A 57,671-nucleotide genomic window follows, 5' to 3' on the forward strand; every position below is an offset into this window, starting at 1 on the left:
GCGCGGCGAACACGCGGCAGTGCTCCGGGCCCAACGCCTCGATCATGTCGAGGTAGTCCTTGAGCGGGGCCGGTTTGAACCCGTCCCGCTCGCCGGTCTCGAGCATCACGTCGTAGTATTCGGAGAAATCGGACATGGCGGGCCCGGTCTCGTCGGCCACGGATGCGGGGCATTCGCGCAGCGCCTTGCGCACGTCGCGCCGGCCGCGGCGCTTCATGCGCGACAGGATGGCCTCGTCGCCGCCGGTGACGTCGATGACCACCGTCCAGTCGTAGGGGACCGTGGACAGCACGGGCAGGGCGCCGGCCGACGACCAGGTGTCGAGGCGCAGGAACACGATCCCCGGATCCTCATGACGCACGAAGGAGGCCAACGACCCGACCACGGAGCGTTCCAGGGCCGGGTTCGGCAGCACCGTCCACACCGGGCCGTGCATGGACCGCAGATACCGATAGCCATGTGTCCGATACTCAATCAACGACAACATCGCAACCGGAACATCACCATCCAGTACCATGAGCGGCCCCCATAGCCGCCTGCCTTCAATTGTGTTCTGATAATGGGCCCACCGTGCACTTTGCTCGATGGGAAGAACAATATCGCAGCCAGCCGCTTCTTCCTCGATCTCCTGGAATGATGTTCTGGCAACAGTAAGCATAAAACCCCAGCCTTTGTATGACGTTGTTCGTAATAACCGTCAAACAGTGTGCGGTCCGCTGGTGTGTAAACCTTGGCATCTGGCCGCTTATGGGCTGGGGTTTTTCTGGAAATACTCTGGTGGATAGCCTTGCAGGAGCTGAGAGCCTTAGCGGTTACCGCCTTTACGAAGCTTCTGAATGAAACGTAGCACGCCATAGAACCCGCGGTGGATCGGGATATCATGGCCTGCGGCCACCGGCGTGATTTCCGGAGCGAACTTGGTCTTGAACTGGTTCAGGCCCTTCAAAGACGGTGCGAAATCGGAGCCGATGCCCATCATATCCAAGCTCACAATGCCCTGCGCGCCCAGCGTGCAGAAGATGTGGTAGAACATCTTGTCCGGAACGCGCAGACGGCGTACCGCGGTGCTCATGCAACCGTAGTAATACACGGCACGCTTATCGTTGATAGTGACCAGACACCAGTTGACGACCTTGCCATCAATACGGCTGACGAACAGGCGGCAATGCTCCGGTCCCAGTTCGCGCAACATGTCTTCGTAATCGCCCTTGGGCGCAGGTGTAAAACCGTCGCGCTTGCCGGTGTCTACCATAACGCCGTAATACTCGTCGAACGACTTGGAGGCCTGCTCGGTTTCATCAGCACAGGTGGCGGGGCTTTCACGCAGAGCCTTGCGCACGTTCTGACGACCACGAGCGCGCATGCGAGCCAAGATCTCATCGTCGCCACCGGTCAGGTCAACAATCACGGTCTGGTCGTACGGCACGGTAGACAGCACACGGTAATAACCGTCTTCATACCAGGTATCCACGCGCAGGAAGACCACCTTGCGATCTTTGGCACGCACGGCCTTGACAAGAGCATCGGTGACCTCGCGCTCCTCCTCCTGAGTAGGTTTAGACACCCACACCGGTCCGTGGAGCGAACGCAGATAGTGGTAGCCGTGCGTCTCATAATCGATAAGCAGGAGAACGGCGACGAGATCATTGTCACGGCGGATGAGATATGCGCCCCAAGGGTGGCGACCGGGAACAGTGGCCTGATAGCGGGCCCAAGCCTCGGTCTGTTCGATGGGCAGTACGAGGCCGGCTTCCGCTGCCGCCTGTTCCATTGCCTCGGCTGTGGTGTGTTCAAGAGTAATCAATGCTGACTCCTTGGAAATGATGTGAATGGGTAAGTCTATTTGATGGGCTGAGATGACTGATGAATAAGTCGATTGAGGTCTTTTCCGTGAGGCGTTCGTCAGTCATTCGGTTGAGCTATGCCGAACAAGCGGCGAATCACATGACCATCGCCCTCATAAGGAGCGTGCTTGCCTTCCACCTTGATCCACTGTTCCTCGCCTTTGCCGATGATAAGCAACACGGTCATGCGGCCTTGCGCAGCGGTCTGCTCGGCCTCCTGTTCGGCCTGTTCGATGGCCTTCGCACGGTCAAGAATGATTTCACTGGAAACATTCGGATTAGTGATGTATCCACGCATCTCGTTCAAGATATCGATCATCGGCTCCTTGACCGTATCTTCCGAAGTCAGGATGATGCGGTCGGCCTTCTCCTGCGCACCATTGATAATGCCTTCGCGTCGGTCCACGGCTTTATCTCCCACGGAACCCGTGACCACAATAATGCGCGGGTTTTGCTCGGCATACTTGCGGGAGACGAAATCGATCAGCGTGCGCGTGCTCACAAAATTGTGCGCATAATCCACGTATGCCACAATCGATCCGTCGCCGTTCTCGAAATGCTCCATACGCCCGGAAATGCGGACATGCTCAAGCGCCGCGAAAGCGGGGGAGTCTTCAGGGACGCCGGCTTCCCTTGCCAGGGCAATGGCCGTAGCTGCATTGGCTGCATTGAACCCACCTTCGAGCTCCAATGAGAAATCGCCAATGGCCTTGCCGTGCTCCTGGAAAATATATTGAGATGCATTATCCGGGTCAGGCAATGCCACGAAATCACTATCGTTGTGTGCGGCATCGCCTCGCAGAGCGAACGTGACGACAGGTACATTCGCTCTACGTGCATCCTCGCGGATTAAATCGGCATGATCGCAATCCGTGCCCAATACCAATGTGCGGCAGTTATACGTAATCTGGCGCTTGCAATGGAGATAATCCTCAAACGTGGGATGTTCAATCGGGCTGATGTGATCCGGGGAAATGTTCAGGAATGCAGCCACATCAAAGGTAAGTCCATAGACTCGGTTCACTTTGTACGCCTGGGAGGAGACCTCCATGACCAGGTAACGCATGCCATTGCCGACCGCTTCATGCATCATGCGGAACGCGTCAAGGCTTTCCGGAGTAGTCAAGGCCGATTCCTTATAGGTGCGGCCATCCAGGCAGTTGTCAACAGACGAGAACAGTGCACACTTGCCGTCCGAATACGCGTTCAGTACAGCCTGCGTGAAATACGCGGTGGTGGTTTTGCCTTTAGTACCGGTAATGCCGATAACTGTGAGCTTGTCTTGCGGACGGTCGAAGAACTCGGCAGCCAGCAGACTCATCGCCTTGCGCACATCATTGACAATCAGACCCGGTGCCTTGGTCTCGGCGGAATAATCGTTCTGCGCAACATACGCGGCAAGACCGCGTTCATCAATATCATGCAGGAATGAGGCCTTGAAATTGCCCTTGCAGAACAGCAAAGTACCGTTGACCACTTCTCGAGTGTCATAGGTGATGCCGCTGAATGGTTGATCATGCTGGGCGATTTCCGAGGAATCAAGAGTCCAACGTTCGCCGATGATAATCTCTCTCAACAAATGATGCTGCTCAAGCAGCTGAGCTGCCGAGGCCAAAGTCAAAGCCATAAATCGTTTCTCCCTGTTTCTTACCGAAAGTTATTCTACAGGCCGTTGCCGCTGGCACGCGATTCATCTGGCATCGACCACGATATAGGCACACGAGTTGGCTAGAATGAGCAATCGTGACGACGAAACAAGGAACCGTGAATCTCGAACAGGGCGGAGACAGCAAGCCAGCGGGAGCTGCGCCAGATGCTGCACGGGCAGCGGAGAACATGCAAGCCAAGCGCGCTCGCTTCGAGAAACTGGCCATGCCTGCCGTCAACGCGTTATACCGGCAAGCCATGCGACTGACTAATAATCCCGATGATGCGCAGGATCTGGTGCAGGATACGTTCGAGCGAGGTTTCAAAGCATTCGATACATTCCAGCCCGGATCGAATTTCGAAGCGTGGATGACCACCATCGAGCGCAACGCCTACTTCAATCAGTATGCGAAAGCCAAACGCAGGCCACAGCGCGCCAACGATTCGACCGGTGAATACGATGATTGGGATATTTACGACGCAGCTGAGCATTCCTCGGATGGGCTGAAGTCCGCGGAGGAGGAATATCTGAACGCTTTTGCCCCTGAGGAGATTATGGCAGCGCTCGCCAAACTGTCTCCCGAACGTCGTCAGGTGTTTATTGACGCTGCCATCGATGGCAAGTCGTACCAGCAGGTGGCGGATGAGCAGGGTGTGAAAATCGGTACGGTGATGAGTCGCCTGAACCGTGCCCGTGCACAGTTGAAACGAGAACTGGCCGCATATGCGCGCGAACGTGGATATGTAGCAGATGACACGACGAAATCCACTGGTTCACCATCCGCGAAGTTAGACAAAAACATGAATGAGCGCACGCAAAGCGTTCATAATGGAAATGATGGAAAGGAGATTTGATGATGAATGATCGCGGTGTTGAACAGACTCGTCATATCTCCATTACCAGTGCAACCGCCGATGGTGTGGTAAGCAGAACGGAAGTGCACATCACCACTAGGCAGTGCTGCTCGGGCGATGGCCCTGCTCAATGTGGATGTGGCAGTGTTATGCAAGATGCGCAGGAGTATGCCCAGTATGAGCAGGAGGGGGAGTGTTTCGATCCTTCAACGTGCTGCGATGCCCGGGAACAAGCGTTGATTGCCGCACTGCGCGCTTATTTGCGTCCGGATGTGGCGCCTGAATGCTTGATGGCCAAGCTCAAAGCCACGCTGGATCATTGCTGTGGCGATGAGAAGTAGTGTGTGGTTGTGTGACATGTGATTGGCGCAGTCGGTGTAGTCGGCAGCTATAAGACATGGTCCAAGAAAAAACAATGAAGCCCGTCTGATTGCTCAGGCGGGCTTCATTCGTATTCGGTGGAATACGTGAAGAATCAGGCGTTAGGACGCTTGCCGTGGTTAGCGGCCTTCTTACGACGATCCTTACGCTTACGTCCGCGCATGCCCATGATGGACTCCTTTACTTAAAGAAAAAATAAGCCTTCGGAATTATGCCACATCGCTCAGACGACATGCAACATGCGTGTCATTGTTGCTGCGCTGCTGTGGCATCCGTTTCGAAGGCTATTGTGCAATGCCTATGCGACTTGTGCGCTGTGCGCGTTGTGCGCGTGAAGCTCAGTGCTGCTCAGCCTTGATGAACATCGTAGTGGTGCTGGACTCGCCGGGCTTGATCACAATGAGATCCTTGCCAGTGTTGAACGCGTTAGCGTACGCGGTCTGCGGTTCCACGGCGGTGCCAGCCGGATGCTGGAATGCCGGGAAGCCGGTGCCGGTGCACACCTGGAAGGAGGTGATGGTCTCATCGCCGCCAACCTTGATAACCAATCCGTCCGGACGAGTGAAGGTTGCGGTCACCGTGCCGTCAGCGTCATGCTTCAGATCGGTCCAGGCATCATCGAATGGCTGGTTGACCAGCAGCGGGTTGTCATTGAGATCGTACTTGGTGCCTTCCACCGGCTCGGTGCCGGTCGGAATAAGGTTCTCGTCCACGGTGACGTGCGTGGCGGCCGGTACAGTCAGGTGGCACTGAGCGTTATGGCCGTCGATTTCATCGCCGTAACCGTTGAAGCCGTTGTCCAGCCACGGGTGAATAGCCAGTGCCCACGGGGCATCCACATCGCCGTAGTTCTCAGCGGTGACGGTAATCTTCAGTCCGTCTTCAGTCAGCTCATGGGTGGCGTACACCTTGATGGCGAACGGGTAGCCAAGCAGGAACGGAGCGCGCCAGGACTGGGTCACCGAACTTTCAGTCAAGGATTCGAGCTTCCAGAAGGAACGGTAGCCGTAGCCGTGAATGGCGGTGTTGCGATCATGCTCATCAATAGGCAGCGTGTAGGTCTTGCCTTCGAACTCGTAAGTGCCTGCGGCGATACGGTTCGGGAACGGAACCAGCAGTTGGCCGTGGCAGCAGGTAATCGGGTCGTCTGCGCCAAGCGGAACGATGACGTTCTTGCCCTTATAGGTGACCTTACGCATGGTAGCGCCCAGCTCGGTGATTACGGCTTCGTAGTCGCCGTAGGAGATGCTGTATTGTTGGCCGGTGCGTGGCGTTGTATTCGTCATGAAATCACTCCCGTAGTGAGATATCGGAATCGATAACCATTGTTACCGCTAACAGCTAGTGTAGCGCGTTTCTTCATATACACGGCTTATCCACGCTCGCGCATCTCACTTTGCCGGGAACCTGCTTTAGACTAGACCACAGTGTGCGAACAAGGAGATGCAATGACCAAGTGTGTGGTGCTGGCCGATCCGCGAGGATTCTGCGCTGGAGTCGATCGTGCGATTCTTACGGTACAGACGATTCTGAAGGCGGCAGCCTCATCAAACAAACTGGTGCGTGAGGATGGTCTTCCTCCGGTATACGTGCGCAGGCAAATCGTGCACAATAAGCATGTTGTTGAAGACTTGGCGTCGCAAGGTGCGGTGTTTGTGCAGGAACTCAGTGAGATTCCAGATGCTGCTGCAGCCGCGGGAATTCCCGTGGTGTTTTCCGCGCATGGTGTTTCTCCAGAGGTCAAGGATGAAGCCAAGCGGCGGGGTATGCATGTAGTGGATGCCACATGCCCGTTGGTGGGCAAAGTGCATCGTGAGGTGCTGCGATTTGTGCGCGAAGGCTATGAGATTGTCTACATCGGGCACAAAGGTCATGATGAGGCAGTGGGCGTAGTAGGAGAGAGCCCGGAACATGTGCATCTGATTGAGCACGCCGATGACGTGGCTTCGTTGAATTTCACGCCTGAAACCAAGCTGGTACTGCTTTCGCAGACCACGCTAAGCGTGGATGAAACCGCTGGCACCATAGCCGCATTGAAAGCGCGGTTCCCCTGGATGGAAGAGCCGCCCAGCTCGGATATCTGCTACGCCACGTCAAATAGGCAGGCCGCAGTGAAACTGGTAGCTCAACAGTCTGACTGCGTGGTGATTGTCGGCTCTGCGAATTCCTCCAATTCCGTGCGACTGATGGAAGTGGCACAGGAAGGTCTGGGGGAGCGCGGCAAGGCATATCGCGTGGATGATGCCAGTGAGCTCGATCCCGAGTGGTTCACAGATGTCGAGGCTGTGGGCATCTCCTCTGGCGCATCCGTTCCTGATGAACTGGTATCTGGAGTGATTGACGCGCTGCAATCTCAAGGTTTCACTGGCATGAAGTCCGTGGAGACCATTAAGGAGAACATGCACTTTGTACTACCGGCTGAGCTTCGCCGCCGGTAGCTTCGCAGCGAAGCTGCTCACTTCGCCTATGAAGAGTCCACTGGACTCTTCACTTTACGGCTCAGTCCGCGGAACTCCGCAGGCAACCTTCGCGAGCCTAGTCAGGCTCGCTCACTTCGCCTACAGAGAGCCCGCAGGGCTCTCTGCTTTACGGCTCAGCTGGCTGAGCTTCGCCGCCGGTAGCTTCGCAGCGAAGCTGCTCACTTCGCCTATGAAGAGTCCACCAGACTCTTCATAGGATTACCATGTGCCAATTGGCGCGGCAATGCCGTTCAGCACCTTCAAAAGATCGTTCGGATTGACGCCCACGGACAATCCACGTTTGCCTCCGGAGACCAAAATTTTATCGAATTGTAATGCGCTCTCGTCCAGTACGGTTTTGTGATGGGTCTTCTGGCCCAGCGGGGAAATACCTCCCACCACGTATCCGGATTCGCACATGGCCACCTTCGGATCGGCCATTGCCGCTTTTTTCGCGCCGACCGCAGCGGCCAATGCTTTCAAATCCATATGTCCACTCACCGGCACTACGCCTACCACGCGTTCGGTGCCGGTATCTGCCATCAAGGTCTTGAAAACCTGATGCTCATCAAATCCAAGCTTGGTGGCCGCCTCGACGCCATAGCCATCGTCCATGTGGTCATTGGAATGCTCATACTCGTAGAGCTGAAACTCCACGCCTGCCTTCTCCAATTGCACTGTGGCAGGGGTGGAGCCGGTGCCTTTACCATGTTTGTTCTTCTTTGCCATGATTTCTGTTGTACTACAAAGAAACCCCCGCGCATGGCGGGGGTTTCATGAGCTTAGTTCTCAAACGAACCTATGCGGGCAGACCCGCATGGATTCACTCGGAGATCTCAGCGAAGTACAGCAGGGTACGGATCATGTTGGAGGTGAAGCCGTACTCGTTGTCGTAGAAGGAGACGGTGCGAGCCAGGGTCACGCCGTCAACGGTGTTGACGTCGGTCTGGGTCGGGTCGAACACGCCACCGTGGGTGTCGCCGAGGATATCGGAGGAAACGATGCCCTCATCGTTGTAGCCGTAGAACTCGCAGTTCTCGAAGGCTTCCTTGAAGGCGGCGTTGATCTCGTCAGCGGTGGTCTCGGTGTTCAGAACGGTGGTCAGCTCGGTGACGGAGCCGTCCGGAACCTGAACGCGCTGAGCGTGGCCCTGCAGCTTGCCGTTCACGGACGGAACGACCTTGCCGATAGCCTTGGCAGCGCCGGTGGAGTGGGCGATGGTGTTGATGGCGGCGGCGCGCAGGTTGCGGCCGGTCTTGGTGCCACGCGGGCCATCGAGCAGCATCTGGGTGCCGGTGTAAGCGTGGATGGTGGTCATGAAGCCAGCCTTGATGCCGAACTTCTCGTCCAGCAGCTTGACCATAGCAGCCATAGAGTTGGTGGTGCAGGAGCCGGCGGAGACGATCACGTCGGAAGCCTTGAGGATGTCGTGGTTCACGCCGAACACGACGGTCGGGGTGACGTCATCCTTGGCCGGAGCGGAGATCAGGACCTTCTTGGCGCCAGCGTTGATGTGGGCCTGGGACTTCTCAGCGGAGGTGTAGAAGCCGGTGCACTCGAGCACGTACTCAACACCGTCGTTCTTGACCCACGGAATGTTGTTGGCGTCCTTCTCGGCGTAGACCTTGTATTCCTTGCCGTCCACCACGATGGAGTCTTCGGTGGCCTTCACGTCAACCGGGGTGCCGTCGTCGTGACGGAAGGTGCCGTGGGTGGAATCGTACTTCAGCAGGTAAGCCAGGGTGGCCGGGGTGGTCAGATCGTTGATGGCGGCAACTTCGATGTCACCAGCCTGGCCGCCGCGAGCCTGCAGCTCGAAGATACGACGGAAGGCGAGACGACCAATGCGACCGAAGCCGTTGATACCAATCTTAACTGTCATGTAATTCTCCCTTGTAGGGTGGCGGTAATGTGCCTTGACACACCACGCCATTGTTTACCAACAGTTGTTACTGTAATGCCGACTGTGTACACAAAGCAACGTTTGACCGTGCGTTTTGGGCAAAAAATCTCATTTTTTTGTGAGCGCTCACATCATTGTTTGCGCGTGCTTTGCCATACGTTCATCGATGATGTTGCGTGGTGGCGAAAACGCAAACTTGATATGCCGCTAATGCACCAACAGCGCGGAGACCTCAGTATCCAATTCGCCGATGCTTCCTGAGAATTCATGATTACGGTCAACTGCAGGCAAGGCCACCTCAGCGGGGAACGTAACGATCAATGTTCCTCGCGCAACGCTAATCGCAGAAGGCACGTTATCACGGAACTCGTTGCTGACTCCCTGCACCACGGTATTGGTCAGGGTGCCATGCTCCAGCTCATACTTCAGCCCTGGCTCGTTCACGTCAAGCGAAACGTCAGACAGGGAGAACACAGATACCATGCGCCCCTCTTCCGGAACCGAATGGGCCGCGAACTCGAGCTTGCCATCGCAGATGGCGGTGACCACAGTGCCGTCTCCGAATAGATAGCCGCTTGCGCCATGCTGGGCCAGCAACGCCATCAGCTGAATATTCGACAGCGTGTGATCAACGCGACCTCCCAATCCGCCCCAGATGCGGAACTCGCGGCAGCCTGCGGCCCAACCGATTTTCAAAGCCGAGAGCATATCCGGATCATCTTTGAGTGGAGGCAACACCACCGTTCGCGTACCGGCATCGGCAGATGGCCGTGCACCCTCAAGCGAATCGAAATCACCGACCACCACATTCGGTGCAATACCTAAAGCGCGAGTATGGTCGAGCCCACCATCCGCCGCCACAATATAGGCATCCGAAGGAATCAGCGACGCGTCAGGACTCCCGTAGTATTCACCGGCACCGAAAATCACACATACCTTGGTCATGACGCCAACTCTAGCCGGTCAGCTGCTAGGCTGGCGAAACAAGGCGTTTGCGTATGAGCAAATAGCGGAGACAAGGGGAGCGGAACAATGGCGCATATCACCGAAGCAAGTGAAAGACCCATCCTCAAATCCAAGGTGTTCCTCTACGTCACCGAATTCTTCTCCGGCATGTCCGTGATGGCCGCCGAGCTTGGTGCCTCGCGATTGCTGGCACCATATTTCTCCAGCTCACAGATTGTATGGACCATCATCATCGGCACCATCATGATTGCGCTGGCATTGGGTGCGGTGTTTGGCGGAAAATGGGCCGATAAGGATCCGAATCCGGATAAGCTCTACATGCGCATCATGATCGCAGCCGTATGGATTTCACTGATTCCATTGGTTGGCAAGTACCTGATTCTTATCATTTCCGGACTGCTGATTGTTACCGTTTCGACGAATTTCCTGATCATTGCCGCGTTCATCTCCTGCGCCATCATCTTTGTGCCGCCACTGTTCCTGCTCGGCACAGTGACCGCAGGTCTCAATAAATTCGCTACGACTTCGCTGGAAGACAATGCATCCGTAGTGGGCCGACTCTCCGCATGCAACACCATCGGTTCGATTCTGGGAACCTTCCTGCCTACATTCGTCACGATTCCAGCTGTGGGCACATTCGTAAGCTTCCTGATTTTCTCTGGAGCGCTGCTGATCATTCCACTGGCTTATTTCATCTCCATCAAAGCGCACCGTGTGGCGTGCGCGGTATCGGCAGTGATGTTCGTGGCCACGAGCTGTGTTTCGCCACTCACCGGTTTCGCATTCTGGGAAACCAATCTTGCCTATGAGGGGGAGTCCATCTACAACTACCTGCAGGTCAAGAATCTTTCCGACCGCACGATACTGTCCACCAACGTGCTCTTCGGCGTGCAGTCGGTCACGATGAAGGACCCAGGGCTGACCGGCATGTATTACGACACCGCGCTTGCCGCTCCGGCGCTTGCGGACAAGGCGGACTCCGCTCTGATTCTCGGTATGGGAACCGGCACGTATGCCAGGCAGCTCAAGCAGTATTACCCGGATATGGCCATCACCGGAGTGGAAATCGATCAGAAAATCACCAACTTGGCGGGGCAGTATTTCTCCGAGCCGAGTGACGTGCCGGTGAGCACGTACGATGGCCGCGCATGGCTTGCAGCTTCCCGTGATTCCTACGATGTGATTATGGTCGACGCGTATCAGGACATCACCATTCCATTCCAGATGAGTTCCACCGAGTTCTTCTCTATGGTGCGTGAACACCTCAATCCCGGTGGTGTGATGGTGGTGAATATGAATATGGTCTCGGACGGGCGTGGGTCCATCAATGAGGCGCTGAGCGACACGATCGCCAGCGTGTTCGGTGCAGGCAATGTGTTGACCGCCGATGTACCGAATACTACGAACCGTGAGCTGTTCGCGAAGAAATCATCGGCTGGGCAATCGGCGAGCGATATGAAGCAGGTCGCCAAGGCGGATCGTTTGTGCCAGCGAACCTATGCGCGCACATCCAGTAGTGAGCTGCAGTGGTATATGGAAAAGGTTGCCGGTCGATTCGCCGCCGTACAGCATCCGGATTCCTCCTCGACGATTTTGACGGATGATAAAGCGCCAGTGGAAGTGCTCGGTATGCGCGCCATCGATCAGATCATCGCGCAGGAAGCCGGCCCATACCGCGAAATATTGCAGAAGGAAGGTATCGGCGGTCTGCTGCGTGCGGTGCAATAATGGAGTAACGACAATGCGCTTGCCAAGTGCCGGATATGGCTTACGTATGTGATATGACGCTGCGACACACTGATGAACAATGTCCGAGCATATGGTATACTTTCTCTTTGGCTTGAGAAATCAAGAAAGCGGGGCAACCCCACCTGGAAACCTTTCAAGGTCTCGGGTTCAAGGCAACAGCCTAGAGATTGCTACGAAATAAGGCAATCGGAACATGTAATGCACACAGGTATTACAGCTGGATGGTCGACGTATGTCGTTTGGCCAATGTTGTCATGAATCCAATGCGTTGATGGGGATTTATGTGGGCCCGCGTAGGAACATGCAGAGGATTGGAGTCATCATCAGCGACGAACCACGTATTAACGACGAGATTCGCGTCCCGCAGGTACGCCTGATCGGCCCGAAGGGCGAGCAGGTGGGCGTCATCGCGACTACTGTTGCGCTGAACCTGGCCAAGGAGGCAAACCTCGATCTCGTCGAGGTGGCACCGAACGCGAAGCCTCCGGTCGCTAAGCTCATCGACTACGGCAAGTTCAAGTACAACGAGAAGATCAAGGCTCGTGAAGCTCGCCGCAATCAGAGCACCGCGGAAATCAAGGAAATTCGTTTCCGTCTCAAGATTGACGATCACGACTTCGACGTGAAGAAGGGCCATGTGACCCGCTTCCTGAACGGTGGCGATAAGGTCAAGGTGACCATTATGCTGCGCGGTCGTGAGATTTCCCGCCCGATTGGCGGTGTTGAGCTGCTGCAGCGCTTGGCTGACGATGTCGAGGAGTTCGGCACCGTGGAATCCAAGCCGAAGCAGGAGGGCCGCAACATCATCATGACCCTCGCGCCGAAGGGTAAGAAGGTGCACACCCAGTCTGAGCAGCGTCGCCGCGGAGCTGAATCCCGCGCTGAACGTCAGGCTCGTCAGGCTGCACGTCTTGCCGCCAAGCAGGAGGCTCAGGCACAGGCCGCAGCCGATGCCAAGGCCTCGATTTCTCCCCAGACTTCCGATATGAAGAAGCAAACCAGCAAGGAGGGCAGCAATGCCGAAGATGAAAACTAATTCCGCCGCTTCCAAGCGCGCTCGTATCACCGGCTCCGGCAAGGTGATGCAGGTCGGTTCCGCCATGCGCCACAACCTCGAGCACAAGTCCGCTCGCAAGCGTCGCGCTCTGTCCGCTGACGCTGTGCTGCGCGGTGGCCAGGCCAAGAAGCTGAAGCAGCTTCTGCAGAAGTGAGCTTAGGGCTTACACGGATAATAAAGACTTTTTAGAAAGCTGAGGAATAAATTATGGCACGTGTCAAGCGCGCAGTGAACGCCCACAAGAAGCGTCGCGTTGTTCTCGAGAGGGCTTCCGGCTACCGCGGCCAGCGCTCCCGCCTGTACCGCAAGGCTAAGGAACAGCTGCTGCACTCCTTTAACTACAACTTCCGCGACCGTAAGGCTCGCAAGGGTGACTTCCGCAAGCTGTGGATCCAGCGTATCAACGCTGCTGTCCGCGCTGAGGGCATCACCTACAACCGCTTCATCCAGGGCCTGCACCTTGCTGGCATCGAACTGGATCGTCGCGCTCTCGCCGAGCTGGCCGTCTCCGATCCTGAGACCTTCAAGACCATCGTTGAGGCTGCCAAGGCTGCTCTGCCTGAGGACGTCAACGCTCCGGTCGAGGCCTGAGACAACGGTCCGTCAGACTGATTTTTTAACAGAACCCCGCTATTTGGCGGGGTTTCTTCGTATATGGGCTTCTTATCCTCTTCCCCGGTATCTCCAAAAGCTCTATACGAAGACGTTCTCCGATTACGATAAGACACCATGACCAATAGCTTCGAGAGACTTACTGAGCAATTTCTTGTGCATATCGGCGTGGAACGAGGGCTCGCTAAAGCCACAGTGGAGGCATACGAATCCGATATCAACAGGTATGTTGATTGGCTCGAAGCCCGAGGTATTGAAGATGCCAATGCCATTACCTCGCAAGATGTTGAAGATTACGTCGCTTCATTGGATGCGGCAGGGGAGTCTGCGCGATCCAAGGCCAGACGCTTGGCATCACTCCATGAATTCCATCGTTTTGCATTGAGCCAGCACGTAGTCATGAATGATGTTTCCGCGGCAATTAAGGCACCCAAGGGTGCGTCCGCATTGCCCGACGTGTTGAACGTGGACGAGGTGACGCAACTTCTGGATGCGGCGGCGGTCGGTGGTTCGAATGATCCGGTAGTGTTGCGCAATAAAGCGTTACTGGAATTCATGTATGCCACCGGATGCCGTGTTTCTGAAGCAGCTGGAGCGAATCTTGACGATATTGACTTGGATGAGCGTGTGGCCCGTCTCATGGGCAAAGGTTCCAAACAGCGCTTGGTGCCCATCGGTGGTTACGCGTGCGAAGCATTGACCGCGTATCTCAGCATGGCGAGAGGAGAGCTTGAACGTCGATCTTCGGCAGCGGTGCCGGAACGTCGGGCGCTGTTTCTGAACAAGCGTGGCCGCCGCATCTCCCGACAGTCGATTTGGGAAGTGGTCAAAGATGCGGGGGAGCGGGCCGGCATCACGCGGCCTTTGCACCCGCACACGTTGCGCCATTCGTTTGCAACGCATCTGATTCAAGGCGGTGCGGACGTGCGTACCGTACAAGAGTTGTTGGGTCATGCCAGCGTTACCACCACGCAGATTTACACACACGTAAGCCCTGAGCATCTGATTGAGGCCTACCTGTCTTCTCATCCGCGAGCCAGATGAGCATAAATCCACGGTTTTCGTTTGTATGTTCGCGCAAATAACCAGTGGTGCGCGAACATACAAAGGTTTTCGCACCCAAAATCGTTTGTATGTTCGCGCGGCCTTCGTAATCACGCGAACATACAAACAATGAGCTGGGCCTCGAGTGGTTTTCCGGCATAAATTGGACGGGTATCCCTCAAAGAGTAGGCTATAAGGCAGTTGGTGATACCGATGAAGGGGTGCGGAACGACGATGGAAGACTGGCGTGATGACCGGACAACGGTCGACGGTTTCAGGCAAGGAACTTTGCCTATGGCCGGAACGTATGTCGTTACCCCCCGAACAGACGAGGATGTTGATAAGGTAAACAGTATGCCTACCGATCTGCTTGGACGTGAATATGAAACCTTCCCCGCTCCCGAACCGTTGCAGCAGCATGGCCCGGCCAGGGTCATCGCCATGTGCAACCAGAAGGGCGGCGTAGGTAAGACCACTAGTTCCATCAATATCGCCGGTGCTCTTGCCCAGTATGGCCGCCGTGTGCTGATTGTCGATTTTGATCCTCAGGGTGCGGCAACGGTGGGTCTCGGCATCAATGCGAATGCGGTGGACAACACGATTTATACAGCCCTGTTTGATATTTCCGTAGATCCGCATGATGTGGTGCAGCATACGGCGTTCGAAAACATCGACATCATTCCCGCGAACATTGATTTGTCCGCTGCCGAAGTACAGCTGGTTACCGAGGTGGGCCGTGAACAGATCCTGAACGGCGTGCTGCGCAAACTGAAGAACGAATACGATCTCATTATCGTGGATTGCCAGCCTTCGCTGGGCCTGCTCACCGTCAATGCGTTGACGGCTGCGGATGGCGTCATCATTCCGGTGGCTGCCGAGTTCTTCGCTCTGCGAGGCGTGGCATTACTGATGCAATCCATCGAAAAGGTGCAGTCGCGTATCAATCCGGCTTTGGAGGTGGACGGCGTACTGGTCACCATGTACACCAACACCTTGCATTGTGAGGAAGTCTGCCAGCGCATTTACGAAGCGTTTAAGGATAAGGTGTTCCACACCTGTATTTCTCGTTCGATTAAGCTGCCGGATTCCACTGTTGCCGCGGCTCCGATTGTGATTTATGCGCCGGGACACAAGACCGCCAAGGAATACCGCGAAGTCGCGCGTGAAATGATATCGCGCGGCGTGGTGGCGTAACGCAAGCGCCACATACTCTACTCGGTCGGTTATGAGCGACGCCGATTTCCAAGTTGCGCATGATAGAGCGCAGGAAGTAGTCAGCAAGGAGAGTGATGCCTCCGGATTCCAAGTGAGTCTGGAGGTATATTCCGGTCCGTTTGACGTGCTGTTGGGTTTGATCGCCAATAACAAACTTGAACTTACCGAGGTATCGCTTTCCTCGATTACCGAAGAATTTCTAGCGTATGTGCGCAAGCTCGATTTCACTAAGAACATGGATGAGGCTAGTGCGTTTCTTGATATCGCCTCCATATTGGTGGAGGCGAAAAGCGCGGCGATTCTGCCCGGCGATGAGGAGGAACGAGCGGACGAGCAGAGTCTCGAAGCATTGCGTGAGCGAGACCTTCTCTTCGCGCGTTTGATTCAATACCGTGCGTATAAGCAAGCGGCATCTGATTTTCGCGCGCGGATGGCTGCCAATTCCGGGCGTTTCCCGCACCCGGCGTATATGGATGATGCGATAGCGGCAATGCTGCCGGAACTGGTATGGACAATAACGCCCACGGATTTGGCCCGGCTGGCCGCGCAGGTGATTACCAATGCGCCGGCGTCTGAAGTCGCCGTACATCAACTTCATGTGCCATTGGTGGATTTACGTGCCCAATCCGCACTGGTGAGAAGCCGGCTGATGCATGCGCTACAGCATAATACTCAACAATCCGTGACATTCGCCGAACTGACTGAGGATTGCGCTTCCCGCCTGGAAGTAGTCGCGCGATTTATGGCAATACTGGTGTTCTTCAAACAAGGAGCCGTGCAATACCGGCAGAGTGGCCCATTTGAAGAGCTTGAATTACGTTGGGTTGCCGGTGTGGATGATGCCATGAGCGACGTGAATATATCTGAAGGAGATTTTGCCTGATGAACGATGAATCGCGTGCCGTGCTTCCGGAATTCACTGTTGATGATTTTCCGGGAGGTTTGCCCGCCTGTATTGAAGCCATTTTGATGGTGGCCGATCAGCCGCAAACCGCGGAAAGCATCGCACGGGTGCTCACCATCGATGCTGCGACGGTTGAACAAGCGTTGCAGGTATTGCAAGCGGAGTATGACGGATCATCTGAAGTTCAAGAGGCCAAGGCTCGCCCGCGCGGCTTTGAGCTCAGGCATACCGCACGAGGCTGGCAATTCGCCAATCGTGCGGTGTTCGAACCGGTAGTTTCCGCTTTTGTTACTGACGGACAAACCGCCAGACTCAGCCAGGCTGCTTTGGAAGCGCTCGCTATCGTGGCGTATAAGCAGCCGGTGACCCGCGCTCAGGTGGCGGCGATTCGCGGTGTCAACTCGGATGGCGTGATTCGCTCGTTGAGTATTCACGGGCTGATTAAGGAAAGCGGTGTGGATCCGGAAACGCGTGCCGCGCTGCTGATTACGTCTGAATTATTCCTTGAACGTATGGGGCTTGATTCGTTGGAACAGCTGCCATCGCTGGCTCCGTTCTTGCCATCGGCAAACGAAATGACGCAGCTTGCCAGGCAAACGAATGAGGTGGGGTCATCCACGGAGTCAACCATAGAGTGACCGACTTCTGTTAGTTATAGTCATTCTGACTAAAAGTAGTGCTATGCTGAGCAGTTAGGGGAAGGCTCCTGCGGGACTTGCGGCGACAGCCACAGTTCCGTGACCTTGAAGAAAGAAGCATGGCATGGGATTCGGCAACGTATCGGAACGTCGCAGCGCACCGCCGCAAGTCGGTGTTTCCGTGGTGATTCTTGCGCTTGGTCCCAGGGATGCTGATGATACTGGCACCACGCCCAATGCCGCGCATTCGCAGCTGTGGATGCCGCTGGTGAAGCGTGTGCGTCAACCCTTCATGGGCTCTTGGGCCTTGCCGGGCGGCCATTTAAGAGCCGATCGATCTCTTGAACAGTCGGCGTTTGCAGCATTGGAATCCACCACGGCATTGCATCCGCGCTATCTGGAGCAGCTCTACACGTTCGGCGATCCCGATCGATCCCACGGCGGATTGCCGATGGTATCCATCGTGTACTGGGCTTTGGTTGAGCAAAGCGAAGCCGCGGCTTTTGAGGATGGCGACAACGTGCGATGGTTCCCAGAGCATGATCTGCCTCAGCTGGCGTTCGACCATCGGGCCATCATCGAATATGCATTGGAGCGACTGCGCTCCAAAATCGAATATTCCGATGTGGCAACTCGACTACTGGGGCCAACGTTCACGTTGCGTCAGTTACATGATGTATATGAGGCCATCGCCGGGCAAAGCATTGATTTGGCGAATTTCCGCCGCAAAATGCTAGCTTCGGGAGATTTGGAAGACACGGGAGAAAAACGCCGTGAAGGTCGGCAGCGGCCGGCTGCAGTATATCGGTACGTTCCCAAAGAACCGGTGAACGATACTGTGCAGCGGTCAGGAATTCCCGGCTCTCCGAGCGCGTATTCCGGCAATCATACAGTCGCTTCTCTGGAGCCCCGACACAATGCTGCTCATGATGATGCATTGGCGCCGCTTACCCCCTCCGCACAGAGATAACCGAACATACACAACATTTTCGATTCAAGTCGAATGAATCAATAATCAAACCAAGAGAAGAAGGTTCACTATGAGTGACACCAAGGAGAAGAGCTCCGCGCTCTCCGTGGAGGAGCAGGGCATCGACACCATTGCCGAGTCCGACCGCCACGGCAGTCCGAAGGACCTATTCTGGCCCTGGTTCGCAGCCAATATTTCCGTGCTCGCCATGTCATACGGCGCATGGGCACTTGGCTTCGGCATTTCGTTCTGGCAGGCAACGCTTGCCGCAATCCTCGGCATTGTTGTCTCCTTCCTGCTGGTGGGCATCGTATCCATTGCCGGCAAGCGCGCCAACGCTCCGACGATGGTTATCACTCGTGCCACCTTTGGTGTGGAAGGCGCTAAGGTGCCGTCCGTGTTGAGCTGGATTGCCACGCTCGGTTGGGAAATCTCTTTGACCACCACTGCTGTGCTGGCACTCGCCTCCACATTCCAGCGTCTCGGTTGGGGTTCCGGCGCCGCGCCGAAGATTATCTCCACCATCATCGTGGTTGGTCTGGTGGTCGTGGCCGGTATCTTCGGTTACGACCTCATTATGAAAGCGCAGCAAGCCATCACCATCATCAGCGGTGTGGTGACCATTGGCTTCTTGATTCTCGGCTGGTCGCACATTGATTTCGCCGCTGTGGGCGCTTCGCAGGCCGGCTCCGCTCCGTCCGTACTTGGCGCGTTCCTGTTTGTGATGACCGGATTCGGTTTGGGCTGGGTGAATGTGGCCGCCGATTATTCCCGCTACCTGCCGCGTAAATCCTCTAACGCAGGCATTGTATTCTGGTCCACCTTTGGTGCGTCGCTCGCTCCGGTGCTGCTGGTGATCTACGGTGGTTTGCTTGCCGTCTCCAACCAGAAGTTGTCTGATGCAGTGGGCAATGATCCGATTGGTGCTATGGCTTCTATTCTGCCGACTTGGTATCTGGTGCCGTTCACGCTGGTGGCTGTGCTGGGTCTTATGTCTGGCGCCATTATGGATAACTATTCCAACGGTCTTGCTTTGCTGAGCTTCGGCATCAAGCTGCCGCGCGTGGCCGCCGCTGGCTTGACCGCAGCGTTGACCGTGCTCGGCGTGGTGTATGTGACCTTCTTCTCCGATACCTTCATCGGTCCGTTCCAAGGCTTCCTGATTACGCTCGGTGTGCCTATGGCCGTGTGGACCGGTCTGTTCATCGCCGATGTGCTGCTGCGCAAAAAGGATTACAACACCGACGACCTGTACAAGGCTGATGGTCGTTACGGCGCATGGAATGTGAAGTCCTTGGTAATTCTCGTGGTCGGCACGCTGCTCGGCTGGGGTCTTGTGGTCAACACGTCCGCCAGCTGGCTGGAATGGCAAGGCTACTTCCTCGGCCTCTTCGGTGGCAAGGATGGTGCTTGGGCATCCGCCAACCTCGGCGTGATTGTGGCATTGGTTATCGGCTTCGTGGGCGCACTGATTTTCCAGCGTGGTGACATTGCCGCTCAGGAAGCACAGGATAAGGAGAACTAATTATGACTGTTCCATCCGATGAATGGCTGGTGGTTATCGACCGTCAGAAGGTGTTCGCTGAATCCGATTGGTCCGATTGGGCTTGCCCGGACGGCTCCTTCCACGCCACGGATGCCGCGTTCAAAGTTCTTGCCGAAGCCTATGGTGACCATGTGGTGTACACCCGGTATGTGGCTCCAACTCCGGCACAGGATGCGTGGATTGATTACTTCAAGGATTGGCCGCAGTTCCTAGTGCCTCCGGATGATCCTATGTATGACTTGACTCAGGATACTGCCGCGCTCGCAGCCGGTCATCCTATTGTCAGCCGCGATACGTTCGGCAAGTGGGGGAGTGAGCTCGCTCAAGCCATTGGTGGAGCCAAGAAGATTGCTGTGTGCGGTGTGGCCACTGATTGCTGCGTGGTTACCACTGCGCTTGCCGCAGCTGATGCCGGTGTTGCCGTGCGCGTGGCAGCAGACGCTTGCCAAGGTTCAAGCCCTGAGAACCATCAGCGTGCTCTTGATACGATGGCTCTGTTTGCTCCGCTCATCACCATCACCGATTCTGCTGAAATCCTCGGCTGATTCGATATATAAGTAATGCCCTTGTGCTGCCTGTTGACTGGCGGCACAAGGGCATTACTGTATTAATGGCTACTTAGAAAGATGCCATCCTTCCGCATGCTTGGCGGCGCGTACGCGGGTGAGCACGCATCCGGCTCCAGCAAGGGTGAGAATTGCGGTGAGGGTGAGAATGGTGCTCGTGTCACTGCCGGTGTTGGACAGGGTCTCAGCCTTCTTCTTGGCGGCATTCGCCTTCTGCTGTGCCTGGTCGGCCTTCTGTTGGGCTTCCTGCTGCTTCTTCTGCTCCTCCTGGGCCTGCTTGTCGGCTTCGGCCTGGGCCTTCTTGGCGGCGGCGAGCTCGGCGTCGGCGGCATCCTTGTCCGTCTTGGCCGTGTCATACGTGGCTTTGGCGGTCTCATAGGCGGCGTCCGCCTTGGCCTTGGCCTCGTTGGCGGCCGTCAGCCTGGCGTTCGCCTCCGTGAGGGCGGCTTCGGCCTTGGCGAGACGATCCGGGGCGGCGGTGTACCAGGCGATGGTGCTCTCCGCCTCATCCTTCGTCTTCACCGCCTGGTCGTGCGTGGCCTTCGCGGTCTCGTACGCCTGCTTGGCCGCATCCACCTTGGCTTGTGCGGCATCAAGCTTGGCCTGAGCGTCCTTCACTTGGCTGTCGGATGCGTCCTTCGCCGTCTGGGCCGTCTTCAAAGCGGTTTCGGCCTCCGTCTTCGCCTGTTTCGCGGCCTGGAGCTCCTTGCCGGCCTCGGCCTTCGCTTCGGAAGCGTCCTTGATCTCCTGCTCGGCGGCCGTCTTATCCGACTGGGCCTTCGCGATGCTCGCGTCCGCCGAATCCACGGCGGCTTGAGTGTCCTTCACCTTCCGGTCGGCGGCATCCACCTTGGCCTGAGCGTCCTTCTGGGCGTTCGCCGCCGTATCGGAATCCGCCTGGGCGGCTGCGGTCGCCTGCTTCGCGGTCTCGTACGCGCTGTTGGCCTGATCCTGCTCCTTGCGGGCCTGCTCCAACGCGTGGGCCTTGTCTCCCTGAGCCTTCACCGCCTCGTCGTACGCGGCCTGCGCCTCCTTCGCCTTGGCGGCGAGCTGGTCGGCCTTCTCCTGCGCGGCCTTCGCCTCGGCGGCCGCCTTGTCGGCGGCGGATTTCGCTTCGGCGAGCTTGTCGGCGGCGGTCTGCGCGGCCTTGGCTGCCTGCTCGGACTTCGACAGGGCATCCCGGTACGTGGAGTCGGCGTTCGTCAACGATGCCTTGTAGTCGGTGAGATCCTTGAGATACGCGTCCACGTCCATGACACGACCCGCATCCATGCCGATGAAGCGCTCCTGGCCGAACATCTGGCCGTGCACGGTCAGAATACCGGCCTGTCCCACGCCGAAACCGGTGATGGTGTGATTCTTATAGATGAGGTTGGTGTAGTGGCCGTAATCGCAGTCGGTGATGGTCTTGCCGTCGGAGTCTTTGCAGTCGAGCACCCCGTCGGTCATGTCACGCTCATAACCGGCCTTCTCCTCCGTGTACCAGCCGTCGAACGGATCCGAATACCCCCATGCCAGATTCTCGGAACCCGCATACTGATTCGGATGGTTGATGTTGTCGAACGCGTAGTCCACGTCGGCCATCGACATGGCCATCAGCGTGTCCGACACCTTCACCGGTTTCACGCCCTCCTTGGCGCGCAGCTCGTTCGCTTCCTGAATCCACTTGACCGCGGCGATCATGTTGTCCAACGTGGTCGCGTCACCCTTCGCGCCGTTATGCACGTAGTCCAGATACTTGGTGACCGTCGGGTCGGTCAACACCTTGACGGCCTGATCCGCGCCCTTGTCGCCGAAGTAGGCGACCGCGCCCTGGCTGAGCTTGGCCTGTGCCTGGTCGGCGAACTCCTTCTTCGCGGCCGCATCCTTCGCGGCCTGATCGGCGGCTTGCTGCTTCGCCGTCGCATCGGCACCCGTCGCGTCCGCCGTATCGTTCGCCGCCTTGGCTGCGGCTTCGGCCTTGGCCTGTGCGGCCTTGGCCTGGGTCGCGGCATCCTGCGCGGCCTTCAACTGCGCGGCCAGGTCCGAGAGTCCGCCGTCATCCTTGGACAGCTGCTCGACCTTCGCATCCGCCTTATCCTTCGCGCTCTTGGCGGCGGCCTCCGCCTTCCTGGCGGCGTCCAATTTGGCCTGCGCGTCCTTGACGGCCTGATCGGCGGCCTTCTTGTCGCCGGTCGCCGTGGACTGCGCCTGCTTGGCGGCATCCAAATCCTTCTGCGCGGCGGTCTTGGCGGCCTGCGCCTGCTTCAACGCGGCCTCCGCCTTATCGGCCTTCGACTGGGCCGCGGTGAGCGACTGGCCGGCCTTGTCGGCCTTCTCCTGTGCGGCCGTCTCATCCTTCGAAGCCGCATCCACAGCGGCCTGCGCCTTGTCGGCCTCCTGCTGATGCTTGTCGGATTCGGCCTGCGCCTTGTTCTTCGCATCTTGGGCCGTCTGCTTCTCCGACTCGGCGGCGGTCTTGTCCTGCTGGGCCTGGTTCATCGCATCCTGCGACTGCTTGATTGCATTCTGTGCGTCCTGGACCGCCTGCTGGGCCTGTTCGATCTTCGCGGGGGCGTCCTGAACATCCTGCTGCGCCTGCGACTGGTCGGCCTGCGCCTTGTCGGCCGCCTGCTGGGCCTGGGTCTGCTGGGTTGCCGCCTGCTGCTGCGCCGAAGCGGCCGCATCAAGATTCTGCTTCGCCGACTCCAACGCACTTGCCGCCGCATCCGCCTTCGCCTGGGCCTCCGTCACCGAAGTCGGAGCCGCCTGCTGCGCCTGCTGGACGCTCTCCTGAGCGGTGTTCACCGCATCCTGAGCCTGGCTGATTGCCTGCGAGGCAGTGTCCTGCTGGGTGCTTGCCGTCTCATCGGCCATAGCCACAGCCGGAGCGGCCAATGTAGCCAACGTAGCAACAGTAGCTATCGTTGCTTTTGTTGCAGTATGAGCCATAATGAACCTCTTTCTCACTTAGACCTCTATGTCTAATTGCCAAAATTATCGGGGGTGCGTGGGGGGGGGGCTACTTGCCGTTCAATATTTGGAATCTATATCATTGATTTTTTGAAGTAAGCGAGATCTCGGCATGTGTCAAGATGTGCCGGTACACTCGTGACGGTTTGTGTGTAAGTACAGGGAAAACAAAACCCATTAGATAAGTACATAAGTACGCAAGTACCGAACGATTACGCAAAAGAATCAGTATTAAGAGAGGTTTCGATGGCGGTTCGTGGAGATATCCGTAATGTGGCTATTGTGGCTCACGTCGATCACGGCAAGACCACCTTGGTCAATGCCATGCTTCAGCAGTCCCACGTGTTCAACGAGCGTGAGGAAGTCCCGGATCGTGTGATGGACTCCAACGATCTCGAGCGCGAGAAGGGCATCACCATCCTCGCCAAGAACACGGCTGTGGAATACACCGGCCCGCTGGCTGCCAAGTATGGCCACCCGGATGACATCACCCTGAACATCATCGACACCCCTGGCCACGCCGACTTCGGCGGTGAAGTGGAGCGCGGCATCTCTATGGTCGATGGTGTTGTGCTGCTCGTAGACGCCTCCGAAGGTCCGCTGCCGCAGACTCGTTTCGTGCTGCGTAAGGCTTTGGAAGCCAAGCTGCCGGTCATTCTGTGCGTGAACAAGGTTGATCGTCCAGATGCCCGTATCGATGAGGTCGTTTCCGAATCCACCGATTTGCTGTTGGGCCTCGCTCAGGACGTTGTCGAGGAAGGCATCGACCTCGATCTCGACCACCTGCTCGACCTGCCGGTCGTCTACTGCGCCGCCAAAGCCGGTTACGCCTCCACCAACCAGCCGGAGAACGGTGCTCTGCCGGACAACGACAACCTTGAGCCGCTGTTCGAAGACATCATCAAGTACATTCCGGCTCCGGAATACGAGGAAGGCGCACCGCTGCAGGCACATGTGGCCAACATCGACTCCTCTGACTTCCTTGGCCGACTCGGCCTGGTCCGCATCTACAACGGCACCCTCGAGAAGGGCAAGACCTACGGTCTGAGCCGTGTGGATGGCTCCATCGAGAACTTCCGCGTTGCCGAACTGCTGCGCACTCAGGGCCTTGAGCGTACCCCCGTGGCCTCCGCTGGTCCTGGCGACATCGTGGCAGTCGCCGGCGTGAACGACATCATGATCGGTGAAACCATCGTCGATCCCAACGATCCGAAGCCGCTGCCGCTGATTCACGTTGACGACCCGGCCATCTCCATGACCTTCGGTGTCAACGATTCCCCGCTGGCCGGCACCGAAGGCAAAGATCACAAGCTCACCGCCCGCATGATCAAGGATCGTCTGGACCGCGAACTCATCGGTAACGTGTCCATCAAGGTGCTGCCGACCGATCGTCCTGACGCTTGGGAAGTTCAGGGCCGTGGCGAGCTGGCACTGGCTGTGCTGGCCGAGCAGATGCGTCGTGAAGGCTACGAGCTGACCGTTGGCCGCCCGCAGGTGGTCACCAAGAAGATCGATGGCGTGGTCAACGAGCCTATGGAAAGCACCACCATCGACGTGCCGGAAGAGTACATGGGTACGGTCACCCAGCTCATGGCCGATCGTAAGGGTCGTATGGACTCCATGTCCAACCACGGTTCCGGTTGGGTGCGTCTGCAGTTCACCGTGCCGTCCCGCGGTCTGATTGGCTTCCGCACCGCACTGCTGTCCGCCACCCGCGGCACCGGCATCGCATCCTCCATCTCTGCCGGTTACGCTCCGTGGGCTGGCCAGATCGTGACTCGTCAGAACGGTTCTATGGTTTCCGACCGTCAGGGCGTCGCCACTCCGTACGCCATGCAGCGCCTGCAAGCTCGCGGCAACTTCTTCGTCGAGCCGCAGTCCCCGGTCTACGAAGGCCAGGTTGTGGGCGTGAACAACAAGCCCGACGAACTGGATGTGAACATCACGCTGGCCAAGCACATGACCAACATGCGTTCCTCCACCGCCGACGTGCTGGAAACCCTGACCCCGCCGATCAAGATGAGCCTCGAAGAGTCCCTGGACTTCGCCAACGAGGACGAGTGCGTGGAAGTGACCCCGGAGTCCATCCGCGTGCGCAAGATCATCCTCGGCCGTGAAGACTGGTACAAGTGGCGCGCCAAGCAGCGTCGTCAGAACAATCAAACTAAGTAGTTTGATTGTTCTGACGACGCTGCCTTCGCGGATGCCCTATGGTGGCATCCGCTCACCTCGGCTACGAACAGTCCACTGGACTGTTCGTTTAACGCCTCGGCATCGTCAAAATAACCAGACTAAGTAAGGTGAGATGAAACCTTGGTCGCATAGGCAGAGCGCGTTGGTCAGAGCGGTAATTACGATCTTGGCCGGCGCGCTTGCCGCGTTTGTGGGTACGTTCGCGCATCGTATGGGCGCGGACATGAATATTCCATACGGGTTGCTGCTTGCCTTTGCGCTCGTTATCCTTTCCTCGTGGTGTGCGCGTGCGCGTCTCGGTGTCACCGGCTTGGCATTGCATCTTATTACTTCTTCGATGACCGCATGGGGACTTGCCTTGACCACAACATCCGGTAAAGCGTTGATAGTAGCCGGATTCCAAGGTGATATGCCATACTTCACCCAGCATGCCGGGTATATCTGGCTGTATGGCATCGTAATCATTCAGGTTGTGCTATTGGTGTTACCCGCCCGCTGGTTCGTCATTCCTGCAAAACACTGACGCCCCGCGTTTTGGTGATGACTTTCCCAGAAATACCGTGTTCCTGAAATTGCGGTGCAGGAGCAGCATCTCACCCGCTACGATAGAGCGTTATGGCGCGCATACAACTGTATTATCTCGGTCCGGAAGGCACATTCACCCATCAGGCGGCAATGACGGCTGCCGAACAGTTCGCCCCTATGGCGGATTTTGATCTTATCCCGCTGCCTGACGTACCGGCAATTATGAATGCTGTGCAATCGCGTCAAGGTTGGGGTGTGATTGCGTGGGAAAACAACGTTGAAGGTTACGTGGTTCCGAATCTGGACGCATTGATCGATTCCACCGATGTAGCAGGTTTCACCAGAGTCAGTGTGGATGTGGCATTCAACGCGTTCACGGTGAAAGGCCATGCTATTTATGATTGCGTCGGTCAGCCGGTGAGCGCGCATCCGCACGGCCTCGCACAATGCACGAAATTCATTGCGGAGCATCATCTCAAGCCTAAGCCGGCATCATCCAACGCCGCCGCTTGCCGTGATTTGCAACCTGGCCAAGTGGCACTTGGCCCAAGCATTTGTGGCAAACTTTACGATCTTGACGTGCTTGGCGAACATGTGCAGGATTTTAACGGTGCAAGGACCGATTTCTTGGTTATTGCACCTCGCGACGTTGTGCAGGAGCTCAATGCTCGCGCCCGGCATGGCAATGCGACTGATTTTGAGACCATCATCACCTTCATCCCATTAGCCACGGGGCCAGGAGTCGTGGCCAATATACTTGATATTCTGCGCGTTGCAGGATTGAACATGACCAGTTTCATGTCCCGACCTATCAAAGGTCATGATGGCACGTATAGCTTCATCGATACGTTGGATGCTGCTCCCTGGGAGCCTCGATTCCAAAAGGTGCTGGAAATCTTGGCCATGAAGGGTATTTGGATGAAGACTTTGGCTGTTTATCCTCGCCGTGAACGTCCGAATCCGCCCGTGGATGCATGGATGTTGCCCGAAGGCGGCATTCATATTGATGCGGAACATACGCCAGATGGCTGGCAGCATACTGAGAGCGTAAGAAAGGAACTGTTGTGGTAGATACAGTTGGCATTGTGGGACTCGGTCTCATCGGTGGATCCCTGGCCAGACGTTTAGCTCAGCGTGGCATCAGGGTAGTGGCATGGAATCACCGGCCGCATCCGTATGCTCAGGCCGAAGCGGATGGCATCTACTGCAAGAGCACTCTTGCCGAGCTGATGAGCGCGGAGCCTGATGTGGTAGTGCTGTGCAATCCTTTGAAAGCGATGCCTGCCATCCTCGCTGAACTCAAGCCATTATTGGCCAAATCTCCTCGCACCACGCTTACCGATGTCGGCTCGGTCAAAGGCATGGTTCGCGATCAGGTCAAGGCTGCGGGATTGGGGGAGTGCTATGTGGGTGCTCACCCAATGGCCGGCAATGAGCTTTCCGGCTGGCAAGCCGCCGACCCGCATCTCTACGATGATGCACTCTGGGCAGTGACCGTGGATGAAGATACGTCATACAACCGTTTCTACACAGTGGCCGCCATGATTACGCATGATGTGGGCAATAGAATCATTGTGCTTGACGATGAAACCCACGATAAAGGCGCTGCGATGATTTCGCACATGCCCCATGTGGTTTCTACTGCGTTGATTAACGAACTGTCCGCCAATCCGGATCGTAATGTCGCTGCGGCACTGGCTGCTGGCTGCTGGCGCGACATGACTCGTGTGGCGCTCACTGACCCTGACCGTACACGGGCTATGGTCGAGGAGGATGCCCTGAACGTGGAAGTTTTGCTGCGCCGCATGGCCGCACGACTTACCGCAGTGGCCGATCAGCTTCATGACAATGATTCCGACGCTCTCAAGGAATTCTTTGCCGCAGGTAACCCGTTCCGCCGTTATAAGGCTGCAATCAATGCTGGGGATGCGTTCAATCGGCAGGAGCTGGAAATCCCGGAACGAGGATGGCAGCAGACGCTGTTGTTCTCAGCCAGACGAGGTGAAGCGATTACCGGTTTCGTCAATCTTCAGCAGGCGATCATTGAACTGCGTCCTGCAATATAGCCGCGCGTTAAAGCCGTATCGCGATCAATAGGCGTACAGTGGAATACGTGATCGCGATACGTCAGCGTTGACGATGCGAATAGCACAGATAGGGGATGATTACCATGACGTTGCCAAGACAGATTCCGGTAGGTGCTCGCGTGGTAGTACGCATTACCGATGGTGTGGATCCAGAAGATGGGCGTATGAAATTCCGTGACTATGTAGGTCATGTGACTTCATGGGATGGATACACGCTAGAGATGGTGCGCGATCCTGCAGCCAATGGTTCGCGCCCAGCACAAAACGTAATCATCCATCAGGAGCAGATTGCCACGTTGAAGCCGGTACCGGAGCGTCCGAAGCAACATCCTCGCCCGTAGCCGGTTGCTACTCAGCAGCTACGGCATCCAGTACCGGTTGCTTCAGTGCGCGAGAGGCAGGGGAGACGGAGGCAATAAGACCCACCAGAATCGACAGCACAAGGAATACGCCCAGTTGATTCCACGGGATACTCAATGCCGATAGACCATTGGCCTCATAGACAGCGCGGATGACCACGCCTGCTGCCACGCCGACTACCATGCCTAGTACTGTGCCGAACACCGCGATAATCGACGCTTCAATGCCGAGCATGCCACGTACTTGTGCACGCGACGTGCCTATGGCTCGAAGCAAGCCGATTTCTTTGGTGCGCTCGGAGACGGACAAAGCCAGCGTATTCACAATGCCGAAGATTGCAATCACAATCGATAGTGCCAACAAGGCATACAACACCAGCAAAATTTGATCGACCATCGAACTCATTGTGGATTTGAATTCGTCTCGATCCTGCACGTTCACCACATAATATGGTTTTACAGCCTTAATCAATCGTGTTTTCAGTACATTGATATTGGCGCCGTGCTTTGCATTAATGAACAACATGATGGTGAACATCGTGTACTGATTCGCGATCTTGCCCGCCGCATCATCGTTCATCAACACCATCGAACGATAAATGGAATTCTCAATAATGGCACCGATCTTCATCGTGACATGCGTTGTTTCGGTTTTGGTTTTCACCAAAGTCGCCGGATCGACGTTCTGCGCATCCTCGGCAGCCTTCTGTGCCTCAGCTGATTTCGCCTGAGCTCCCGCCGTGTCTCCTGCAGCCAGCAATCGCTGCGCCTCGGCGGTAAGACCATCAATATTCGCCTTGACCTGCGCCTGATAATCAGCTTGAGCCTTGGCCGTGGCCTCCTTATCGACCACCACCTGCTGCCCGTTGACTTTGACCGTGTCACCAACCTTCCAGCCGTTGTCTTTTGCAACCTGCAGGCCGACCACCAATTCGCCATTTCGCAATGCTGTATTCGCATCGCCCGAATTGGTTACCGGGGCAAACACTTTCGTGAACAGGGAAGGCTGCTCTGCAAACGTCATCGCAACAGTTGCCTTATCACCGGAACCATAGGTCACGTTCATAAGCATCCGGCTTTGCGATACCGTGCCCACACCCTTGGTTTTCTTAATCGCAGCTATTGCATCATCTGGAATCTGCCCACTGGAGACTGACATGGCAGAAAAATCGGATTGAAGACCTGAATCCACAATGCCGGCCACCGAAGCCTTCGCCGAAGCGGCTACCACACTCAGACAGCTGACGATGGCCACGCCAACGAATAATGCAGCCGCAGTGTTTGCAGTACGGCGTTTGCCACGCGAAAGATTGCGTGTGGCAAGTTTGCCGGTGACGGTGAACACATGCGTGGGAATCCAACCGAGCACAGCGCTCGTAGGAGTCACCAAAGCGGGAGCAAGCACAATCACACCAATGACCACCAAACCTGCGCCTATGCCCAAAGGCCAACCGGTGCCAAGTGATTTGACGCCATCGTTGAACCAGCTCCAGTCAGACACGGCAACATCGGCATCATTAGCCCAAGCGATACGCCAGCATAACAGCCATGCCAAGGAACCTAAGACAATCATCACCGTGCCGATAATGCCGCGTGGCCAGACCGGCTTCTCCGGGTTGACGGTTTCATTCATCGCTTGAATCGGCGGTGCTGTCGCTGCACGGCGAGCCGGCAACGATGCACCAACGAACGTAACTAGAACGCCTACGATTAAGCCGATCAGCATATCGGAAATGCTGGGATCCACCGCGCCGGTCATCGGCGTGCCCATGTGCGCCATCAGCGCCACAATGCCTTTGACCATGAGCCAGCCCAATCCTATGCCGATACCGGAGCCGACCAAACCGAGCAGAATGGCTTGCACGGCTACCGTGATGAACACTTGGATAGGGGAGGCGCCGATAGAGCGCAACAGCGCATAACCGCGCATCGATTCACGCACGATCATCGAGAACGTGTTCGTAATAATGAACGAACCAACAAACAAGGCGATAATCGCGAAAATAAGAATCAGCGGCTGAATAAAGCCCAATGCTTTCTTAGTGCTTGCGGCATTATCGTCGCGCACACTCTGGCCGGTCACCGCCACCGCATGCGCATCGGACGGCAATGCGGCATTAATGCTATCGGCCAGCGTTTGCTGCTGCGCTACATTCAATGGTTGGCCGCCCGCAGCCGAACCATATACGGTCAGATACCGGGCAGTGCCCACCTGCCCAGACTGCTGTTGAAAATACTCTTTCGCGGTCTGAGGATTCAGACCAATGATGATGGCCCCAGCCTGAGAAGACGCAGTGGAAAAAATACCGACCACATGCACGTCGGCTGGACCATCCGGATACACGATTTTCGTGGTGTCGCCGACCTTGAGACCGGCGCTCTCGGCCGCGAACGTGTGCAACGTGATTTCGTCTTTGGCTTTGGCCCAGCGCCCCTGCGTAAGGGTAGCCGAACGCCAAGTACCTTTCGCCAATCCCATGCCAACGGTCACGCCGCCCGTGGTGGAGACGGCATTATCGTCTTTGCCCACCAGCACCAGACCATTCACCTCATACACAGCTTCGGCGGTATCCACGCCTGTTACGCCGTTGATGGTGTCTACCAGATCAATATCGATGCGATTGTAGTTTTTCGACTCTGCCGACGTTGAATTCGAGCTTGAACTCGAGCCGGAACCTGAATCGGAAGAAGCTCCAAACGTTGCGGACGTGGAATCCTTCTGTTCCTTGTTGCCGCGCACATAGACGTCGGCATCGGAATTCGAGGCCATCATCTGATCGACCTGATTATTCATCATTTCGCGGAAACAGAACGAGCCAACCACGAAACTCACGCCTAATGCAATGGCGATGATGGACATCACGAACCGTCCGAAGTGCGCGCGGGCATCGCGCAAGCCAATGATGATCATGCGTGGCTCTCCTGCGTCATATGCGCTGCATTAGTGGAGTCGTTGCCAGCATCAGCGTCATCGGCGAATACCTCAAGAATTTGCTCATACGTAGGATGATGCAAATCCTGAGTGATATGGCCATCCGCCAAAACAAGCACACGATCGGCATAGGAGGCGGCACGAGGATCATGAGTCACCATCACAATCGACTGCCCATACTCGTGCACGGACTGCTTCAAAAAGCCCAGTACCTCACGGCTGGAGCGAGAATCCAGATTGCCGGTAGGTTCGTCGGCAAAAATCACGGACGGGCGAGCCATCATCGCGCGGGCACAAGCCACGCGCTGCTGCTGGCCGCCGGAAAGCTGGCTTGGACGATGATCGAGACGTCGTTCAAGACCCACCACCTTGACCACTTGTTTGAACCATTTGCGGTCAATCGGCTTTTTCGCAATCTGTAATGGCAGCAGAATATTCTCCTCGGCGCTGAGGGTGGGAACCAGATTGAAGGATTGGAAGATGAAACCAATCTGTTCGCGCCGCAGATTGGTCAATTGGCGCTGGTTCATTGAGGAAACTTCCAATCCCTCAACAATCACTCTGCCGCTTGTAGGCTGGTCAAGCCCAGCCATGCAATGCATCAGCGTGGATTTGCCTGATCCGGAGGGCCCCATAATAGCGGTCATATGGCCACGCTCGAATTCCACGTTCACATGGTCCAACGCCACGACTTGATTGTCCGCATCACCGTAGATTTTTGTCAGATCAATAGCCCTAGCCACCACATGATCCTGCTGATCGATGACGTTCTTCCTGCCGCGCGCGCTGTGCCGTGCCATAATGCCCCAATCCGTTTCGTTGAATTACGCTCTATAGTTTATCCAACGAGTGATTTCAGCATAAGGGAGGCGTTCGCCAGCATGCATTTCGAACAGCATATTGACGCCTTTATCAATCACTTGAAAGCGAATAAAGGACTTTCGGCAAATACGCTGAAAGCGTATCGCAGTGATATCGAATCATGTTTAGCCTTATTCGTACGCCGCGGAGTAAGTGATCTTAATGAGATAACCCTCGATGATTTACGCAGCTGGATGGCTTCGGAATCGCGTAATCATGCAAGAAGCAGTATGGCGCGCAAAACCGTGGCCGTACGCGGGTTTTTCTCTTGGGGATATGAACACGGAATAATGCGCACCAATCAGGCGGCCACATTACTGACCCCTTCCATTCCCAACACGCTGCCATCGGTGCTTACCGAGGTACAAGCCGAGCAACTCATGGATCAGGCGGATGCTGACGATGCCAGTGTCGATGAGGCTGACTCCAACAACAATAACGAAACCGGGCTTGAAGTGCGCATGCGTGCCGAAACCCAGCGCAATACTGCGATTCTTGAATTGCTCTACGCCACGGGCATTCGTATTGCGGAGTTGATAGCACTGAATGTTCATGACGTGGATTTCGCCAATCGCACTATCAAAGTCACCGGCAAAGGCAACAAACAGCGCGTGGTGCCCTTCGGAGCTCCGGCAATGCGGGCTCTTGAAATCTGGTTGGTGGAAGGGCGAGCCAAACTCGAAAACCTGAATTCAGCGGATGCACTATTCCTCGGCGCTCGCGGTGGACGGCTAAATCAACGTGTGGCTCGCGACGTAGTGCATAAGGCAGCGCAAGAAGCCGGAGTTCCGGACATTAGTCCGCATGCGTTGCGCCACTCGGCGGCTACGCACATGCTGGATGGGGGAGCGGACTTGAGAGAGGTTCAGGAATTGCTTGGTCATGCTTCGCTGAAAACCACGCAGCGGTACACGCATGTTTCCATTGAACAGCTGAAGACTCGATATGTGCAGGCCTTCCCCCGAGCATAACCGACCTGACCAAAATGTGGACACTACCCAATGAAGCTGTGTTCAGGCTGAAGATAGCCTTTGAAAGGCCATCGATTTAACATATACGTAACATGGAATTTGCTTCTTGTCTCCAAAGTGCGAGACAATGCAATCAATCAGCAACGGGGTTGGTTTGCCGGCAGGCGCGCACAACGCGCCTCTGGTAGCCAGCCCCGTTCGCGTGAAAGTGGGGCTTCGGCCCTGCGACCTTATGAATAGGAGAAAACATATGAAGAAGAAAGCTCTTGCTTTCGCTGCCGTGGCTTGCTCCATGGCTATGCTGCTGAGCGCCTGCGGCGGCTCCAGCTCCAACACCGCCTCCGATACTGCCGGCGCTAACATCATCACCGCTTACAACTCCGAGCCTCAGAACCCGCTGATTCCGTCCAACACCAACGAAACTGGTGGCGGCAAGCCGGGCGATCTGCTGTTCTCCCGTCTGGTCTCCTTCGACAAGGATGGCAAGGCTTCCAACGAAGTGGCTGAGTCCATCACCCCGAACGATGACGCTACCCAGTACACCATCAAGCTGAAGTCCGGCTGGAAGTTCACCGATGGCACCCCGGTCACCGCTGAGTCCTTCACCAAGGCTTGGTCCTACGCTGCCAACGCCAAGAACGCTCAGAAGGCTTCTTCCTTCTTCTCCACCATCAAGGGCTATGACGAGCTGCAGGCTGACGGCCTCAAGGGCACCGAGCAGCTCTCCGGCCTGAAGGTTGTGGACGACACCACCTTCACCGTTGACCTGAACCAGTCCGATTCCGTGTTCCCGATCAAGGTCGGCTACCTGGCCTTCGCTCCGCTGCCGGAGTCCTTCTACAAGGATCCGAAGGCCTTTGGCCAGAAGCCGGTTGGCAACGGCCCGTACAAGCTGGACCACTGGGATCACAACAAGGAAATCGCCCTCGTGAAGAACCCTGACTACAAGGGCAACGAGGAAGTCAAGAACGACGGCGTGACCTTCAAGGTCTACACCGACGACTCCGCCGCTTACCGCGACATCCAGGCTGGCAACCTCGACGTGATGGAATCCGTCCCGGCCGCCTTCACCAAGACCTTCAAGACCGACAAGAAGGTCCAGCCGTACTCCGAGGCTGGCTCCGTCATCCAGACCTTCACCATTCCGTCCACCCTTGACCACTTCAAGAACGACGAAGAAGGCCAGCTGCGTCGCCAGGCCATCTCTATGGCTATCGACCGCGACCAGATCATCGACAAGGTGCTGAACGGCAACGCAACCGCCGCTACCGACTTCACCTCCCCGAAGACCCCGGGCTACTCCGACTCCCTGAACGGTGCTGACAACCTGAAGTTCAACGCCAAGAAGGCTAAGGAACTGTGGGCCAAGGCCGACGCCATCTCCAAGTACGATGGCCCGCTGACCTTCTCCTACAACGCTGATGGTGGCGCTAAGCCGCTTTACGACGCTGTCGTGAACCAGCTGAAGAACAACCTCGGCATCGACGCTTCCACCAACCCGATTCCGACCTTCCAGGAATTCCGCGACGCTGTGACCAACCGTCAGATGACCGGCGCCTTCCGTACCGGCTGGCAGCCTGATTACCCGTCCGCTGAGAACTACCTGTGGCAGCTGTACTCGACCGCTGCTGCTGACGGCAAGGGCTCCAACGATGGTGATTACAAGAACCCTGACTTCGACAACCTGTGCCTGCAGGCTGCTGCTGCCAAGACCACCGATGACGCCAACAAGCTGTACCAGCAGGCTCAGGAGATCCTCCTCAAGGATCTGCCGGCTATCCCGCTGTACTACTCCAACGCTAACGGTGTGGCTTCCCTGAACATCAAGTCCGGCTACGCCTTCGATTGGCAGAACCTCCCGACCTACGCTGCAATGTCCAAGAAGTGAGTTGAAACTCACCTGACATCGAGCATATAGTTCGGTAATTCAAGGGGCGAGGATCGTATGATCCCCGCCCCTTTCATATATTTACGTCCAATAATCGGGCGAGTTAACGTGAGTTTACATACCGCCGTCAAGGCATGCGGTAAACTATCGACGTATTTGCCGACCGGCAAGGGCAACGCATACCCTCCGAAGCCGGTCATGGAATAAGGAGCAACCGTATGGGTAAGTATCTTCTGCGACGTATTCTGCAGATGATCCCCGTGGTTCTCGGCACGACGCTTTTGGTGTACGCGCTTGTCTTCCTGCTGCCTGGCGACCCCGTCAAGGCTATGTTTGGTGATAAGCCGATTAATGAAGCTGTCGCAGCCCAGATCCGCGCAGAGTACCATCTCGATCAGCCGTTCATTGTTCAGTACTTCATCTATCTGAAGAACGCGTTGACCCTCGACTTCGGCAACACCTTCGCCGGCCAGCCTGTTATCGATGAAATCGGCCGTGCCTTCCCGGTCACGATTAAGCTTGGCCTGATGGCATTCGTCTTTGAGGCGATTTTCGGCGTGGTCTTCGGTATCATCTCCGGCCTCAAGAAGGGCAAGTGGTACGACACGGTTATCCTGATCGTCTCCCTGCTGCTTATCTCCGTGCCGACCTTCGTCACCGGCTTTGTGCTGCAGTACCTGCTCGGCATCCAGTGGTCCATCTTGCCGGTGACCGCAGGTGCCGATCCGACCTTCCTTGATTTGCTGATGCCGGCTATGGTGCTTGGCTCAGTGTCAATGGCATATATCATCCGATTGACCCGCGCTGAAATCTCCTCCAACATCGCTGAGGATTACGTGCGCACCGCACGCGCCAAGGGCATGTCCAACGGACAGGTGATGCTGCGCCACGTACTGCGCAACTCCCTGATTCCGGTCGTCACCTACTTGGGCCAGGACATTGGCGGCCTGATGGGTGGCGCAATGATCACCGAACAGATCTTCAATATCCACGGCATCGGCTTCCTTACCTACCAGTCCATTCTGAAGGGTGAAGCCAACCTCGTGGTGTCCATCGTCACGTTGCTCATGCTGATCTTCGTGGTGTGCAACCTCGTCGTCGATATGCTGTACGCGGCCCTCGATCCGCGCATCCGCTACGCGTGAGAAGGAGAGGAGTGAACAACATGACTAACGAAAATCTCGACAACGAGCTTGATAATTCTGGCGAGCCGACTCCTGAGTACTTCATGGAAACCCTGCCTGGTCAAGATCGTTACGTGGCTCCCATTGATGAGACTCCGCTTCAGGATGTCGATTCCGTGGATGAGTCCGCTCCGGCCACCAGCATGTGGGCCGACGCATGGCGAACCCTGCGACGCAACCCGCTGTTCATCATCTCGGGCTTGCTCATTATCTTCATCATCATTGTGGCTATCGCCCCGGGCCTGTTCACCAAGCAGGATCCGAACGCTTGCGATCTGGCCAACTCCCTGAGCGCAGCTTCCAGCGGTCATCCGTTCGGCTACGACCTGCAGGGCTGCGATGTCTACACTCGTGTGGTGTACGGCACCCGCACCTCCCTGTCCGTCGGCTTGCTTTCCACACTGCTTGTGGTGGCTCTTGGTACGCTCATCGGTGCCATCGCCGGTTTCTGCGGTGGCTGGATTGACGCCGTGCTGAGCCGTATCACCGATATCTTCTTCGCACTGCCTATGCTGCTTGGTGCCATCGTTGTGCTGCAGATGTTCAAGTCCTCCAAGTCCATCTGGAAGGTCGTGCTCGTGCTAGCGCTCTTCGGCTGGGTCGGTGTGTGCCGTATCGCACGAAGCGCAGTGCTTGAAGCCAAGAACCTTGAGTTCAACACCGCATCCACCGCACTGGGCTCCACGCCTATGCGCAACCTGTTCCGCCACATCCTGCCGAACTCCTTGGCCCCGATCATCGTTATCGGCACCACGTCTCTGGCTTCCTACATTGTGGCCGAAGCAACGCTGAGCTTCCTTGGTGTGGGCCTGCCCACCACCACCGTGAGCTGGGGCGGCGATATCTCCAGCGCCCAGACCAACCTGCAGACCGATCCGCTCGTGCTGTTCTACCCGTCTGCCGCACTGGCTATCACCGTGCTTGCATTCATCATGATGGGTGACGCCGTCAAGGATGCCCTTGACCCGAAGAGCCGTACGGCCTGAGCAAGGGAGTAGAGGAATAATTATGACTACCAACTCCAACGCACAGATGCTGGCCATGCAGAAAGAGCATGGTCCTCTGCTCGAAGTCAAGGATCTCGCCGTCGACTTCACCACGGACACCGGCAAGCCGGTGCACGCCGTGCGCAACTCCTCCTTCACCGTTTACCCAGGCCAGTGGGTGGCCATCGTGGGTGAATCCGGTTCCGGTAAGTCCACCTCCGCTATGGCTGTGCTCGGTTTGCTGCCGGGCACCGGTCATGTGGTCGGTGGCTCCATCAAGCTCGACGGTCAGGAGATCGCCGGCGCCAAGCAGTCTGAATTCGACAAGTTGCGCGGCACGAAGATGGGTCTGGTCCCGCAGGACCCGATGAGCAACCTGAACCCGGTGTGGCGTATCGGCACCCAGGTCAAGGAAGCCCTGAAGGCCAACAACATGGACGTGGCCCACGAGAAGCGCTCCGCCCTCGCCAAGGCTCTGGCCGGCGAAGACGCAGCCGTGGAACTCAAGGGCAACGATGATGAGACCTTCCTTGGTTCCAAGGATCTGCCCGCTCTGATGGAAGATGCCAAGAAGGCTTTGACTGAAGCCGGCGTGACCGGTGAAGCCTTCGACAAGGCCGTGGCACGTTTTGAAAGCGAATGGGTTCCGGGCTCCGAAACCCGTTGGCGTGTGGCTGATGATCTGATCAAGGCTGGCGTTTCCGACGATCAGGCATGGTACTTGGCCAAGAAGTACGTCACCGGTTCCAGCATGGACGATCGTATTGCAGGCCTGCTTTCCGAAGCTGGTCTGCCGGATGCCGCAACCCGTGCACGCCAGTACCCGCATGAGTTCTCCGGTGGTATGCGTCAGCGTGCACTGATCGCCATCGGTCTGGCTTGCCGCCCTGACCTGCTTATCGCCGACGAGCCGACCTCTGCACTGGACGTGACCGTGCAGAAGCGCATCCTCGACCACCTGCACTACCTGACCGACTCCCTCGGCACCGCAGTGCTGTTCATCACCCACGATCTGGGTCTCGCCGCTGAGCGCGCTCAGCACATCGTCGTGATGTACAAGGGCCAGGTCGTTGAATCCGGTCCATCTCTGGAAGTGCTTCAGCACCCGCAGCACCCGTACACCAAGCGACTGGTGGCTGCAGCTCCGTCTCTGGCTTCCCAGCGCATTATCTCCGCCAAGGAACGTGGCGAGAACGCCGACGCTCTGCTGGATCACAAGGTTGCCGACGAGAACGAGCTCGAAAAGAGCGAGCACATCATCACCGTCGATCACCTGACCAAGGAGTTCAAGCTCCCGCGCAAGAAGGAACTGTTCAAGGCCGTCGATGACGTGTCCTTCTCCGTCAAGCGCGGCACCACCCTGGCCATCGTGGGTGAATCCGGTTCCGGTAAGTCCACCGTGGCAAACATGGTGCTCCACCTGCTGAATCCCACCTCCGGTAAGGTGTTCTACGAAGGCCGCGACACTTCGACCTTCAATGCCAAGGATTTGCTGGACTTCCGCCGCCATGTGCAGCCGGTGTTCCAGAACCCGTACGGCTCCCTGGATCCGATGTACTCCATCTACCGTTCCATCGAAGAACCGCTGCGTATCCACAAGATTGGTGACGCCAAGTGGCGTGCCAACCGTGTCAAGGAACTGCTCGACATGGTGGAAATGCCGCAGTCGGTGATGGGCCGTTACCCGAACGAGCTTTCCGGTGGCCAGCGTCAGCGTATCGCCATCGCACGAGCTATGGCGCTCGACCCGGATGTCATCGTCTGCGACGAGGCCGTCTCCGCTCTTGACGTGCTGGTTCAGGATCAGGTGCTGCACCTGCTCAACGACCTGCAGGCCGAAAAGGGTCTGAGCTACCTGTTCATCACCCACGATTTGGCTGTGGTCCGCCAGATTGCAGACGAAGTCGTGGTGATGCAGCACGGCAAGCTCGTCGAACACGCCACCACCGATGAGGTGTTCGACCACCCGCAGAAGCAGTACACCCGAGACCTGCTCGACGCCATCCCAGGCGGCAAGCTCCAGCTCGGTCTGGACTGATTGTAAAACTCAAACCAGTTGCCGGCGAAGCCCGGCATACATAGTGTCCGACACACTCAAGGCCGTTTGGCCAAGCTTACAGTCGGTCACTATGTATGCCGGGCTTCGCCTTATTGCATTATGAAATGCCTAAATAATTGTGTATATGGTTGATATGGAGGTGATGGTTGGGATATGCGTTGCTGGACCGTAAGCTTGGCCAACGGCCTTGAGTGTGTCCAGTAACGCATATCCCAACCATCACCGGCCTCACGACTAGGGCAATTAATCACACGTCGTAGGTGATGGTTAGGGGAGCGTGGTCGGACCAGCGTAGGTCGTAGGTGGGTGCCTTGTCGATTACGAATCCGCGAGCGGTTTCCGCGAGCTCGGGAGTGGCGAACTGGTAGTCGATACGCCAGCCAACATTGTTATCGAATGCTCGGCCGCGCTGACTCCACCAAGTGTATGGGCCTTGAATATCGCCCGCCAAGTCACGCATCACATCAACGAATTCGTATTCATTCAGCCATTTGTCAACGTAAGCGCGCTCTTCAGGCAGGAATCCGGCGTGCTTTTCATTGGCTTTGGCATTCTTAATATCCAATGGCGTGTGCGCAATATTGAAATCACCGCAGAGCACCGCCTGCCTGCCGCCATGTGCGGCCTCATCACGCAGTTCACCTAAACGCGGCAGCATGGTGTCGAGAAAACGGTATTTCTGCTCCATTTTGAGCGGATCATCAGTATTGCCCGCATGCACGTAGACGCAGACCACGGTGATTATATAGCCTTGCGGTGTGCGAATATCCGTTTCAATCCAACGGCCGGAATCCACATCATCGTTTAACCCAGGCAATCCATACCGCTGTTCAACAACTGGCAGATCGGAGAGCAACGCTACACCTGCACGGCCTTTTACCCGGCAGATTTCATTGGTGAGCGTGAAATCCTCAGCTGATTCGATGGCACCTGCCTGAGCGTATTCGAATGCGAGCTTGCCGTAAATCTTGTCGATATCCGGGTGAGGTGCTCGTACCTCTTGCATGCACCAAATATTCGGCGTATGTCTGCCTGCCCAAGTGGTGATACCTTTACGGTCAGCGGCGCGCAAGCCATTGACATTGGAAGTGGTAATAGTGATGGTCATGCGGCCATAGTATTCACTTGCGCCTACCAATCAACGCCAAGAGGTTTGCGATGATTACTGCAAGCAAATCAGTAGCGTCAATGTTCAGCTTTCTTTGAGGCGGGGTGCTAGGCTTAGCAGGGTTGCAACCGTTACATGAAACGAGGAATTATGGGACTGTTCGGATTCGGTAAGAAGAAGGACAAGAAGGAAGCTGAGCCGGCTGAAACCGTCGATGAAGACAAGGTGGCTGCCGAAGCTGCAAACGCTGCCGCCAAGGCGGAAAGCGCTGAAACCGTGCTGGCGGAACCGTCCAGCGAATATGAGGGTCGTGGCGAAGATCGTGGCCCGTGGGACGTGAACGACGAAGACGTTCCGGATTACGACGATTATCTGGATCTTGGTGCCTACTATTTGCCGTTCCTGAAGGGCATTGAGCTGCGCATCAAGGCCAGCCGCGCCACTCAGCAGGTGTTGGGTTCCACCATTACTTATGGTGCATCCAGTTTGGAAATCGAAGCATTTGCCGCTCCGAAGACTATGGGTCTGTGGGATGACGTGCGTGCCGACCTGTTGGAAGCCAACAAGAACGCATCCGAAGCCGAAGGTGTGTTTGGCACTGAGCTGAAGCTGCCGGTGAATGTCAAGGGTGGCAAGGTTGTCAACACTCGTATCGTTGGCGTGGATGGCCCTCGCTGGATGCTGCGTGGCATCTTTTCCGGTAGGGCAGCAGTGGATCCGGATAGCCCGGAGACCCGCGCTCTGAACAAGTTCTTTGCGGATATCGTGGTGGAACGCGGTGAAGAGCCGCTCGCTCCGCGCGATCTGATTCCTATGCATCCGCCGGTCGCTCCGGCAGAGCGCAAGGCCGCCAAGGCCGCTGCCGAGGCCGAAGGCCAGGATGGCAAGGAACACTTCAAGGACATTCCGGATAACAAGCCAAAGGGTCCGCTGAGCCAGGACCAGACCACTGAGGTTAAGACCACGCTGGCTCGTGGCCCGATGTTCTCCGAAGTTCGCTGACCTTGGCAGAGCAGAAGAAACGTACCGGTCTATCCGCGCTGGCCGACGCTGGCAATGATGCGGAGGATTTCTCCGTTATCGATGCCATCGGCGGTCCGCGCGGAGTTGTGGAATCCATGCTGCCCGGCGTGGTGTTCGTCGTGCTGTTCGTGGCCACGAGCAATCTGAACCTGACCATCGCGGTATCCGCTGTACTTGCGGTGCTGCAGGTTATCGCGCGGTTGGTTCAACGACAGTCGGTGATGGGAGCCGTCTCCGGTTTGATTGCTGTGGGCATCTGCCTTATTTGGGCATGGCAGACGCATGAGGCGCGCAATTATTACGTATTCGGGTTCATTACTAATGCTGCTTATGCTGTATTGCTTACGATTTCGCTGATTGCTCGCGTTCCCGGTTTGGGCTTGGTCGTGGAATTCATCCGCAGTCTGCCGACCGAACAGTTCAAAGCATGGTTCGATGATTGGATGAACGATCAGGCTCTTAAGCGCGCGTACATGATTGTCACCGGATTGTGGACCGGACTGTTTGTGCTGCGTTTGCTCGTACAAGTCCCGTTGTATTTGACCGATCATGTGGCTGCCCTCGGTGTCACCCGTTTGCTGATGGGCATTCCATTTTGGGCTCTGGCCATCTGGGTGAGCTATCTGATCATTGCCACCCCCATGCATCGGCATAAGGCTCTAGCGCAACAAGCAGCAAATAACGCAGAAACTGGCAATGCCGGCGAATTGAATCCGAATGAAGCAGGAAAGGACAATTGATGCAAGCTGAGGTCCGGATCGAACGATATGCCGATCAAGGCCGCTGCGTGGCCCATATTGATGGTCGCGTGGTATTCGTGCGCTTCGCTTTGCCCGGCGAACTGCTGCGCATCGAATTGGATGAGCCTCATGACCGTGACGACCGTTTCTGGACCGGTGAAGTGGTTGAGGTACTTGAGCCTTCGCCTGATCGCGTCACTCCGGCATGGCCGCTTGCCGGCCCGTTGGCTATGGGCGGGGGAGTAGGCGGAGCCGACCTTGTACATGTGTCGTTGCCTGGCCAGATTCGTTGGAAAGCCATCACTGTTTCCGAACAGATGAGCCGTCTTGGGCATGTGAATGTTGCGGTTCCTGTGGAGCGTATTGCCGGCGATGAGGAGCTGGGAGGTCTTCACTGGCGCACTCGTATCGAGATGATTGTTGACGAGCAGGGACGGCCATCCATGCGTCGCCGTGGCACGCATCATCGCGTGGCCATCGATACCATGCCTCTGGCCAGTCAGACTTTGTTGCATATTGCCGATCAGGAACATATCTGGGATGGTGGATTCGAGCCGGGCTCGCAAATCAGACTATCGGTTCCTGAACCTCGCGGTGAGCAGGCACTGGCCAATGATTATGCAGTACTGGTTGACGGTGAACTGCGCTCAGGCAGCCAGCTATTGACCGAACAGGTGCCGGTAAACGGGTCGATGTTCACTTATCATGTGGATGCTGGCGGTTTCTGGCAAATGCATCGTGGGGCTCCCATCGCGCTCGTCTCCCATGTGATTGATTTGGTCAATAATCAACTTCAAGGCAAGGCGGATCCGGTAATCTGGGATCTCTACTCCGGCTCCGGTCTGTTCACTTTGCCTCTGGCCACATTGACCGGCGAACGTACGCATATGTTCAGTGTGGAAGGCGCGCCCGTAGCCGTCAAGAACGCGCAGCGTAATCTGCGCGCGATGGGATTGACCAATGTGGATGCCCGTATAGGCGACGTTTCCCGCACGTTGAGCCACGTTCCCGCCAATCTTGCCAAGCCGGATGTGGTAGTGCTCGATCCGCCTCGCGCAGGAGCCAAAGCCAAGGTCTGCCGCCAGATAGCAGCCTCTGGTGCCGCCCATGTCGTTTATATCGCCTGCGATCCCACCAGCCTTGCGCGCGATACCGCCACGCTTATTGCCGAAGGTTACCAGCTGCAGGATATTCGAGCATTCGACATCTACCCGATGACGCACCATGTGGAAACTGTGGCCCTGTTCACCCGCTAATATGCGAACCATGAACCATCGAATCATCGGAGCGGCACTGTGTCTGACCGCTCTGCTATCGCTTACCGCCTGCACGCCGGTCGGTCATGCGGTAGGCGATACGCAGGATCAGGCATCGCAAATCGCCCATGATTCAATCCATGTTTCGGATATGTCCATCGGGCTAGTTGGCTCTGAAGATTCAGCTGCAGACAAGATGGCCCTGGACGCGCTCGCTGATGCTGGCATTAGTGTTTTCTATGCTTCTCTTGGCAGTACAGGCGCGGATAGCGAATCCGGACAGAACATCAATCAGCCTGACGGAGAAGATTCGCAATCCACACAACAAAGTGCTGAGGATACCACCGCACAACATGCAGTAGAGGATTTCCTGAACCGGCCGGTGAGTCTGGTAATCATCAGTGGCATCAATGTCACCGATACCAATCGTGATGGATGGCATCAAACGCTGACCACTGTTCGGCAGGCCGGCATTCCCGTAGCCCTGCTCAATCCGCAGTCCGTTCCTCGGGACGAGACTTTGTATGCGGCTACGCTGACGATCAATGATCGCGATGCTGGTGCTGTTGCCATCGGCGATGCCGCGGTGAGCATCATCCGTGATGAACCCCATGAGCGCTCAATCGCCGTATCAACCGTCTCATAATTGGGCGAAACGGTCGATACGGCGATAATGACGTGAGCGAAAGGTTAGTGCAACTTACAAATCCTGCACGCTCATATGGGCAAGTTCGGCGCGACGCTTGATTTTGTCGCGCTGATAGAGATAAATACCTGCCAATACAACGGTGGACACATTCTCGGATAGGAATGCGACGGACGCGACCAGGATTATGTTCCATAGATTGTTGCCAGTGTAGGCGCTGCCGGCGAAAACGTTCATTGCCGCCGCGATGGACAGTAGAAGCGTAATGGCAGGCAATACCAGACCGGGCCACTTGCTGTCCATCTTTGAAAGCTTGACCTGCAAGACGATGAAGCCGATGCAGGCGGCGATAAGCAGCACGAGGAACACTACAAAAAATACTGCAGAGGCGCTCATGATGATTCTCCTTGCTTGAGTTGCTTGCGATATTCAGTGATAAGGATCTTGGCGGTGTCGAAGTCGAGTTTGTCATCGACTGCGAGTCGTTTGATCAGTGCGATATACGGTTCATTCTCGATTTGCTCGCCAAGTTGGATTTTTTGGATGAGCCTATCGAGCCGAAGCCTGACGGTGGGGTAGGAGACGCCGTACTGTGAGGCGACTTCCTTCATCGAACCTGATGCGAGTAGGAATCGTTTGATGAACATCATGTCCTCGTCATCAAGGTTTGTCATCCACGGTGGAATCATCGTCGAATCCATTCATCCTTCTTCGATATAGAGAATGTTTAATAAAATTAATTATAAACTTAAGATTATTAAAAATCAAACGTAATAAAAAATACGAACAGATGAAGTCGGCTTTCTGCGTTTGAGAAAACAGTTGAATCATCCCTGAGTCGTAGCGGATTGTGAGTTTTAGAACGGTAGGCTGGAGGGCATGAGTGCAACAGCAACCGTGAACATGCCTGGGGTCAGCGAAACCGGTCTGAGCTCCAAAGAAGTGTCGCAACGTATGGAAAGCGGCCAATCGAACGCGGTGAAAACCTCCACGTCACGGTCGGTCAAAGATATCGTTCGGGCTAATGTGTTCACGTTGTTCAACGGTCTCATTTTCGCGGCGATGGTGATGGTGCTGCTCACCGGATCGTGGAAAGATTCGGTATTCGGTTTTGTCATCATCATCAACACGGGCATCGGCATCGTCACTGAGCTAAAGGCCAAACGAACGTTGGACAAGCTCTCCATTCTTGTGGCCTCCGATTTTCTGGTTCGGCGCGACGGCAAGAACGTTGAAGTGCCGCACAATGAAATCGTGCTTGGTGATTTACTGTGGATTCGCTCCGGCGAACAGATTCCAGCGGACGGGCAGATAGTCGAAACCTGGGGTCTGGAACTCGACGAATCGATGCTCACCGGCGAATCGCGCACGGTACGTCACAAAGTTGGGGAGCAGGTTTATTCCGGTGCAACAGCCGTTTCCGGCATGGCATTGGTGAAAGTCAATGCCGTAGGCAGCCACTCATATGCTGCCACGCTTACCGCTCAGGCCAAGGTGTATAAGAAAACCGTGTCTGACCTGAACAAAGGCATTAACACGATTTTGAAATTCATGACCTTTTTGGTGGTGCCGCTGTGCGTGCTGCTGATTCTTTCGCAGGTTCATGCGGTTGGCGGCTGGAACCATGCTATCGCCACGGGTGAATGGCGCGGGGCCGTGGTTTCCGCGGTCGCCGGTGTGGTAGGCATGATTCCTGAGGGTCTGGTGCTGCTGACGTCTCTGAACTTTGCCGTAGCGGCCATGCGGCTTGCTCGGCATAACACATTGGTACAGGAGCTTGAATCCGTAGAGACGCTTGCCCGTGTGGACGCATTGAATTTGGATAAAACCGGTACCATTACGGATGGCGTTATTGCGTTTAACAGGATGATTATGCTGGATTCCGCGGCTGACGCGGATGCTCGGCGAACGGCAACGCAGGCATTGTATGACTGCTGCAACGAGGAGCAGCCGAATGGCACCGGCAAGGCTGTGCTGGCAGGATTGCAATCTCAGGGTTATAAGCCTGCGCCGGTTGCTGAACGAGTACCATTCTCGTCAGCTCGCAAGTGGAGTGCGGTAGTCAAGTTTGATGGCGTTTGGACTATGGGTGCTCCGGAAGTGATACTTTCGGCTCTTGACGGAGACTATGCGGATGTGCTGAGCCGGGTCAACGATTACGCCAATGACGGCAATCGTGTGTTGTTGGTTGCAAGGTCTCTTCCTCAGTCGGCTGCGTCGACAGCTCGTTCATCAGAGGGAACCGAGGCTGCTGATAGTCCTCGACTCGATTCACATGCCAAGCCGGTTGCTTTGGTATTATGCGCCGAACAAATTCGCAGTGACGCCGAGCAGACGCTCGCATGGTTCCGGGAACAAGGCGTGCGCTGCCGTGTTATCTCAGGCGATAGTCCAGTGACCGTCGGCGCAATTGCTCGCAAGGTCAGGCTCACCGGTGACCGCACGCCTGTGTCGATGGACGCGCGCAAACTGCCGGACGATGTGAACGAACTGGCGCGCGTACTGGAAAACGTGGACGTGCTCGGCCGAGTGCTGCCGAATCAGAAGAAGGCGATTGTCGAGGCATTGCATGCGCAAGGCCATGTGGTAGCCATGACCGGAGATGGCGTTAATGACGCGCTCGCCATCAAAGAAGCCGATTTAGGTATTGCTATGGGCAATGCCGCGCCCGCCACCAAAGCAGTGGCGCAAGTGGTGCTCGTTGATTCCAAATTCTCCCATTTGCCGGATGTGGTGGCGAGAGGCCGTCAAGTGATGGCCAATATGGAGCGTGTGGCCAGCCTGTTCTTGGTCAAAACCGTGTATTCGGCTTTGATTTCGCTCGGTGTGGTGCTGACGCAGATTCCATACCCGTATCTGCCGCGGCACATCACCTATATTGGCGCGCTCACCATTGGTATGCCGGCATTCATCCTGGCATTGGCGCCTAATACTCGTCGCTATATTCCGGGATTCCTGAAGCGTGTGGTGAAGTTCGCGTTGCCTGGCGGCATCGCCACGGCACTGTCTGTGCTTGCGGCGGCTTGGGTGCTTCCGAACATCATGGGATGGAATGTTATGGCCAACGATGCGGATCTTGCTGCGCAACGAGCCACAAGTGCCATCATCTTGTTTGTGATGGGTGTGTTTGTGTTGGCCCGCGTGGCTCAGCCGCTCAACAGTTGGCGCGGCGCATTGGTTGCCGTGTTCGCTGCCGCGGGCGTGATTGGCGCGTTCATTCCATTCGTTGCACAGTTCTTCGCGCTGATGATTCCAACGGGTGCTACGTTGCTGGCCACTGCGATTGCGCTGGTGAGTGCTGCCGTGATTTTCGCGTTGTGCCTGTGGCTGGTTCCACTTGCCGGCCATGCAGTTGCCAGTGTGTTGCGCAGACATGGATTTGCCGTTTAAAAGGCGCATATTGTCTCACGTTTTAAGCCGACACGCCAGAGGTAAAGTAACGTACCCGTACCATTTGAGGGGGATAATCAGCGGCACATAAGCCGATATATGATTTCGGAGGCAATATGTCCTTACGTGACGATCAACTGGCGACGCTCAAGGCCGCTGGCAAGGACTTCGATTACTACAACATCGCCAATCTCGACGGTATCGATCACCTGCCTTATTCGTTGAAGGTACTCGTAGAGAATCTGGTACGTAACATTGACGGTGCCAACATCACCGATGAGCACGTCAAAACCTTGCTGAACTGGGATCCTGCAGCCCAGCCGAGCCATGAGATTCAGTTCACCCCGTCACGAGTCATCATGCAGGACTTCACCGGCGTGCCCTGCATTGTGGATCTTGCCACCATGCGTGATGCGGTGAAGGACCTTGGCGGTGATCCTGAGGTCATCAACCCGCAGGTTCAATCCGACATGGTCATTGATCACTCTGTGCAGATCGACAAGTACGGCATCGCCGACGCTGTGCAGCAGAACATGGATATCGAATACCAGCGCAATGGCGAACGCTACCAGTTCCTGCGCTGGGGTCAGCAGGCGTTCAAGAACTTCCGCGTAGTGCCGCCGGGAACCGGCATCATCCACCAGGTCAACATCGAATACTTGGCCAAAGTGGTGATGAGCAAGGACTCCGGTCTGCATGATGGCCGCCAGCTAGCCTACCTTGATTCCTGCGTGGGCACCGACTCCCACACCACCACCGAAAATGGTCTCGGCGTACTCGGCTGGGGTGTCGGCGGCATCGAAGCCGAGGCCGCCATGCTCGGCCAGCCGATTTCCATGCTCGTGCCACGTGTGGTCGGTTTCAAGCTCACCGGTTCCATTCCGGAAGGCGTCACCGCCACCGATGTGGTGCTGACCATCACCGACATGCTGCGCAAGCATGGCGTGGTCGGCAAGTTCGTGGAATTCTACGGCGAAGGCATCGCCTCCGTGCCTCTGGCCAACCGTGCCACCATCGGCAACATGGGCCCTGAATTCGGCTCCACCTGCGGTATCTTCCCAATCGACCAGGTCACGCTCGACTACTTGAAGCTCACCGGCCGTTCCGACGAACAGGTTGCGCTCGTCGAGGCTTACGCCAAGGCCAACAAGCTGTGGGGCGACGCCTCCGACCCGGATTACGTGGAACCGCAGTACTCCGAATACGAGGAACTCGACCTCTCCACTGTCAAACCATCCATCGCCGGCCCGAAACGCCCGCAGGATCGCATTCTGCTCTCCGAATCCAAGAGCATGTTCGAAAAGACCCTGCCGGCCTACGAAACCGAGAAGACGGTCAAGGACCCGGTCGCCGTCTCCACGGACTTCCGTGGCGACTTCGATCTGACCAATGGTGATGTGGCCATCGCCTCCATTACTTCCTGCACCAACACTTCCAACCCGTCCGTGATGGTCGCAGCCGGTCTGATCGCCCGCAACGCACACGCATTGGGTTTGAAGCCGAAGCCGTGGGTCAAGACCTCATTGGCTCCGGGCTCCCAGGTAGTGGCCGACTACCTGAAGGCCGCCGGCCTGCAGGATGATCTCGATGCTTTGGGATACCAGCTGGTCGGCTTCGGTTGCGCCACTTGCATCGGCAACTCCGGCCCGCTGCTGCCGGAGATTTCCAAGGCGATTAACGAAAACGATCTGACCGTCACCGCCGTGCTGTCCGGCAACCGCAACTTCGAAGGCCGTATCAGCCCGGATGTCAAGATGAACTATCTGGCATCCCCGCCGCTCGTCATTGCCTACGCGCTCGCTGGCACGATGGACTTCGACTTCGCTACCCAGCCGCTCGGCAAGGATAAGAACGGCAACGATGTCTATTTGAAGGACATCTGGCCCACCAACGCGGAAGTCGCGGCCGTGGTAGACGGCACGGTCAGCCGTGAAATGTTCCTGAAGGATTACGCTTCCGTGTTCGACGGTGACCACCGTTGGAAGGGCTTGGATGTGCCGGAAGGTGAACTCTTCCAGTGGGATGAGAACTCCACCTATGTGCGCAAGCAGACCTTCTTCGATGGGATGAAGGCCCAGCCGGATCCGGTCAAGGACATTCACGGTGCCCGCGTGCTTGCCCTGCTCGGTGATTCCGTGACCACCGATCATATCTCCCCGGCAGGCGCATTCAAGGCCTCCAGTCCGGCAGGCAAATACCTGACCGAGCATGGCGTGGCGCCGAAGAACTTTAACTCCTACGGTTCGCGCCGCGGCAACCATGAGGTCATGGTTCGCGGTACGTTCGGCAACATTCGCCTGCGCAATCAGCTGCTCGCTTCCGTTGGTGAGGAGGTCACGCCCGGTGGCTTCACCTATGATTTCACCGCTGGCAAGCCATCCACAATCTTCGATGCCTCGCTCAACTACAAGGCAGCAGGCACGCCGCTTGTAGTGCTCGCAGGCAAGGAATACGGTACCGGATCCTCCCGCGATTGGGCGGCAAAGGGTACGCTGATGCTTGGTGTCAAAGCTGTGATCACCGAAAGCTTCGAGCGCATCCACCGCAGCAACCTGATCGGCATGGGTGTGCTACCGCTGCAATTCCCTGAAGGTGAATCCTATGAGACGTTGGGATTGAACGGCACGGAAACCTATGACATTGATGGTGTGGAAGAGCTGAACTCTGGCAAGACACCGAAGACCGTGCATGTCACCGCTACGCACGCTGACGGCTCCAAGACCGAATTTGATGCCGTGGTGCGTATCGATACGCCTGGTGAAGCCGACTACTACCGCAATGGCGGCATTCTCCAGTACGTGTTGCGCAACCTCATGAAGTAGCGAACAAGCAACAAACCCGACTGTGGCAAATACATGCCGGCGTCTTTTCAGATGCCGGCATTTTTTGCGACTCTATGTTTGCTATACTGTATAGCAATAGTGTTACTGGAGGATGCTATGACAATGGTGCAGATGAATGTTCGCATTGATGCGAAACTGAAAAATGAAGTTGATGATGTACTGAAACAAACCGGTACATCGGTCAGTGATGTTATTCGGTCAGTATGGTCTTACATTGCTGATCGCAAAACCGTGCCGGTATTGGAAACCACTGCACAGGAGCATGCGAGGGAGGCAGAAAAGCAACGCAAACTGAGGCTGGTCCATGAAGGTGCCGGCTTGGTTCATAAGGAATTAGTAAAGGCCGGTGTGATTTCCGAAGACACGGATTTGATGGACGGTATGACATACAAGCAACTGCGCGACGAGATGTATGAGCATCAGTACGATGCATACCTCAATATGAAAAGGGCAGATTGATGGCTGATACCATTCTCAAACGTGTGATGCTAGACACTAATGTATTGTTGGATTATTTACTGCATCGAGATAATCATGCTCAAGCCGCTGAAATGGTGATTAATCTCGGCATTCAGCATAATATCGGTTTACTGTGCACGTCACTATCTCTGAAGGATGTGGCTTATATTTCAGGTGCCGCAGTAAAACGTCAATTTAAGCCAAATGATTCCGGAGGATCAGAGCTGGAGAATGTGACTCGAAATCTACTCGCTGCGCATGTTCCGTGGCGTTGCATCCAGCAAGTGCACGACTTATGCGAAGTTATTGCTATTACTAATTCAACCTGCGACTATGCATTCTCGCTGAAGAAAAAACATAAAGATTTTGAAGATAATTTGATTATCGCTGCGGCAAAACAGTCAAATGCAGACTGTGTGGTGACATCGGATGCAGAACTTATAGAGCATTTCCCCGAATACTGCAAGACACCGAAAGAGCTTATTGCTGAAGTGAGCCAACACCAGTGAGGGAAGCCGGATATGCAACAAGGTGTTTGTGCTGTCTCATCTGCTGTCGGTAAACAGCACAAACACTTGCATGGCGTCAGCTAAATAAAACCGTTCCTAATCCTTTTGAGGGATTATGCCCTCGTACAAGTAAAAGGACATGCTTTCCTGATGAATTCGGGAGGCCGGCAGGGTGATGGCTGCAATCTGCTGCAAACCGGTGTGCTCGTAGAAGCCCACGTTACAGGTGGTGTCGGTATACAGGAAGTACTTGCTCAGCCCGGATGCGTGGAAATCAGCGATCAGCTTACGGAACATACGCTTGCCAAGGCCCAGACCGCGTGCCTCAGGGTCGAGCACGAACAACACTACCTCAGCCGCATAGTCATGCCCGGATTTGTGGGCCTTATGAGTCAGTTGGCGATCAATGGCAAGAATACCAACGATTTCGTGAATAGCTTTGATGCCTTCTTTGATTGGCACCAAACGCATCAAGTCTTTAAGGTAATTACGCTTATGGCGGTTCCATGCGCCGCGTTCATCATGTGCGTCGATACGGCCGAGAATCAATGCTACTGGTTTGCCATTTTGCAATGCAGTGTAAGCGTTGGTAGTGCGTGCCAGACAGTTTTCCCAATCGGCTTCTGCTGCAATCGATCCGGTGCGCTCATCGAACTCTGCGTACCAGGTGCGGCGCACTAAATCAATCAATGCAGGGTAATCATCACGGTGCAAAGGGCGTATAGTCACAATTTCACTCATGCAATCCATTATGCCTTACGTATCGTGGCTTCCTTAGACCTTACAATCGAGCCGGCAAATCAGCCCGTTCCACCAATCGCGCCATCTGTACACGGCCCATATTGAGCTTGTCTGCAGCGGAAGAAAGATGTGCCTTGGCGGTACGTTCCGAAATGAACATGCGAGCGGCTATTTCGGCATTGGTGTAGCCTTCCGCAGCCAGCAGCACAGCTTCGCGCTCACGCTCGGGCAGCGTATTAAGCAGGTCGCGTGCCTCGTCTCGGCGAGCATGTGGCTGGGACGAACTCAAATCATCGATTGACTGTTTCTGACTGGCAGTATTGAATTGCGGGGCTCCCTCGCATACCGCGATAATGCGTTGGATAATCTCATCCGGCGCATCGGTTTTTGAAATAAATCCTTCCGCGCCTGCTTCCACCGCACGCTCTACCGTGCCAGACGGGCTCAACGATGTCAGAATCAGCACATGCGGGGCGGGGGAGAGACTGCGTAACTGACGAGTCGCCTCGATGCCATCCATACCGGGCATGGCGATATCCATCAACACTACATTCGGATGCTCCTCGCTTGCCCGATCCACACAGGAAGAACCATCATGCGATGTAGAAACAACGGTGATGCGCCCCTGTGAATAGTCATTGAGAATTAAGCTCATGGCTTGGCAAATCATAGGATCATCATCAATGACGCTTACACGAATGGCAGGGGAGCCGTTGCCGTTGTTCTTCTCACTCACGTTAGCCATCTTAGTTGCGCCACGGAAGCAGCGCATCAACGTGGAACAACCGTCGATCGTCCACGCCATAACGGCACTGCCCTCCTACGGACTGCACCCGTGCCACCAAACCGGATAGACCTGCGCCGGTTCGAGAGTCGGGCACATCATTGGTCAGAGGATTACTGATATGAATATGCACACCTGATTGTTCGGATACGGCAACTTCCAAAGAAACCGGAGCTCCGGGCGCGTGCCTACGTGCATTGGTAAGTCCTTCTTGAACGGCTCGGTAAGCGATTTTGCTCATGGACTCATCCAGCTCGCTCAGTTGGTGAATATCAATCCAAGTGCTTAATGACGTACCGGAATTACGCACATCCGCGATAAGTGCATCCAAGGATTCACGAGTCAAGGAGGTACTGTCGGAAGGGCCCAGTTGCTCCCATGCCTGTTGTGGATTACGAAGCATATCAATGATTGCATGGGCTTCATCCAAAGCTCCAGCCGATTGGCGGCGGATATCATCGGCCTTATCAGCTAGGGCTTGCGCTTCAGGTGAGTCGCCGAGCTTGGACGCTTCCGCTTTGAGTGCGCTGGCATTCAGAGCAAGGAGCGATAGGGAATGAGCAAGCGTATCATGTGCCTCTGCCGCGATGGCGTCAGCCAATTGTTGATTGTTGAGATCGGTTTGCAAATTTTCAGCATGGCTTGTCGCAGCATTCGCTAGGGCATTGGCCGTGCGCAGACGAGCCCGTGAACGAATATGCAAGCCAAGCAACGTGGCGATGGCTGAAGCTACCAATGCAGTGATGATTGCGGTGATGATAATGGTTGGTTCTTCAACTAGCATCACTATCGGTTTGCCTGAATCGCCGCCCGTATACGGCTTGGCGAAGATAAGATGCCAGAGCGAACCTTCGGCGGGCTGAGTGGCATCTCGTAATTGCGACCATAGCGTAACAACCGTGCCCACAATTACGGCCCGAACGCTGGTGCTGCGCTGAGAGCGCCGTGCCAGAAGAGCGGTCATTGCCATCAAGACAAGCATGGAATCAAATGGAAATACCGCCACCATAATGCAGGCAATCCAGAACGTAGGTTCAGGATATTCGCTGCGAGCTAGCAGAAGAAAACCAGCAGGCAGCGAAATCAGTACGCATACGATGGCGAAAACGTAGCCTGGGGTATCTTCGGCATAATTCTGTGCGAAAAAGGCCGTTTGCATAAGACACATCAGACTTGCAAGCGGAATCATGACAACGGAACACCATACGCGAGTGCGCACTGGTACATCATCACTGTGCGATGACGACACGGTTGAGCCTGGGCTCAGAGGCATGCGAGAGATGTTCGTCGAGTTTGTCATGACCTCCACTCTATGGCGTGGCTCATTGCCTCGCCACTGGACATGCGGGCATAGCAAACGTTGCCGAACCGCCCGAACGGGCAATAAGAAATGTCCATTGGTTCACTGACGGTCACTGTTAAATCCCGGTAGCGTCGAAATAGTCAAAACAATGTTTCCATTCGGTTCTGACCGATTCGAGCGAAGAGAAAGAAGTTATGAAATGACCAACAATAATGTCGCGCCTCAGCCGCCTACGCAGCATAGTAAAAACAAGAAATCGATATGGAAACGATGGTGGTTCTGGCTCATTATCGTACTTGTAGTATTTGCCATTGCCGGCCAAGGAGCGGCAAAGAACAATAGCTCTGCAGGGAATGCGCAGTCTTCGACTACTTCACAGCAAAGTTCGGCTAATGCCGATAATCCAGATGAGAATACGCAGAATCAGCAAAAAGAATCAGAGAAATCTGATGTGCCAGCAGATTACAAATCAGCTTTACGCCAAGCTGATGCCTATGCCAATACGATGCATATGTCAAAAGCAGGGGTATACGACCAGCTGACAAGTGAATACGGAGGCAAATTCTCAGCTGAAGCAGCGCAGTATGCAGTGGATAACGTGAAAACAGATTGGAATGCAAATGCGCTGGCAAAGGCGAAGACGTATCAGGAAACTATGGCCATGTCTCCCGAAGCGATTCGTGATCAATTAACGAGCCAGGCCGGTGAGAAATTCACGCCGGAAGAAGCCAACTATGCAATTGAGCATCTTAATGATTGATTAAATCGGTGAACTGACGGCGGGTAGATGGTCTGCGTGCGACTGTCTACCCGCATTTTCGCTGTTGGCCGAGCATATTCATGGAACGTTCAGGTTATCTCCTCTAGTATTGGTTGTGGAACGCAACAAAGGAGCGATTATGACATTCGGTCAGCAGCCCCAGAACAACGGGCAATATAACCCGCAATACAATACTCCGGACTATAACGCAGCCCAGCAGGGTGGCTACGGTCAGCAGTACATGCAGAACGGATACAATCAGCAGAACTATGGCCAGCAGTACACGCAGCAGCCATATGGTCAGAACCAGAACTACCAGTACGCACAGCCGCAGGGTGCCGGTGCGGGAACTGCAGCCATCAACACGACGATGACTTACAACTACGAACAGGCGCAGCGCGTCTCCGTGACCCGCGCCTACGGTGAAATGACCATCGGCCTGATCGTCACCGCAGTAGTGGCCGTACTTGGCCAAGCCACCGGCGCCTATTACAGCTTCCTGATGGCCACCGGCATGATCGGCCTGATTGGCTTGTGCGTGGTTCAGGTGGCGCTCGCCGTGATTCTAGGCGCCCGCGTGATGAAGATGAGCACCACGTCCGCCCGCGTCATGTTCTATGTGTACGCAGCACTGATGGGCTTCACGTTGAGCTCCATCTTCATGGTCTATGACCTTGGCTCAATCGGCATGGCGCTCGGCATCACCGCGGCCTTCTTCTTCGCCCTGACCATGTTCGGCATGACCACCAAGTTCAACATGCTTAAGGCTGGCCCGATTCTGATGGTCGGCTTGATTGTGCTGATCATCTCGCAGGTGGTGCTGATGTTCCTGCAGGTCGACGGCATGACCCAGATCGTGTGCGCCATCGGTTTGATTCTGTTCGCCGGCATGACCATCTATGATGCGCAGTCCACACGAGCACTGTTCGCAGCCTATGAAGCACAGGGTCCGGAAATGATCAAGAAGGTCTCCATCCTGTGTGCGCTGAACCTGTACTTGGACTTCGTGAACATGTTCCTGTACATTCTGCAACTGTTTGGTAGTAGGGACTAGTTTTCTAGTTAACGTCGCTGGATTTGACGCGACTGATAAGCCCGACCACATTGTGGCCGGGCTTTTTCATACCCGTCATGCACGCGCATTAGGCTGACTGACCGTGAAGAGACAAGAAATCATGGGCATGCTGGCCCTGCTACTGACCGCACTGATTTGGGGATTTGCGTTCGTGGCGCAGGTACAAGGCATGGATTCCATGTCTCCGCTATTCTTCAACGCATGCCGATTCACGCTTGGCGCGTTGTCGCTGGTACCTATTCTCATCTGGCAGCGTGGCAAACAGGCTCGTCAAAGTTCTCGTGATGATTTTCCGCCGAACACAAGCGCTACGGAATCTGCCGACGTATTGAATACGCCGCACAGCGCGCCAAGCACGGTTTCGCTTTGGCAGTCATTACTCGCCAATCCAATTGTGGTAGCCGTATCATGCGGCATTATTCTGTTCACTGCCAGCACTCTGCAGCAGTATGGCATTCTCTACGGCAAGTCGGCTGGTCGTGCAGGATTCCTGACTGCTCTGTACATTGTGATGGTCCCATTGCTGGCCTTCGTTTTTTTGCGTCGCCGTATCGGCATGCTGGTGGGAGTGGCCGTGGTGCTGGCGGTTATCGGATTCTATCTGCTCTGCATCACTGATGGTTTTGGTTCGATTGGTCTTGCCGACATTCTGTTGGTGTTCACGGCTATGCTATTCGCTGCACATATTCTGGTGATTGACACACTGGGATCAAAAGTTGACGCGATTGTGTTGTCGTTCGGCCAGTTCTGCACAACCGCCGTATTGAGCTGGGCCGGTTCGCTGATGGAAGGTTCAGTGGATTGGGCTGGTGCTTCACATTCTTGGATGCCGATAGTGTACGCCGGTATCGGCTCGGTGGGCATCGCGTACACGCTGCAGGTGGTGGGACAGCAGTGGGTGCCGCCCACCCGAGCCAGCCTGCTGATGAGTTTGGAATCATTCTTCTCGGCAGTCGGTGGCGCGATATTCCTTGGCGAAGTCATGACGCCACGCGGCTACCTTGGTTGTGCATTGATCTTCTTGGGAACCTTGCTCGCGCAAGCTCCAGCCAAGCTACCAAAGTTCTTGCGCAAATCCTGAGTTGGCTCCCCTTGCCAGGGGAGTTGCCACTACAAGTGACTGAGGGGGAGTAGTAACACCAGCTCAGTCACTTGAACGGTGGAATTCAGTCCGTGGTCTTCGGTGCTTCGCCAACTTGCGGAGCACCATTGATATCGCGGTGGATGTTCTGCATCTGCACTTCGATGTTCTGCAGGCTGCGTGAACAATCCAGCAGCGTCTGTGAATGTTCGCTGAGCTTCGCGTCCGGCAGATCGGTTTTGTACCTGAGCGCATGCTCGAGTGAAGCCCAGTAATCCATAGCGATGGTGCGGAACTGCACTTCGACTGGCGTGTAATGCGCGCCCGAAGATAGGAACACCGGCACTGCGTAGATCACATGCAGTGAACGGTAGCCATTCTGTTTCGGATTCTTGATGTAATCCTTCACGCGCAGCACCTGAATATCCGACTGGGAAGACAGATAATTCGACACAGAATACACATCGTCACGATAGTTGCAGATTACTCGGATGCCTGCCACGTCGAAGAGATTGTCTTTGATGGAATTCACGGAAATGGGCAGACCTTTGCGCTCGAGTTTACCGATGATGGAATTCAACGATTTCAAGCGGCGCTCCA

At 55.8% G+C, this 57,671-nt stretch carries 53 protein-coding genes (1 of these 53 running past the window's edge); 35 read left to right on the forward strand and 18 right to left on the reverse strand.

Annotated elements, in window-relative coordinates; translation table 11 throughout:
* From Tam1G_RS00005 to Tam1G_RS00015, 3 genes are all read right to left on the reverse strand, one after another.
* On the reverse strand, positions 1 to 658 hold a 658-nt coding region (locus tag Tam1G_RS00005), incomplete at its 3' end, for a peptidoglycan bridge formation protein FemAB (RefSeq protein WP_133124949.1).
* Between the two features lie 147 nt (positions 659 to 805).
* Positions 806 to 1,804, reverse strand: coding sequence for a lipid II:glycine glycyltransferase FemX (locus Tam1G_RS00010; protein ID WP_101624985.1), 999 nt, complete (start codon positions 1,802 to 1,804; stop codon positions 806 to 808).
* Between the two features lie 98 nt (positions 1,805 to 1,902).
* Positions 1,903 to 3,471, reverse strand: coding sequence for a UDP-N-acetylmuramoyl-L-alanyl-D-glutamate--2,6-diaminopimelate ligase (locus Tam1G_RS00015; protein WP_101624986.1), 1,569 nt, complete (start codon positions 3,469 to 3,471; stop codon positions 1,903 to 1,905).
* Positions 3,472 to 3,680: 209 nt separating this feature from the next.
* On the opposite strand from Tam1G_RS00015, the gene Tam1G_RS00020 reads away from it, so the two are divergent.
* Together Tam1G_RS00020 and Tam1G_RS00025 are read left to right on the forward strand one after the other, a co-directional pair.
* Positions 3,681 to 4,346: a sigma-70 family RNA polymerase sigma factor gene (locus Tam1G_RS00020; protein ID WP_101625052.1), complete on the forward strand. Its 666-nt coding sequence runs from the start codon at positions 3,681 to 3,683 to the stop codon at positions 4,344 to 4,346.
* A 2-nt stretch (positions 4,347 to 4,348) separates the two neighbouring features.
* Positions 4,349 to 4,687 (forward strand): hypothetical protein, encoded by a 339-nt coding sequence (locus Tam1G_RS00025; RefSeq protein ID WP_101625053.1) that lies wholly within the window; start codon positions 4,349 to 4,351, stop codon positions 4,685 to 4,687.
* A 134-nt stretch (positions 4,688 to 4,821) separates the two neighbouring features.
* On the opposite strand, the gene Tam1G_RS12060 is transcribed toward Tam1G_RS00025, so the two are convergent.
* Both Tam1G_RS12060 and Tam1G_RS00030 read right to left on the reverse strand, forming a co-directional pair.
* The gene (locus tag Tam1G_RS12060) at positions 4,822 to 4,896 is read right to left on the reverse strand and encodes a 50S ribosomal protein bL37 (protein ID WP_003817083.1); all 75 of its coding nucleotides are present in this window, start codon (positions 4,894 to 4,896) and stop codon (positions 4,822 to 4,824) included.
* Positions 4,897 to 5,065: 169 nt separating this feature from the next.
* The gene (locus Tam1G_RS00030) at positions 5,066 to 6,013 is read right to left on the reverse strand and encodes an aldose 1-epimerase family protein (protein WP_101624987.1); all 948 of its coding nucleotides are present in this window, start codon (positions 6,011 to 6,013) and stop codon (positions 5,066 to 5,068) included.
* A 162-nt stretch (positions 6,014 to 6,175) separates the two neighbouring features.
* Between Tam1G_RS00030 and Tam1G_RS00035 the strand changes: the two genes are divergently transcribed.
* Positions 6,176 to 7,165, forward strand: coding sequence for a 4-hydroxy-3-methylbut-2-enyl diphosphate reductase (locus Tam1G_RS00035; protein ID WP_101624988.1), 990 nt, complete (start codon positions 6,176 to 6,178; stop codon positions 7,163 to 7,165).
* Between the two features lie 240 nt (positions 7,166 to 7,405).
* On the opposite strand, the gene ybaK is transcribed toward Tam1G_RS00035, so the two are convergent.
* The 3 genes from ybaK to Tam1G_RS00060 all read right to left on the reverse strand — a co-directional run bounded on the left by ybaK (position 7,406) and on the right by Tam1G_RS00060 (position 10,034).
* Positions 7,406 to 7,915, reverse strand: coding sequence for a Cys-tRNA(Pro) deacylase (ybaK, locus tag Tam1G_RS00045; RefSeq protein WP_101624990.1), 510 nt, complete (start codon positions 7,913 to 7,915; stop codon positions 7,406 to 7,408).
* A gap of 94 nt (positions 7,916 to 8,009) precedes the next feature.
* Complete coding sequence (gene gap, locus Tam1G_RS00050; RefSeq protein ID WP_033890062.1) at positions 8,010 to 9,068, reverse strand: type I glyceraldehyde-3-phosphate dehydrogenase; 1,059 nt, start codon at positions 9,066 to 9,068, stop codon at positions 8,010 to 8,012.
* Positions 9,069 to 9,296: 228 nt separating this feature from the next.
* Complete coding sequence (locus tag Tam1G_RS00060; RefSeq protein WP_101624992.1) at positions 9,297 to 10,034, reverse strand: thiamine diphosphokinase; 738 nt, start codon at positions 10,032 to 10,034, stop codon at positions 9,297 to 9,299.
* 87 nt (positions 10,035 to 10,121) lie between these two features.
* On the opposite strand from Tam1G_RS00060, the gene Tam1G_RS00065 reads away from it, so the two are divergent.
* The 11 genes from Tam1G_RS00065 (at position 10,122) to Tam1G_RS00115 (ending at position 20,335) form a co-directional block, all read left to right on the forward strand.
* Complete coding sequence (locus Tam1G_RS00065; protein WP_101624993.1) at positions 10,122 to 11,783, forward strand: spermidine synthase; 1,662 nt, start codon at positions 10,122 to 10,124, stop codon at positions 11,781 to 11,783.
* A gap of 322 nt (positions 11,784 to 12,105) precedes the next feature.
* Positions 12,106 to 12,840: a translation initiation factor IF-3 gene (gene infC, locus Tam1G_RS00070; protein ID WP_101624994.1), complete on the forward strand. Its 735-nt coding sequence runs from the start codon at positions 12,106 to 12,108 to the stop codon at positions 12,838 to 12,840.
* Entirely contained in the window at positions 12,821 to 13,015 is a 195-nt protein-coding gene (rpmI, locus tag Tam1G_RS00075) for a 50S ribosomal protein L35 (protein ID WP_033890065.1), read from the forward strand. Before infC ends, rpmI begins: the two co-directional genes overlap by 20 nt.
* Before the next feature lie 53 nt (positions 13,016 to 13,068).
* Positions 13,069 to 13,452: a 50S ribosomal protein L20 gene (rplT, locus tag Tam1G_RS00080; RefSeq protein ID WP_033890067.1), complete on the forward strand. Its 384-nt coding sequence runs from the start codon at positions 13,069 to 13,071 to the stop codon at positions 13,450 to 13,452.
* Positions 13,453 to 13,590: 138 nt separating this feature from the next.
* Positions 13,591 to 14,517, forward strand: coding sequence for a site-specific tyrosine recombinase XerD (gene xerD / locus Tam1G_RS00085; protein WP_101624995.1), 927 nt, complete (start codon positions 13,591 to 13,593; stop codon positions 14,515 to 14,517).
* A 354-nt stretch (positions 14,518 to 14,871) separates the two neighbouring features.
* Positions 14,872 to 15,711, forward strand: a complete 840-nt coding sequence (locus Tam1G_RS00090; RefSeq protein ID WP_033890172.1) for a ParA family protein — start codon at positions 14,872 to 14,874, stop codon at positions 15,709 to 15,711.
* Positions 15,712 to 15,742: 31 nt separating this feature from the next.
* A complete protein-coding gene (locus Tam1G_RS00095; RefSeq protein ID WP_101624997.1) occupies positions 15,743 to 16,615 on the forward strand; it encodes a segregation and condensation protein A in 873 nt (290 codons plus the stop codon).
* The gene (gene scpB, locus Tam1G_RS00100) at positions 16,615 to 17,274 is read left to right on the forward strand and encodes an SMC-Scp complex subunit ScpB (protein ID WP_101624998.1); all 660 of its coding nucleotides are present in this window, start codon (positions 16,615 to 16,617) and stop codon (positions 17,272 to 17,274) included. The genes Tam1G_RS00095 and scpB overlap by 1 nt, the downstream gene beginning before the upstream one ends.
* 124 nt (positions 17,275 to 17,398) lie before the next feature.
* Positions 17,399 to 18,244 (forward strand): NUDIX hydrolase, encoded by an 846-nt coding sequence (locus tag Tam1G_RS00105; protein WP_101624999.1) that lies wholly within the window; start codon positions 17,399 to 17,401, stop codon positions 18,242 to 18,244.
* Between the two features lie 70 nt (positions 18,245 to 18,314).
* On the forward strand, positions 18,315 to 19,769 hold the full coding sequence (locus tag Tam1G_RS00110; protein WP_101625000.1) for a purine-cytosine permease family protein: 1,455 nt from the start codon (positions 18,315 to 18,317) through the stop codon (positions 19,767 to 19,769).
* A gap of 2 nt (positions 19,770 to 19,771) precedes the next feature.
* On the forward strand, positions 19,772 to 20,335 hold the full coding sequence (locus Tam1G_RS00115) for an isochorismatase family protein (protein WP_101625001.1): 564 nt from the start codon (positions 19,772 to 19,774) through the stop codon (positions 20,333 to 20,335).
* A gap of 69 nt (positions 20,336 to 20,404) precedes the next feature.
* On the opposite strand, the gene Tam1G_RS00120 is transcribed toward Tam1G_RS00115, so the two are convergent.
* Positions 20,405 to 23,287, reverse strand: a complete 2,883-nt coding sequence (locus Tam1G_RS00120; RefSeq protein ID WP_101625002.1) for a CAP domain-containing protein — start codon at positions 23,285 to 23,287, stop codon at positions 20,405 to 20,407.
* Between the two features lie 267 nt (positions 23,288 to 23,554).
* Between Tam1G_RS00120 and typA the strand changes: the two genes are divergently transcribed.
* The 5 genes from typA (at position 23,555) to Tam1G_RS00145 (ending at position 28,454) form a co-directional block, all read left to right on the forward strand.
* A complete protein-coding gene (gene typA / locus Tam1G_RS00125) occupies positions 23,555 to 25,480 on the forward strand; it encodes a translational GTPase TypA (RefSeq protein ID WP_101625003.1) in 1,926 nt (641 codons plus the stop codon).
* 133 nt (positions 25,481 to 25,613) lie between these two features.
* The gene (locus Tam1G_RS00130; protein WP_101625004.1) at positions 25,614 to 26,024 is read left to right on the forward strand and encodes an alcohol dehydrogenase; all 411 of its coding nucleotides are present in this window, start codon (positions 25,614 to 25,616) and stop codon (positions 26,022 to 26,024) included.
* Between the two features lie 92 nt (positions 26,025 to 26,116).
* Positions 26,117 to 27,097 carry a prephenate dehydratase gene (locus tag Tam1G_RS00135; protein WP_101625005.1) on the forward strand — a complete coding sequence of 327 codons (981 nt, stop codon included), beginning with the start codon at positions 26,117 to 26,119 and terminating at the stop codon, positions 27,095 to 27,097.
* Positions 27,091 to 28,092 (forward strand): prephenate dehydrogenase, encoded by a 1,002-nt coding sequence (locus tag Tam1G_RS00140; protein WP_101625006.1) that lies wholly within the window; start codon positions 27,091 to 27,093, stop codon positions 28,090 to 28,092. Before Tam1G_RS00135 ends, Tam1G_RS00140 begins: the two co-directional genes overlap by 7 nt.
* A 104-nt stretch (positions 28,093 to 28,196) precedes the next feature.
* Positions 28,197 to 28,454, forward strand: a complete 258-nt coding sequence (locus Tam1G_RS00145) for a DUF6725 family protein (protein WP_101625054.1) — start codon at positions 28,197 to 28,199, stop codon at positions 28,452 to 28,454.
* 7 nt (positions 28,455 to 28,461) lie between these two features.
* Here the strand turns inward: Tam1G_RS00145 and Tam1G_RS00150 are convergent, their stop codons facing one another.
* Together Tam1G_RS00150 and Tam1G_RS00155 are read right to left on the reverse strand one after the other, a co-directional pair.
* On the reverse strand, positions 28,462 to 31,383 hold the full coding sequence (locus Tam1G_RS00150) for an ABC transporter permease (protein WP_101625007.1): 2,922 nt from the start codon (positions 31,381 to 31,383) through the stop codon (positions 28,462 to 28,464).
* On the reverse strand, positions 31,380 to 32,204 hold the full coding sequence (locus tag Tam1G_RS00155; RefSeq protein WP_101625008.1) for an ABC transporter ATP-binding protein: 825 nt from the start codon (positions 32,202 to 32,204) through the stop codon (positions 31,380 to 31,382). Before Tam1G_RS00155 ends, Tam1G_RS00150 begins: the two co-directional genes overlap by 4 nt.
* Positions 32,205 to 32,285: 81 nt before the next feature.
* On the opposite strand from Tam1G_RS00155, the gene Tam1G_RS00160 reads away from it, so the two are divergent.
* The 5 genes from Tam1G_RS00160 to Tam1G_RS00180 all read left to right on the forward strand — a co-directional run bounded on the left by Tam1G_RS00160 (position 32,286) and on the right by Tam1G_RS00180 (position 39,332).
* Positions 32,286 to 33,236, forward strand: a complete 951-nt coding sequence (locus Tam1G_RS00160; RefSeq protein ID WP_101625009.1) for a tyrosine recombinase XerC — start codon at positions 32,286 to 32,288, stop codon at positions 33,234 to 33,236.
* A 250-nt stretch (positions 33,237 to 33,486) separates the two neighbouring features.
* Positions 33,487 to 35,124 (forward strand): peptide ABC transporter substrate-binding protein, encoded by a 1,638-nt coding sequence (locus Tam1G_RS00165; protein ID WP_101625010.1) that lies wholly within the window; start codon positions 33,487 to 33,489, stop codon positions 35,122 to 35,124.
* 218 nt (positions 35,125 to 35,342) lie between these two features.
* Complete coding sequence (locus Tam1G_RS00170) at positions 35,343 to 36,269, forward strand: ABC transporter permease (RefSeq protein ID WP_033890082.1); 927 nt, start codon at positions 35,343 to 35,345, stop codon at positions 36,267 to 36,269.
* Positions 36,270 to 36,289: 20 nt separating this feature from the next.
* A complete protein-coding gene (locus tag Tam1G_RS00175) occupies positions 36,290 to 37,294 on the forward strand; it encodes an ABC transporter permease (RefSeq protein WP_033890176.1) in 1,005 nt (334 codons plus the stop codon).
* Between the two features lie 22 nt (positions 37,295 to 37,316).
* Positions 37,317 to 39,332, forward strand: coding sequence for a dipeptide ABC transporter ATP-binding protein (locus tag Tam1G_RS00180; protein ID WP_101625011.1), 2,016 nt, complete (start codon positions 37,317 to 37,319; stop codon positions 39,330 to 39,332).
* Positions 39,333 to 39,600: 268 nt separating this feature from the next.
* Here the strand turns inward: Tam1G_RS00180 and Tam1G_RS00185 are convergent, their stop codons facing one another.
* Complete coding sequence (locus tag Tam1G_RS00185) at positions 39,601 to 40,461, reverse strand: exodeoxyribonuclease III (RefSeq protein WP_101625012.1); 861 nt, start codon at positions 40,459 to 40,461, stop codon at positions 39,601 to 39,603.
* A 150-nt stretch (positions 40,462 to 40,611) separates the two neighbouring features.
* On the opposite strand from Tam1G_RS00185, the gene Tam1G_RS00190 reads away from it, so the two are divergent.
* Genes Tam1G_RS00190 through Tam1G_RS00205 form a run of 4 tightly spaced genes read left to right on the forward strand, consistent with a single transcriptional unit; the run spans position 40,612 to position 44,126 of the window.
* Entirely contained in the window at positions 40,612 to 41,463 is an 852-nt protein-coding gene (locus Tam1G_RS00190) for a DUF3710 domain-containing protein (protein WP_033890085.1), read from the forward strand.
* Entirely contained in the window at positions 41,460 to 42,224 is a 765-nt protein-coding gene (locus Tam1G_RS00195; RefSeq protein WP_207553116.1) for a DUF3159 domain-containing protein, read from the forward strand. Before Tam1G_RS00190 ends, Tam1G_RS00195 begins: the two co-directional genes overlap by 4 nt.
* The gene (locus Tam1G_RS00200; protein ID WP_101625014.1) at positions 42,224 to 43,480 is read left to right on the forward strand and encodes a class I SAM-dependent RNA methyltransferase; all 1,257 of its coding nucleotides are present in this window, start codon (positions 42,224 to 42,226) and stop codon (positions 43,478 to 43,480) included. The genes Tam1G_RS00195 and Tam1G_RS00200 overlap by 1 nt, the downstream gene beginning before the upstream one ends.
* Before the next feature lies 1 nt (position 43,481).
* On the forward strand, positions 43,482 to 44,126 hold the full coding sequence (locus Tam1G_RS00205) for a type 1 periplasmic-binding domain-containing protein (RefSeq protein ID WP_243394813.1): 645 nt from the start codon (positions 43,482 to 43,484) through the stop codon (positions 44,124 to 44,126).
* Positions 44,127 to 44,180: 54 nt separating this feature from the next.
* Here Tam1G_RS00205 and Tam1G_RS00210 read toward each other — a convergent pair whose 3' ends face one another.
* The gene (locus Tam1G_RS00210) at positions 44,181 to 44,522 is read right to left on the reverse strand and encodes a hypothetical protein (protein ID WP_101625015.1); all 342 of its coding nucleotides are present in this window, start codon (positions 44,520 to 44,522) and stop codon (positions 44,181 to 44,183) included.
* Complete coding sequence (locus tag Tam1G_RS00215) at positions 44,519 to 44,827, reverse strand: DUF2089 family protein (protein WP_033890088.1); 309 nt, start codon at positions 44,825 to 44,827, stop codon at positions 44,519 to 44,521. The genes Tam1G_RS00210 and Tam1G_RS00215 overlap by 4 nt, the downstream gene beginning before the upstream one ends.
* Before the next feature lie 178 nt (positions 44,828 to 45,005).
* On the opposite strand from Tam1G_RS00215, the gene Tam1G_RS00220 reads away from it, so the two are divergent.
* From Tam1G_RS00220 to Tam1G_RS00235, 4 genes are all read left to right on the forward strand, one after another.
* Entirely contained in the window at positions 45,006 to 47,516 is a 2,511-nt protein-coding gene (locus tag Tam1G_RS00220; protein ID WP_101625016.1) for a cation-translocating P-type ATPase, read from the forward strand.
* Between the two features lie 116 nt (positions 47,517 to 47,632).
* On the forward strand, positions 47,633 to 50,338 hold the full coding sequence (acnA, locus tag Tam1G_RS00225) for an aconitate hydratase AcnA (protein WP_101625017.1): 2,706 nt from the start codon (positions 47,633 to 47,635) through the stop codon (positions 50,336 to 50,338).
* A gap of 117 nt (positions 50,339 to 50,455) precedes the next feature.
* The gene (locus Tam1G_RS00230; RefSeq protein WP_101625018.1) at positions 50,456 to 50,818 is read left to right on the forward strand and encodes a type II toxin-antitoxin system RelB/DinJ family antitoxin; all 363 of its coding nucleotides are present in this window, start codon (positions 50,456 to 50,458) and stop codon (positions 50,816 to 50,818) included.
* Positions 50,818 to 51,327: a type II toxin-antitoxin system VapC family toxin gene (locus tag Tam1G_RS00235; protein ID WP_101625019.1), complete on the forward strand. Its 510-nt coding sequence runs from the start codon at positions 50,818 to 50,820 to the stop codon at positions 51,325 to 51,327. The genes Tam1G_RS00230 and Tam1G_RS00235 overlap by 1 nt, the downstream gene beginning before the upstream one ends.
* 96 nt (positions 51,328 to 51,423) lie before the next feature.
* Here Tam1G_RS00235 and Tam1G_RS00240 read toward each other — a convergent pair whose 3' ends face one another.
* The 3 genes from Tam1G_RS00240 to Tam1G_RS00250 are packed head-to-tail and all read right to left on the reverse strand — an operon-like array spanning position 51,424 to position 54,041.
* Entirely contained in the window at positions 51,424 to 52,068 is a 645-nt protein-coding gene (locus Tam1G_RS00240) for a GNAT family N-acetyltransferase (RefSeq protein ID WP_101625056.1), read from the reverse strand.
* 40 nt (positions 52,069 to 52,108) lie between these two features.
* On the reverse strand, positions 52,109 to 52,813 hold the full coding sequence (locus Tam1G_RS00245; protein ID WP_101625020.1) for a response regulator transcription factor: 705 nt from the start codon (positions 52,811 to 52,813) through the stop codon (positions 52,109 to 52,111).
* A gap of 1 nt (position 52,814) precedes the next feature.
* Complete coding sequence (locus Tam1G_RS00250; RefSeq protein ID WP_101625021.1) at positions 52,815 to 54,041, reverse strand: sensor histidine kinase; 1,227 nt, start codon at positions 54,039 to 54,041, stop codon at positions 52,815 to 52,817.
* Between the two features lie 313 nt (positions 54,042 to 54,354).
* Here Tam1G_RS00250 and Tam1G_RS00255 point away from each other — a divergent pair, with 313 nt between their 5' ends.
* The 3 genes from Tam1G_RS00255 to Tam1G_RS00265 all read left to right on the forward strand — a co-directional run bounded on the left by Tam1G_RS00255 (position 54,355) and on the right by Tam1G_RS00265 (position 57,071).
* Positions 54,355 to 54,915: an Ltp family lipoprotein gene (locus Tam1G_RS00255; protein WP_101625022.1), complete on the forward strand. Its 561-nt coding sequence runs from the start codon at positions 54,355 to 54,357 to the stop codon at positions 54,913 to 54,915.
* A 139-nt stretch (positions 54,916 to 55,054) separates the two neighbouring features.
* Entirely contained in the window at positions 55,055 to 55,969 is a 915-nt protein-coding gene (locus Tam1G_RS00260) for a Bax inhibitor-1/YccA family protein (RefSeq protein ID WP_101625023.1), read from the forward strand.
* A gap of 127 nt (positions 55,970 to 56,096) precedes the next feature.
* Entirely contained in the window at positions 56,097 to 57,071 is a 975-nt protein-coding gene (locus Tam1G_RS00265) for a DMT family transporter (protein WP_101625057.1), read from the forward strand.
* Between the two features lie 85 nt (positions 57,072 to 57,156).
* Here Tam1G_RS00265 and Tam1G_RS00270 read toward each other — a convergent pair whose 3' ends face one another.
* A protein-coding gene (locus tag Tam1G_RS00270) for a GTP pyrophosphokinase (RefSeq protein WP_165781839.1) crosses the window boundary here: on the reverse strand, positions 57,157 to 57,671 show its 3' portion. The gene runs 223 nt beyond the window's last position; the window shows 515 of its 738 coding nt (coding positions 224-738); its start codon lies off the right edge, out of view; its stop codon occupies positions 57,157 to 57,159.

Source organism: Bifidobacterium imperatoris, from assembly GCF_002860405.1.
Lineage (GTDB): Bacteria > Actinomycetota > Actinomycetes > Actinomycetales > Bifidobacteriaceae > Bifidobacterium > Bifidobacterium imperatoris.

Coding starts and splice junctions, on each gene's coding strand:
- Tam1G_RS00215 (WP_033890088.1), bottom strand. CDS start 44,827: ATGGATTCGACGATGATTCCACCGTGGATGACAAACCTTGATGACGAG.
- infC (WP_101624994.1), top strand. CDS start 12,106: ATGCAGAGGATTGGAGTCATCATCAGCGACGAACCACGTATTAACGAC.
- Tam1G_RS00020 (WP_101625052.1), top strand. CDS start 3,681: ATGCAAGCCAAGCGCGCTCGCTTCGAGAAACTGGCCATGCCTGCCGTC.
- Tam1G_RS00090 (WP_033890172.1), top strand. CDS start 14,872: ATGCCTACCGATCTGCTTGGACGTGAATATGAAACCTTCCCCGCTCCC.
- Tam1G_RS00145 (WP_101625054.1), top strand. CDS start 28,197: ATGACGTTGCCAAGACAGATTCCGGTAGGTGCTCGCGTGGTAGTACGC.
- Tam1G_RS00130 (WP_101625004.1), top strand. CDS start 25,614: ATGAAACCTTGGTCGCATAGGCAGAGCGCGTTGGTCAGAGCGGTAATT.
- Tam1G_RS00260 (WP_101625023.1), top strand. CDS start 55,055: ATGACATTCGGTCAGCAGCCCCAGAACAACGGGCAATATAACCCGCAA.
- Tam1G_RS00105 (WP_101624999.1), top strand. CDS start 17,399: ATGGGATTCGGCAACGTATCGGAACGTCGCAGCGCACCGCCGCAAGTC.
- Tam1G_RS00240 (WP_101625056.1), bottom strand. CDS start 52,068: ATGAGTGAAATTGTGACTATACGCCCTTTGCACCGTGATGATTACCCT.
- Tam1G_RS00190 (WP_033890085.1), top strand. CDS start 40,612: ATGGGACTGTTCGGATTCGGTAAGAAGAAGGACAAGAAGGAAGCTGAG.
- Tam1G_RS00120 (WP_101625002.1), bottom strand. CDS start 23,287: ATGGCTCATACTGCAACAAAAGCAACGATAGCTACTGTTGCTACGTTG.
- Tam1G_RS00155 (WP_101625008.1), bottom strand. CDS start 32,204: ATGGCACGGCACAGCGCGCGCGGCAGGAAGAACGTCATCGATCAGCAG.
- Tam1G_RS00035 (WP_101624988.1), top strand. CDS start 6,176: ATGACCAAGTGTGTGGTGCTGGCCGATCCGCGAGGATTCTGCGCTGGA.
- xerD (WP_101624995.1), top strand. CDS start 13,591: ATGACCAATAGCTTCGAGAGACTTACTGAGCAATTTCTTGTGCATATC.
- Tam1G_RS00180 (WP_101625011.1), top strand. CDS start 37,317: ATGACTACCAACTCCAACGCACAGATGCTGGCCATGCAGAAAGAGCAT.
- Tam1G_RS00060 (WP_101624992.1), bottom strand. CDS start 10,034: ATGACCAAGGTATGTGTGATTTTCGGTGCCGGTGAATACTACGGGAGT.
- Tam1G_RS00250 (WP_101625021.1), bottom strand. CDS start 54,041: ATGATTCCGCTTGCAAGTCTGATGTGTCTTATGCAAACGGCCTTTTTC.
- scpB (WP_101624998.1), top strand. CDS start 16,615: ATGAACGATGAATCGCGTGCCGTGCTTCCGGAATTCACTGTTGATGAT.
- Tam1G_RS00255 (WP_101625022.1), top strand. CDS start 54,355: ATGACCAACAATAATGTCGCGCCTCAGCCGCCTACGCAGCATAGTAAA.
- Tam1G_RS00110 (WP_101625000.1), top strand. CDS start 18,315: ATGAGTGACACCAAGGAGAAGAGCTCCGCGCTCTCCGTGGAGGAGCAG.
- Tam1G_RS00210 (WP_101625015.1), bottom strand. CDS start 44,522: ATGAGCGCCTCTGCAGTATTTTTTGTAGTGTTCCTCGTGCTGCTTATC.
- ybaK (WP_101624990.1), bottom strand. CDS start 7,915: ATGGCAAAGAAGAACAAACATGGTAAAGGCACCGGCTCCACCCCTGCC.
- rpmI (WP_033890065.1), top strand. CDS start 12,821: ATGCCGAAGATGAAAACTAATTCCGCCGCTTCCAAGCGCGCTCGTATC.
- Tam1G_RS00160 (WP_101625009.1), top strand. CDS start 32,286: ATGCATTTCGAACAGCATATTGACGCCTTTATCAATCACTTGAAAGCG.
- gap (WP_033890062.1), bottom strand. CDS start 9,068: ATGACAGTTAAGATTGGTATCAACGGCTTCGGTCGCATTGGTCGTCTC.
- acnA (WP_101625017.1), top strand. CDS start 47,633: ATGTCCTTACGTGACGATCAACTGGCGACGCTCAAGGCCGCTGGCAAG.
- Tam1G_RS00015 (WP_101624986.1), bottom strand. CDS start 3,471: ATGGCTTTGACTTTGGCCTCGGCAGCTCAGCTGCTTGAGCAGCATCAT.
- Tam1G_RS00205 (WP_243394813.1), top strand. CDS start 43,482: ATGCGAACCATGAACCATCGAATCATCGGAGCGGCACTGTGTCTGACC.
- Tam1G_RS00030 (WP_101624987.1), bottom strand. CDS start 6,013: ATGACGAATACAACGCCACGCACCGGCCAACAATACAGCATCTCCTAC.
- typA (WP_101625003.1), top strand. CDS start 23,555: ATGGCGGTTCGTGGAGATATCCGTAATGTGGCTATTGTGGCTCACGTC.
- Tam1G_RS00095 (WP_101624997.1), top strand. CDS start 15,743: ATGAGCGACGCCGATTTCCAAGTTGCGCATGATAGAGCGCAGGAAGTA.
- Tam1G_RS00245 (WP_101625020.1), bottom strand. CDS start 52,813: ATGGCTAACGTGAGTGAGAAGAACAACGGCAACGGCTCCCCTGCCATT.
- Tam1G_RS00150 (WP_101625007.1), bottom strand. CDS start 31,383: ATGATCATCATTGGCTTGCGCGATGCCCGCGCGCACTTCGGACGGTTC.
- Tam1G_RS00265 (WP_101625057.1), top strand. CDS start 56,097: ATGCTGGCCCTGCTACTGACCGCACTGATTTGGGGATTTGCGTTCGTG.
- Tam1G_RS00165 (WP_101625010.1), top strand. CDS start 33,487: ATGAAGAAGAAAGCTCTTGCTTTCGCTGCCGTGGCTTGCTCCATGGCT.
- Tam1G_RS00175 (WP_033890176.1), top strand. CDS start 36,290: ATGACTAACGAAAATCTCGACAACGAGCTTGATAATTCTGGCGAGCCG.
- Tam1G_RS00200 (WP_101625014.1), top strand. CDS start 42,224: ATGCAAGCTGAGGTCCGGATCGAACGATATGCCGATCAAGGCCGCTGC.
- Tam1G_RS00230 (WP_101625018.1), top strand. CDS start 50,456: ATGACAATGGTGCAGATGAATGTTCGCATTGATGCGAAACTGAAAAAT.
- Tam1G_RS00170 (WP_033890082.1), top strand. CDS start 35,343: ATGGGTAAGTATCTTCTGCGACGTATTCTGCAGATGATCCCCGTGGTT.
- Tam1G_RS00185 (WP_101625012.1), bottom strand. CDS start 40,461: ATGACCATCACTATTACCACTTCCAATGTCAATGGCTTGCGCGCCGCT.
- Tam1G_RS00025 (WP_101625053.1), top strand. CDS start 4,349: ATGAATGATCGCGGTGTTGAACAGACTCGTCATATCTCCATTACCAGT.
- Tam1G_RS00220 (WP_101625016.1), top strand. CDS start 45,006: ATGAGTGCAACAGCAACCGTGAACATGCCTGGGGTCAGCGAAACCGGT.
- rplT (WP_033890067.1), top strand. CDS start 13,069: ATGGCACGTGTCAAGCGCGCAGTGAACGCCCACAAGAAGCGTCGCGTT.
- Tam1G_RS00235 (WP_101625019.1), top strand. CDS start 50,818: ATGGCTGATACCATTCTCAAACGTGTGATGCTAGACACTAATGTATTG.
- Tam1G_RS00135 (WP_101625005.1), top strand. CDS start 26,117: ATGGCGCGCATACAACTGTATTATCTCGGTCCGGAAGGCACATTCACC.
- Tam1G_RS00065 (WP_101624993.1), top strand. CDS start 10,122: ATGGCGCATATCACCGAAGCAAGTGAAAGACCCATCCTCAAATCCAAG.
- Tam1G_RS00115 (WP_101625001.1), top strand. CDS start 19,772: ATGACTGTTCCATCCGATGAATGGCTGGTGGTTATCGACCGTCAGAAG.